53 protein-coding genes (2 of these 53 only partly in view) are annotated in these 56,665 nt (G+C 60.9%); 23 read left to right on the top strand and 30 right to left on the bottom strand.

Features of this window, described 5'->3' with window-relative positions; genetic code table 11:
- On the bottom strand, positions 1-13 hold the 5' end (the start) of the coding sequence (locus tag ACQK2L_RS16775; protein WP_425398180.1) for a sigma-70 family RNA polymerase sigma factor. The gene continues 875 nt to the left of window position 1, outside the view; 13 of the gene's 888 nt are visible here — the first part of the coding sequence; it begins with the start codon at positions 11-13; the stop codon falls past the left edge of the window.
- Between the two features lie 284 nt (positions 14-297).
- Between ACQK2L_RS16775 and galK the strand changes: the two genes are divergently transcribed.
- Both galK and ACQK2L_RS16785 read left to right on the top strand, forming a co-directional pair.
- A complete protein-coding gene (gene galK, locus ACQK2L_RS16780) occupies positions 298-1,482 on the top strand; it encodes a galactokinase (protein WP_425398181.1) in 1,185 nt (394 codons plus the stop codon).
- A 90-nt stretch (positions 1,483-1,572) separates the two neighbouring features.
- Positions 1,573-3,498 carry a metallophosphoesterase gene (locus tag ACQK2L_RS16785; protein WP_425398182.1) on the top strand — a complete coding sequence of 642 codons (1,926 nt, stop codon included), beginning with the start codon at positions 1,573-1,575 and terminating at the stop codon, positions 3,496-3,498.
- Between the two features lie 122 nt (positions 3,499-3,620).
- On the opposite strand, the gene ACQK2L_RS16790 is transcribed toward ACQK2L_RS16785, so the two are convergent.
- Positions 3,621-5,096 (bottom strand): prolyl oligopeptidase family serine peptidase, encoded by a 1,476-nt coding sequence (locus ACQK2L_RS16790; protein WP_425398183.1) that lies wholly within the window; start codon positions 5,094-5,096, stop codon positions 3,621-3,623.
- A 40-nt stretch (positions 5,097-5,136) separates the two neighbouring features.
- Positions 5,137-6,819, bottom strand: a complete 1,683-nt coding sequence (gene ilvD / locus ACQK2L_RS16795; protein WP_425398184.1) for a dihydroxy-acid dehydratase — start codon at positions 6,817-6,819, stop codon at positions 5,137-5,139.
- A 590-nt stretch (positions 6,820-7,409) separates the two neighbouring features.
- Between ilvD and ACQK2L_RS16800 the strand changes: the two genes are divergently transcribed.
- The 4 genes from ACQK2L_RS16800 (at position 7,410) to ACQK2L_RS16815 (ending at position 9,598) form a co-directional block, all read left to right on the top strand.
- Positions 7,410-7,814: an SMI1/KNR4 family protein gene (locus tag ACQK2L_RS16800; RefSeq protein ID WP_425398185.1), complete on the top strand. Its 405-nt coding sequence runs from the start codon at positions 7,410-7,412 to the stop codon at positions 7,812-7,814.
- Between the two features lie 26 nt (positions 7,815-7,840).
- Complete coding sequence (locus ACQK2L_RS16805) at positions 7,841-8,653, top strand: DUF4261 domain-containing protein (protein ID WP_425398186.1); 813 nt, start codon at positions 7,841-7,843, stop codon at positions 8,651-8,653.
- An 80-nt stretch (positions 8,654-8,733) separates the two neighbouring features.
- Entirely contained in the window at positions 8,734-9,327 is a 594-nt protein-coding gene (locus tag ACQK2L_RS16810; RefSeq protein ID WP_425398187.1) for a DUF2238 domain-containing protein, read from the top strand.
- Positions 9,328-9,379: 52 nt separating this feature from the next.
- Positions 9,380-9,598 (top strand): hypothetical protein, encoded by a 219-nt coding sequence (locus ACQK2L_RS16815; protein ID WP_425398188.1) that lies wholly within the window; start codon positions 9,380-9,382, stop codon positions 9,596-9,598.
- Here ACQK2L_RS16815 and ACQK2L_RS16820 read toward each other — a convergent pair whose 3' ends face one another.
- From ACQK2L_RS16820 to ACQK2L_RS16835, 4 genes are read right to left on the bottom strand one after another with little or no spacing between them, the layout of a single operon-like run.
- The gene (locus tag ACQK2L_RS16820) at positions 9,599-10,720 is read right to left on the bottom strand and encodes a PepSY-associated TM helix domain-containing protein (protein ID WP_425398189.1); all 1,122 of its coding nucleotides are present in this window, start codon (positions 10,718-10,720) and stop codon (positions 9,599-9,601) included.
- 41 nt (positions 10,721-10,761) lie between these two features.
- Positions 10,762-11,508 (bottom strand): PEP-CTERM sorting domain-containing protein, encoded by a 747-nt coding sequence (locus ACQK2L_RS16825; protein WP_425398190.1) that lies wholly within the window; start codon positions 11,506-11,508, stop codon positions 10,762-10,764.
- A complete protein-coding gene (locus ACQK2L_RS16830; protein ID WP_425398191.1) occupies positions 11,508-12,710 on the bottom strand; it encodes a hypothetical protein in 1,203 nt (400 codons plus the stop codon). The genes ACQK2L_RS16825 and ACQK2L_RS16830 overlap by 1 nt, the downstream gene beginning before the upstream one ends.
- A gap of 17 nt (positions 12,711-12,727) precedes the next feature.
- Positions 12,728-13,765, bottom strand: coding sequence for a DUF1559 domain-containing protein (locus ACQK2L_RS16835; protein ID WP_425398192.1), 1,038 nt, complete (start codon positions 13,763-13,765; stop codon positions 12,728-12,730).
- 247 nt (positions 13,766-14,012) lie between these two features.
- Between ACQK2L_RS16835 and ACQK2L_RS16840 the strand changes: the two genes are divergently transcribed.
- The gene (locus ACQK2L_RS16840) at positions 14,013-14,696 is read left to right on the top strand and encodes a metal-dependent hydrolase (protein WP_425398193.1); all 684 of its coding nucleotides are present in this window, start codon (positions 14,013-14,015) and stop codon (positions 14,694-14,696) included.
- An 82-nt stretch (positions 14,697-14,778) separates the two neighbouring features.
- On the top strand, positions 14,779-15,681 hold the full coding sequence (locus ACQK2L_RS16845; protein WP_425398194.1) for a hypothetical protein: 903 nt from the start codon (positions 14,779-14,781) through the stop codon (positions 15,679-15,681).
- Positions 15,682-15,741: 60 nt separating this feature from the next.
- Here the strand turns inward: ACQK2L_RS16845 and ACQK2L_RS16850 are convergent, their stop codons facing one another.
- From ACQK2L_RS16850 to ACQK2L_RS16880, 7 genes are all read right to left on the bottom strand, one after another.
- Entirely contained in the window at positions 15,742-16,050 is a 309-nt protein-coding gene (locus tag ACQK2L_RS16850; protein WP_425398195.1) for a Rieske (2Fe-2S) protein, read from the bottom strand.
- 4 nt (positions 16,051-16,054) lie between these two features.
- Positions 16,055-17,002, bottom strand: a complete 948-nt coding sequence (locus ACQK2L_RS16855; protein WP_425398196.1) for a class I SAM-dependent methyltransferase — start codon at positions 17,000-17,002, stop codon at positions 16,055-16,057.
- A gap of 83 nt (positions 17,003-17,085) precedes the next feature.
- A complete protein-coding gene (locus ACQK2L_RS16860) occupies positions 17,086-18,129 on the bottom strand; it encodes a zinc-dependent alcohol dehydrogenase family protein (protein ID WP_425398197.1) in 1,044 nt (347 codons plus the stop codon).
- Positions 18,130-18,212: 83 nt separating this feature from the next.
- Positions 18,213-19,340 (bottom strand): NAD-dependent dihydropyrimidine dehydrogenase subunit PreA, encoded by a 1,128-nt coding sequence (gene preA / locus ACQK2L_RS16865; RefSeq protein WP_425398198.1) that lies wholly within the window; start codon positions 19,338-19,340, stop codon positions 18,213-18,215.
- A 270-nt stretch (positions 19,341-19,610) separates the two neighbouring features.
- Positions 19,611-20,975 (bottom strand): aspartate aminotransferase family protein, encoded by a 1,365-nt coding sequence (locus tag ACQK2L_RS16870; protein WP_425398199.1) that lies wholly within the window; start codon positions 20,973-20,975, stop codon positions 19,611-19,613.
- Positions 20,976-21,027: 52 nt separating this feature from the next.
- On the bottom strand, positions 21,028-21,381 hold the full coding sequence (locus ACQK2L_RS16875; RefSeq protein ID WP_425398200.1) for a hypothetical protein: 354 nt from the start codon (positions 21,379-21,381) through the stop codon (positions 21,028-21,030).
- A gap of 47 nt (positions 21,382-21,428) precedes the next feature.
- On the bottom strand, positions 21,429-22,997 hold the full coding sequence (locus ACQK2L_RS16880) for a uracil-xanthine permease family protein (protein ID WP_425398201.1): 1,569 nt from the start codon (positions 22,995-22,997) through the stop codon (positions 21,429-21,431).
- Between the two features lie 126 nt (positions 22,998-23,123).
- On the opposite strand from ACQK2L_RS16880, the gene ACQK2L_RS16885 reads away from it, so the two are divergent.
- Positions 23,124-23,735: a hypothetical protein gene (locus tag ACQK2L_RS16885; RefSeq protein ID WP_425398202.1), complete on the top strand. Its 612-nt coding sequence runs from the start codon at positions 23,124-23,126 to the stop codon at positions 23,733-23,735.
- Positions 23,736-23,762: 27 nt separating this feature from the next.
- Complete coding sequence (locus tag ACQK2L_RS16890) at positions 23,763-24,608, top strand: ABC transporter permease (protein ID WP_425398203.1); 846 nt, start codon at positions 23,763-23,765, stop codon at positions 24,606-24,608.
- A gap of 15 nt (positions 24,609-24,623) precedes the next feature.
- Here ACQK2L_RS16890 and ACQK2L_RS16895 read toward each other — a convergent pair whose 3' ends face one another.
- A complete protein-coding gene (locus ACQK2L_RS16895) occupies positions 24,624-25,040 on the bottom strand; it encodes a secondary thiamine-phosphate synthase enzyme YjbQ (RefSeq protein WP_425398204.1) in 417 nt (138 codons plus the stop codon).
- A gap of 58 nt (positions 25,041-25,098) precedes the next feature.
- Here ACQK2L_RS16895 and ACQK2L_RS16900 point away from each other — a divergent pair, with 58 nt between their 5' ends.
- Positions 25,099-27,228, top strand: a complete 2,130-nt coding sequence (locus ACQK2L_RS16900; protein ID WP_425398205.1) for a prolyl oligopeptidase family serine peptidase — start codon at positions 25,099-25,101, stop codon at positions 27,226-27,228.
- Positions 27,229-27,419: 191 nt separating this feature from the next.
- Here ACQK2L_RS16900 and ispH read toward each other — a convergent pair whose 3' ends face one another.
- The 3 genes from ispH to ACQK2L_RS16915 form a co-directional block, all read right to left on the bottom strand.
- Entirely contained in the window at positions 27,420-28,355 is a 936-nt protein-coding gene (ispH, locus tag ACQK2L_RS16905; RefSeq protein ID WP_425398206.1) for a 4-hydroxy-3-methylbut-2-enyl diphosphate reductase, read from the bottom strand.
- A gap of 147 nt (positions 28,356-28,502) precedes the next feature.
- Positions 28,503-28,742 (bottom strand): hypothetical protein, encoded by a 240-nt coding sequence (locus ACQK2L_RS16910; protein WP_425398207.1) that lies wholly within the window; start codon positions 28,740-28,742, stop codon positions 28,503-28,505.
- Positions 28,743-29,078: 336 nt separating this feature from the next.
- A complete protein-coding gene (locus ACQK2L_RS16915) occupies positions 29,079-29,906 on the bottom strand; it encodes an EF-hand domain-containing protein (protein WP_425398208.1) in 828 nt (275 codons plus the stop codon).
- A gap of 479 nt (positions 29,907-30,385) precedes the next feature.
- On the opposite strand from ACQK2L_RS16915, the gene ACQK2L_RS16920 reads away from it, so the two are divergent.
- The 3 genes from ACQK2L_RS16920 (at position 30,386) to ACQK2L_RS16930 (ending at position 31,756) form a co-directional block, all read left to right on the top strand.
- The gene (locus ACQK2L_RS16920; RefSeq protein WP_425398209.1) at positions 30,386-30,664 is read left to right on the top strand and encodes a flagellar biosynthesis anti-sigma factor FlgM; all 279 of its coding nucleotides are present in this window, start codon (positions 30,386-30,388) and stop codon (positions 30,662-30,664) included.
- Between the two features lie 25 nt (positions 30,665-30,689).
- Positions 30,690-31,064 (top strand): hypothetical protein, encoded by a 375-nt coding sequence (locus ACQK2L_RS16925; RefSeq protein WP_425398210.1) that lies wholly within the window; start codon positions 30,690-30,692, stop codon positions 31,062-31,064.
- A 194-nt stretch (positions 31,065-31,258) separates the two neighbouring features.
- A complete protein-coding gene (locus ACQK2L_RS16930; protein WP_425398211.1) occupies positions 31,259-31,756 on the top strand; it encodes a Fur family transcriptional regulator in 498 nt (165 codons plus the stop codon).
- 104 nt (positions 31,757-31,860) lie between these two features.
- On the opposite strand, the gene ACQK2L_RS16935 is transcribed toward ACQK2L_RS16930, so the two are convergent.
- Positions 31,861-32,106 (bottom strand): hypothetical protein, encoded by a 246-nt coding sequence (locus ACQK2L_RS16935; RefSeq protein WP_425398212.1) that lies wholly within the window; start codon positions 32,104-32,106, stop codon positions 31,861-31,863.
- Positions 32,107-32,266: 160 nt separating this feature from the next.
- A complete protein-coding gene (gene corA / locus ACQK2L_RS16940; protein ID WP_425398213.1) occupies positions 32,267-33,406 on the bottom strand; it encodes a magnesium/cobalt transporter CorA in 1,140 nt (379 codons plus the stop codon).
- Positions 33,407-33,661: 255 nt separating this feature from the next.
- Between corA and ACQK2L_RS16945 the strand changes: the two genes are divergently transcribed.
- Positions 33,662-34,879 carry a hypothetical protein gene (locus ACQK2L_RS16945; protein WP_425398214.1) on the top strand — a complete coding sequence of 406 codons (1,218 nt, stop codon included), beginning with the start codon at positions 33,662-33,664 and terminating at the stop codon, positions 34,877-34,879.
- A gap of 20 nt (positions 34,880-34,899) precedes the next feature.
- Here the strand turns inward: ACQK2L_RS16945 and ACQK2L_RS16950 are convergent, their stop codons facing one another.
- Both ACQK2L_RS16950 and ACQK2L_RS16955 read right to left on the bottom strand, forming a co-directional pair.
- A complete protein-coding gene (locus ACQK2L_RS16950) occupies positions 34,900-35,703 on the bottom strand; it encodes a hypothetical protein (RefSeq protein ID WP_425398215.1) in 804 nt (267 codons plus the stop codon).
- Positions 35,704-35,894: 191 nt separating this feature from the next.
- On the bottom strand, positions 35,895-36,146 hold the full coding sequence (locus ACQK2L_RS16955) for a YecH family metal-binding protein (protein WP_425398216.1): 252 nt from the start codon (positions 36,144-36,146) through the stop codon (positions 35,895-35,897).
- Between the two features lie 102 nt (positions 36,147-36,248).
- Between ACQK2L_RS16955 and ACQK2L_RS16960 the strand changes: the two genes are divergently transcribed.
- Entirely contained in the window at positions 36,249-37,793 is a 1,545-nt protein-coding gene (locus ACQK2L_RS16960) for a sulfatase family protein (RefSeq protein WP_425398217.1), read from the top strand.
- 9 nt (positions 37,794-37,802) lie between these two features.
- Here the strand turns inward: ACQK2L_RS16960 and ACQK2L_RS16965 are convergent, their stop codons facing one another.
- Complete coding sequence (locus ACQK2L_RS16965) at positions 37,803-39,353, bottom strand: glycine betaine ABC transporter substrate-binding protein (protein WP_425398218.1); 1,551 nt, start codon at positions 39,351-39,353, stop codon at positions 37,803-37,805.
- A gap of 21 nt (positions 39,354-39,374) precedes the next feature.
- On the bottom strand, positions 39,375-40,136 hold the full coding sequence (locus ACQK2L_RS16970) for an ABC transporter ATP-binding protein (protein WP_425398219.1): 762 nt from the start codon (positions 40,134-40,136) through the stop codon (positions 39,375-39,377).
- Positions 40,137-40,656: 520 nt separating this feature from the next.
- On the opposite strand from ACQK2L_RS16970, the gene ACQK2L_RS16975 reads away from it, so the two are divergent.
- Entirely contained in the window at positions 40,657-40,857 is a 201-nt protein-coding gene (locus ACQK2L_RS16975; RefSeq protein WP_425398220.1) for a cold-shock protein, read from the top strand.
- An 86-nt stretch (positions 40,858-40,943) separates the two neighbouring features.
- On the opposite strand, the gene ACQK2L_RS16980 is transcribed toward ACQK2L_RS16975, so the two are convergent.
- The 6 genes from ACQK2L_RS16980 to ACQK2L_RS17005 form a co-directional block, all read right to left on the bottom strand.
- Entirely contained in the window at positions 40,944-41,495 is a 552-nt protein-coding gene (locus ACQK2L_RS16980) for a DUF4112 domain-containing protein (protein WP_425398221.1), read from the bottom strand.
- 36 nt (positions 41,496-41,531) lie between these two features.
- Positions 41,532-41,801 (bottom strand): GlsB/YeaQ/YmgE family stress response membrane protein, encoded by a 270-nt coding sequence (locus ACQK2L_RS16985; protein ID WP_425398222.1) that lies wholly within the window; start codon positions 41,799-41,801, stop codon positions 41,532-41,534.
- A 183-nt stretch (positions 41,802-41,984) separates the two neighbouring features.
- Positions 41,985-43,862, bottom strand: a complete 1,878-nt coding sequence (locus ACQK2L_RS16990) for a polysaccharide biosynthesis protein (protein ID WP_425398223.1) — start codon at positions 43,860-43,862, stop codon at positions 41,985-41,987.
- A 17-nt stretch (positions 43,863-43,879) separates the two neighbouring features.
- The gene (locus ACQK2L_RS16995) at positions 43,880-46,579 is read right to left on the bottom strand and encodes an O-antigen ligase family protein (protein WP_425398224.1); all 2,700 of its coding nucleotides are present in this window, start codon (positions 46,577-46,579) and stop codon (positions 43,880-43,882) included.
- 33 nt (positions 46,580-46,612) lie between these two features.
- Positions 46,613-48,901: a polysaccharide biosynthesis tyrosine autokinase gene (locus ACQK2L_RS17000; RefSeq protein WP_425398225.1), complete on the bottom strand. Its 2,289-nt coding sequence runs from the start codon at positions 48,899-48,901 to the stop codon at positions 46,613-46,615.
- 31 nt (positions 48,902-48,932) lie between these two features.
- On the bottom strand, positions 48,933-50,048 hold the full coding sequence (locus tag ACQK2L_RS17005) for a polysaccharide biosynthesis/export family protein (protein WP_425398226.1): 1,116 nt from the start codon (positions 50,046-50,048) through the stop codon (positions 48,933-48,935).
- A 186-nt stretch (positions 50,049-50,234) separates the two neighbouring features.
- Here ACQK2L_RS17005 and ACQK2L_RS17010 point away from each other — a divergent pair, with 186 nt between their 5' ends.
- The 6 genes from ACQK2L_RS17010 to ACQK2L_RS17035 form a co-directional block, all read left to right on the top strand.
- Entirely contained in the window at positions 50,235-51,554 is a 1,320-nt protein-coding gene (locus tag ACQK2L_RS17010) for a lipopolysaccharide biosynthesis protein (protein ID WP_425398227.1), read from the top strand.
- Between the two features lie 86 nt (positions 51,555-51,640).
- Complete coding sequence (locus tag ACQK2L_RS17015) at positions 51,641-52,897, top strand: O-antigen ligase family protein (RefSeq protein ID WP_425398228.1); 1,257 nt, start codon at positions 51,641-51,643, stop codon at positions 52,895-52,897.
- Between the two features lie 123 nt (positions 52,898-53,020).
- A complete protein-coding gene (locus tag ACQK2L_RS17020) occupies positions 53,021-54,292 on the top strand; it encodes a glycosyltransferase family 4 protein (RefSeq protein WP_425398229.1) in 1,272 nt (423 codons plus the stop codon).
- The gene (locus ACQK2L_RS17025; protein ID WP_425398230.1) at positions 54,289-55,461 is read left to right on the top strand and encodes a DegT/DnrJ/EryC1/StrS family aminotransferase; all 1,173 of its coding nucleotides are present in this window, start codon (positions 54,289-54,291) and stop codon (positions 55,459-55,461) included. Before ACQK2L_RS17020 ends, ACQK2L_RS17025 begins: the two co-directional genes overlap by 4 nt.
- Positions 55,462-55,465: 4 nt before the next feature.
- The gene (locus ACQK2L_RS17030) at positions 55,466-56,134 is read left to right on the top strand and encodes a GNAT family N-acetyltransferase (protein ID WP_425398231.1); all 669 of its coding nucleotides are present in this window, start codon (positions 55,466-55,468) and stop codon (positions 56,132-56,134) included.
- A gap of 11 nt (positions 56,135-56,145) precedes the next feature.
- A protein-coding gene (locus ACQK2L_RS17035; RefSeq protein WP_425398232.1) for a sugar transferase crosses the window boundary here: on the top strand, positions 56,146-56,665 show its 5' portion. 191 nt of this gene lie beyond the right edge of the window; only the first 520 of its 711 coding nucleotides appear in the window; its start codon is at positions 56,146-56,148; its stop codon lies off the right edge, out of view.

Consider the following 56,665-nt stretch of genomic DNA (forward strand, 5'->3'; position numbering starts at 1 on the left):
TGGCGCTAGACATGACTGATTCACCATTCTGTGGAAGCGTTCAAAACGTTCAAATCGTTCACGCAATGAAATCATATCCAGTTCCGGCCCGCCTGCAACCCCAAAAACGTGCAAAACGTTCATGTGCGGCAAGCCGCTTTTGGCATGTAAGACGCCGGGAAAACGTGCCGCATGCCGCTACCATGGGCCTCGCCGCTAGAGAGAAATGCTTGCACTGGGTAGATTGGGAATCTCCATTTCGCAAAGCGACCCCTTCGCCGAACGTCCCTCACCGTAAATCACTTCTCCGAGCCCCTCATGCTGCCGACTGTTCCCCTTGAAGTCATGGTCGAAACGGCCAAGCAAACCTTCTCCCAGCGGTACGGCGAGCCACCCAAATGGGTGGTTATGGCGCCAGGCCGGGTGAATCTGATTGGTGAGCACGTCGACTACAACGATGGCTTCGTGATGCCGATGGCCATTGAGCGATTTGTTGTGATCGCAGCCGGCCCGGCCGATGGCGAGGGCGACACGCTGCAGGTTTACAGCGATGCGATGGACGACGAGTGCACCATTTCCGTCGGCGCGGAATCGGCCGAGGAATTGCCTCGCTGGGGACAGTACATCCATGGCGTGCTCAAAGAGATGTCCGACGCCGGGTACGCCGCTGGTCCGCTGCGGGCCACGGTGCACGCCAATGTTCCGCTGGGCGGCGGGCTCTCCAGCAGCGCCGCGCTGGAAGTGGCGACCGCCACGATGGTTGAAGCGGCCACGGGCAAGTCGATTTCTGGTCCGGAGAAGGCCAAGCTCTGCCAACGGGCCGAGAACATCCACGTCGGCATGCCTTGCGGCATCATGGACCAGTTCAGCTCCGCGGTCTGCGAGGCCGACCGCCTGATGCAGCTCGATTGCCGTTCGCTAGAAACCAAGCAGGTCCCGTTCACCAATCCCGATGTCACGGTACTGATCATCAACTCCAACGTGAAACGCGAACTGGCTTCCAGCGCCTATCCGCTTCGTCGCGGCCAATGCGAAACGGCTGCCAAGCAGTTGGGAGTTCCGGCGCTGCGCGACGCCACAATGGCGATGCTCGACAAGATGTCGGACCAACTGGAAGAAGTCGTCAACCGCCGCGCTCGCCATGTGATCTCCGAAATCGGCCGCGTGCAGGAAATGGCAAGCGCGCTGGAGTCCAACAACTGGGCGCTGGCGGGCGAGTTGATGTACGCCAGCCACGACTCGCTCCGCGACGACTACGAAGTGAGCTGCGAGGAACTCAACCTGCTGGTCGACACTGCCCACCAGATCGGTTCCGGCGGCGGAGTGATCGGTTCGCGGCTCACCGGCGCTGGTTTCGGAGGCTGCACGGTGACGCTCGTCGAGTCGGACGCCGTGGAGGATGTCGCCACCCGCATTGCCCAGACCTACCAAACGACGCTGGACATCGAACCCACGCTGTTCACCACCCGCCCCGCACCCGGCGCCCACATCGTGGAAGGCTGAGCCTTCACCGAATCTTTGCGCACCGCGGCGCGTTCCTGGTGTACAATCCTTCCAACACGCCCACCTCACCTGGTTCTCGGGAGAATCTTGATGCGTATTGCTGCGCTGGCTGCCTGCTGCATTGCCTTGTTGTATTCGACGGTCCACGCCCATCCTGGGCATGAGGACTCGGGCGATGCGACGCCCAGCTCCACACGTGCCGGTGTGCAGTTGCCTCCCGCGGTCGTGCTGCCGGAGATCGAAGGCCCAAAACCGTGGTCGGACAAGCCGGTGCTCAACGACCCGCAGCGATTTCAGATCGCAGTCATGACCGACCGCACCGGTGGGCATCGTCCCGGCGTGTGGATGGACGCAGTGCAGAAGCTTAACCTGCTGCGGCCTGAGTTCGTGGTGTCGGTGGGCGATCTGATTGAAGGTTACTCGCAGAATCGCAAGGAAGTGGAAGCGCAGTGGGACGAGTTCCTCGGCTTCATCGACAAGATGGAGATGCGGTTCTTCTTCGTCGCCGGCAACCACGACGTCACCAACCCCATGATGCACACCATCTGGCGGGAGCACTTCGGCCGCGAGTGGTACTCGTTCGACTACAAGGACGTCCACTTTGTCTGCCTGCTGAGCGAAGATCCGGTGGAGCACCTCGGCGACGAGCAGCTCAACTGGCTCGAGCAGGACCTGGCCGAGCACGCCGACGCGCGGTGGACGCTGGTGTTCCTGCACAAGCCGCTGTGGGTGTACGCCGAGAGGGACCTGGCCGCGGGCAACGCCGACAGCACCAACTGGAAACGCGTTGAGTCGCTGCTGGTCGATCGCCCTCACACGGTGTTCGCTGGCCACGTGCATCACTACGTGCAGTACCAGCGCAACGACCAGCAGTACTACTCGCTGGCCACCACCGGTGGCGGCTCTGGCCTGCGAGGTAACGACTACGGTGAGTTCGACCACATCACGTGGCTTACCATGGAGGCCGACGGCCCGCACGTGGCGAACCTGCGACTCGACGGCATCCTGCGACCCGATGTGGTGACCGAAGAGAGCATCGCTCGCTTCAACAAGTTCCTGCGCGGAGCGAGCCTCGAAGTGGAACCGATCCTGATCGAAGGCGCCGAGTCGGAGGCTTTCTCCCAAGGCGAGATCACCATTCGGCTGCACAACCGCTTCGACGAGCCGGTGGCCATGGCCGGCGAGATCGATGGCATGCCGCTTCGCGGGCTGACGGTCGATCCCATGCAGCTCGAGCTGGAAGCCGGCCCCGGCGAATCGGTGGAGAAGCGGATCCGCGTCGAGTTCACCAAGCCGGTCGAGTTTGCGGCGCTCGCGCGCACGACGCTCACCGCCAAGATGCGTTCGACGGCCGACAACCCTCTGCGTTCGGAAATCACCGTGCCGGTGGTTATCGATCGGCGGTTCTCGCTGCCATCGCTGGCCAGCATGCCCGAGCTGGACGGCGTGATCGAAGAGTGGCCCGACGTGCGTACCAACGCGACGCCCGACAAGCCGCTGCTGCTGGGCGACCGCCTGGCGTGGCAGGGTCCTGGCGACTGCTCGGCCGAGTTCTTCGCGCGGCAGGTGGGCGATCGCATGTACGTCGCCGCCCGCGTGACCGACGATCGCGTGATCGAAGGCGACGAGGTTGAGTTGCTGGTCGACCCCCGCCGGTTCGGTGTTCGCACCCGCGATTCGCAGTACGTGCGGACCGGGTTGTCGATCGTCGCCACCGCGCCGGACGAGAACGGCAACACCAAGGTCACCGCCAAGCGGATGCGCAACGGCCGCGACTACGGTGGTGTGAAGGCGGCCGCCAAGCGTACCGACGAAGGCTACGATGTCGAGTTCTCCATTCCGCTGAATCTAGTGAAGGAAATCCAAGGCCGCGACTGGCACAGCGTGCAAGGCACCGTGGTGCTGCACGACCGCGACGACCAGGACGGCCGCGAAACCGACGTCCTCTGGCGCGGCACACAGCGCGTCCGCCAGATGAACACCGGCTTCGGGCACTTTGTGCGTGAGAAAGAGTAAGGCATTCTGAGCGACGTTGAGGGCGCGTTCACCAGTCCGTAAACTCCTGGTCCGAATTCGTGAAACCTTCCTCTTCGTTCCAGTCCAGTATCTGATTCGCCGCAGGTCGACTGGCGGTGGGTTCATAGTAGAAGTTCAAATCTCACGACGAACGACTCGTACGCGGATGGGTTCTCGATTAATCCACAGCGGAATCCCTCGAGGTCGCCGTTTTCATACCTGAGCATGATGCCGGCGGCGCCGTCGCGTACATTTTGCTCCTCCAGGCTTTCGGCCAACTTTAGTGCGGCGATCGGGGTAGGTTCAACAGGCGGTAGTTGCTCCAGAAACCGCTGCTCACGCTGCTTGTATCCCTGCCAGTAATCTGAGTAGATATGGTTTGCTTGTTCCGGCGTAACGGAAATCGTGCATGCCTCGCCAGTATCCTCCAGAATCGCATCGGCAATGAAATCCTTCAGCGGTCGTAGAATGTCGTAGCGGTTACCTCCGTCGATAATGGCAGCGTGCAGTGGCGCACCATCGGCACGCGCCCTGCGTGCCACTCGCTGGGCGGATTCAGCGTGAATCGAGTCGCTGCCATCGAAATAGAACGTCGGTATACGGATCGCCAACGCAAAGTTTTCTGGCGCGCGAAGTTCCACTTCTTCGAGCCGATTGCGGTCGAAAGGAAGTTCTTTGTAATTGCCGGATCTCACTCGTGCTTCGAAATCCGTATCGCCTCCAAACACGAATGCAGCACGGAACGGGCTGTCGCTCGCGGCGGCCAGCATCGCAAGCGTGCCGCCTTCGCTGAGTCCCGCGACGTAAACACGCGTTGGATCCACGTAGGGAATACTTGCCACGTAGTTGCCGGCTGCTATTAAATCTTCGACCTCACCGAACAGGAACTCGAACTTACCCGGGTTGTCGTTTTCGCTTCGCAACGAAGGGCACATGACCACCATGTCTTTATCCAGAAAGGACTTCACCGTCCGGTCGTCCTGTGGAGCCATCGATTTCCACAGCCAAGGTTGAATCCCACCATAGCCATTGTGAACCCAGACGATGGCCGGCAGGCGTTGCTCGTTGCGCGGTGGAGGAGTAAGGTAGGCAACCAGTTCGCCGGCAGGAGACTCGTAGTATACCTTCCGCATGACATCTCGCGGGGGATCAGTAGCCGGCCCCGTGGGAGTGAAGCTGTGTGGTGTTAGTTCGGTAAAAAAGCCACCACGTTGCTCTTGCAGCGATCGCTTGAACGGAGGTGGAACTTCTTGCACCACTTGCGGCGCCGATTTCGGCTTATCTAGCCAATCGAACGGATCGAGGCCCAGCACGGTAGCCAACAGCAACGCCGCGATGGCCAGCGAACCAACCGCCAGGCGGACGTGGAGTGGCCGGCCGCGGAATCGATCCGGATTCAAGTATGGATTGTCTTCGGCCAGGACAAAAGTCTCTGGCATCGACACCAACGGCGGCGAGTCCGGTGCCAAGGCGTTGTCTTCTAACAGCTCGGGTATCGATAGACGCTCGCCGCACTTGCAAGTGGCCGAGCGGCCGGCCAATTCGTCCTTGACCCGGTATGCCTTTCCGCACGACGGACAAGTGAATTCGATCGGCATGGCCTGTTCATTCCCGCTGCAGCTCGTGTGAATTCACCGTCTACTCGTCAGTCACGCACCCCTCGCTGGCGCTCTTCACGTTCTTGATGTACTTATACAGCGTGCCGCGCGTCGCCTTGTACGGTGGGGCCTTCCACTCGGCTTTCCGTTTGGCCAGTTCGTCGTCGCTCACGTCAACGGTAATCGTATTCGCTTCGGCGTCGATCGTGATCTTATCGCCGTTTTGCACCAGGGCGATCGGGCCACCCACTTGCGCTTCGGGCGTGACGTGGCCGACGATGAAACCGTGCGAGCCGCCGCTGAAGCGGCCGTCGGTCATCAGGGCGACGTCTTTGCCGAGCCCCGCGCCCATGATGGCGCTGGTGGGCGTGAGCATCTCAGGCATGCCGGGGCCGCCTTGGGGGCCTTCGTAGCGAATGATCACCACGTCGCCCTTGTTGATCTTCTTCTCCTCCAGCGCGTGCAGCATGTCCTCTTCGCTGTCGAAGCAATTGGCCGTGCCGGTGAACACCAGTCCTTCTTTGCCGGTGATCTTGGCCACCGCACCGTCGGGGCAGAAGTTGCCTCGCATGATGCGAATGTGCCCGGTCGCCTTGATGGGATCGTCGAACGCGCGGACTACCTCTTGGCCTTCTTTCAAACCGGGCAACTCGGCCAGGTTCTCGGCCATCGTCTTGCCGGTAACCGTCATGCAGGTACCGTCGACCAGATCGTGCTCCATCAGCAGCTTCAGCACCGCCGGCGTGCCACCCACTTCGTGAAGCTCCTCTTGGACGAACCGCCCGGAAGGTTTGAGATCCGCCAGCAGTGGCACGCGGTCGCTCGCCCGTTGGAAGTCGTCGATCGTCAGCTCGACGTCCACCGCCCGGGCCATGGCCAGCAAGTGCAGCACCGCGTTGGTCGAGCCGCCAACGGCCATGATGAGATTCATCGCGTTCTCGAACGCCGCGCGAGTCATGATGTCGCGCGGCTTGATGTCCTTCTCCAGCAGTTGGAGCATCGCCTTGCCGGCATTCACGCACTCTTCGAGCTTGGCAGGGTCTTCGGCCGGAATGCTGCTGGAGTACGGTAGCGTCATGCCCATCGCTTCGATGGCGCTGGCCATGGTGTTGGCCGTGTACATTCCGCCGCACGCACCGGCGCCGGGGCAACTGGTGCGCACGATCTCTTTGCGCTCGTCCTCGCTAATCGATTGGGCGAGCAGCTCGCCGTAACACTGAAACGCGGAAACGATGTCGCGCTTCTGCTGTTCGCCACCGAAGTGCGTAAAGCCCGGCTTGATGGTGCCGCCGTAAACCATCAGGCCTGGGCGGTTGAGTCGTCCCATGGCGATCAAACAGCCCGGCATGTTCTTGTCGCAGCCCGGCAGCGTGACCACTCCGTCGTACCACTGCGCGCCCATCACGGTTTCGATGCTGTCGGCAATCAGGTCGCGGCTCTGCAGCGAGTAGCTCATGCCGCTGGTGCCCATCGAGATGCCGTCGGACACACCGATGGTGTTGAACCGCATGCCCACCATCCCGGCGGCCACCACGCCTTCCTTTACCTTGGCGGCCAGGTCCATCAAGTGCATGTTGCAGGTGTTGCCTTCGTACCACACGCTGGCGATACCGACCTGCGCCTTCTGCATGTCCTCGTCGGTAAGCCCGGTACCGTACAACATGGCCTGGCTGGCGCCTTGACTCTTGGGCTGGGTAATGTGGCTGGAGTATTTGTTGAGCATGGCGAATGGGAGTAGGTGATTGGGTGAGTAGGTGAGTAAGGGAGTAGGTTGTGCTACGGAGCTTGGTTCCGTGGCTGGATCGGAGGGTACGCCTTCGAGCTCGCTGTCTCCGGCAGGACCCCGCAACCTGGCAGCGGTTCGGGGACCGTTTTGGTAGTTTTGTCCCAAAACTCGATCCATTGGCCCAAAACCCTGGGGGTTTTGGTCCCGCCCGATTTCGTTTTTGGTCTGTTTTTTAGGGGTTTTTCAATTTCCAGGGGGGACAAAACTCCGAGGGTTTCGCCCACCCCTGCGCCAGTTGGCCCAAAACGATCCACCCGATCGTGCCTGGGCTCCGTACATTCTGGACCGCCTCTCTGCAGGCCGGGCATCGGAATACGCTGGCAGACCGCGGCGCAACGCATATTAGACCAGACGGTTTGTCCAGTTTCTATGGCGCGGAGGGAAGAAAAAACGGGGTTGGTGGCCCTGGTTTGGCGCGGTGGGGAAACTGGGATTCGCGATCTCGGCGGCTGGAAGGTCGTGGTGAGCTGTGAGAGGCTCTAAAATCGAACGAGATGGCGTACGCAAGAATTCCGGATGCCTTGGCAATGCCCTTCCCTGTCGATATCAAGTGGATCAACGAGACCGAGAAGAAGCTCGGTGTGCGCTTTCCGGCGTCGTTTGTCACGGCCATGGCCAAGATGAACGGCGGCAGCGTCACCACCTTGATCGACAGCTTCGTGCTATTCCCATTCTTCGACGCCAGTGATCGCAAGCGAATCCTGCGTACCTGCAACAGTATCGATCGAGAGACTCGCTCTGCGCGCGAGGGCTGGTGCGGCTTTCCTGCCGAAGCCGTGGCGATCGGCACCAACGGAGGGGGCGACTTGCTCGTCCTGCTGCCGATGATCGATCATCCCGACACCTTGCAGCACGGCGTGTATTGGTGGGATCATGAGACGGGTGAAGTCGAACTGATCGCCGACGACTTTGCTGAAGTAGACCTTGGCTGAACTTCTACATATCGGAACGACTGCCCATGTCCATGCAAATCATCGAATTCCACTTCCACCAGCCTCCCACCATCGACTACCAGGCAATCCGCGCACGTGCCAGCGAGATCCTGGGCTCAGAAATCGAGATGCCGGAGGGAGAAGGCGACAAGGCGCATCTGTTTGCCCACGTCGAACACATGGTAAAGTTCGCCGATGGCGCTGCACCGCCGCAAACTTGGTTGCTGGAGGCTGAGAAGTCGATTGATTTGGAGGGCTACGCGGGCGAGATCCAACAGTCGTGGTTTTGCCGTGATGCCGAGTCGTTGCTACAGGGCGCGACGCATTCGCTGCTGGTGACCGAGATGCTCGCGCAGACGCTTGAGCCGCAGACCCGCCTGGAACTCTTTCATGGAGTTGTTCAAGCGGCCGCCGAGCAGCTCGAGCCGCTGGCCATGGTGGCCAAGCACAGCCAGCAAGTGGTGCTTGGACAGGATTACCTCGACGCGGTTGACCAGCCGCCGATCAAGCGGCCCGGCTCATTGAACGTGCGGTTCTTTAACATCAGCAACACGCCGGGCGACATGCTGATGGATACGCGTGGTCTGACGGAAATCGGACTACACGATCTTCAATGCCACTTTCGCGATCTGGACCCGAACGACGTTTCGGCCGTGCTGTTCAACACGGCCATCTATGTCTTGGAGAATGGCCCGGTGATCGAATCGGGCCAAACGATCGCCGGCATCGACGAAGGGAGCAAGTGGGATTGCCAGTTCGAAAACGCCTTGGTCCCGCCGGAGCGGCAAGTGCTCGACTTGAACCCCGGTGCGCCGCACGCTGCGGGCGGGCGTGAGTAGGGACTTGCCGCTGGCAACCGGTGCTGCGACGTGCGACAATGGAGAGAACCAGTACTTGGCCTACGTCGGCGGACTCTTCCATGCACCGCGCCAACACGATCATCGCCTGGCTCTTCTCGCTTATCCTGGTAGGCCTGGAAATCTACGCCCTGGCGACCGACTCGCGGTACAAGTGGGACTTCATCTTTTTGATGATCCTGCTGTGGGGTGTCTACGCGATTCGCCAGAAGATCGACCTGCACCCGTTGCACTACGCTCTGTTGGGCGTGTTCCTGTTGCTGCACGACATTGGCATGTTCGGCTGCTACATGACCTATCCGCTCGGCGTGGAGTACGACTACTGGGTGCACGGCTTCTTCGGCTTCGTCGCCAGTCTGATCGTCTGCCGGGCGTACCACTTCCATGGGCACTACTCGCCCGGCTTCATCGTCGTGGCCACGCTGGTGGTGATGCTCGGCTTCTCGGCGTTTCACGAGATTTTCGAATACGCCGGCGCGCAGTTGGTGGGCGAAGGAGAAGGCGTGCTGTTCATCGGCGCTGGCGACCTCGACGAGTGGGACACGCAGAAGGACATGGTCAACAACGTCGTCGGGGCGTCCATTGGCCTGGCGCTCTACTATTTGGTTCGTTTCTGGAACCTGCGGCGCTCGCAAACCGCGAATTCCCAAGACTGATCTGCTACACTGGAGCCTCAGCATACGAACAACAGGCTGAGGCGCCCCGGCTGTGATTCAGTTCTCGATCAAAGACCTGCTGCTCTTAACCGCGTACGTCGTCGGCGGGATGATGATTTACTCGCTGCTGGTCCTGGTGATGAAGGCGTCGCTCGACGTCGACCAGATGGGACCACGCTTCGACAACGCGGCTATCTCCATCCGCCTGGCAGGGGCATTCATCGGCGCAATGCTGTGGGCGGTGGTGCACCTGACGGAGCGACTGCGGTAGCTACTCGGTTGGCTCGGACGCTGGCGAGCGTGCTCGTCGCGCGAAACTCACTGCGGCCGTGGCAGCGAGCATCGTCGCGGCCAACGCCGTGACGATCCACAGCACCCGCGTGGCCTGCTTGCCCACGCTTCCCGCCAGGTAGCCGCCCCAGGTTCCCTTGTGCGAATGGATGATCCAGTACACGGCCCGGTTGCCCAACTCGCCATCGGTGAAATCAGTCAGCCCGATCGGCTCGCCGGTCGTGGGGTCCATCGACACGAACGTTCCGCCAATGTCGCGCGGTTCGTGTGGCTTCTTCAAGATCACCGTCACCGCCGTGTCGGGGCGTCCCGGTTGCAATAGCAAACGCGGCTGCGCTTCGGGGTAGTCCAAGTTGGCACGGGCGATCAGCTCGTCGAGAGTGTACCGCGTCGAGCCGGGTGCTTCAGTGATTTGCGTCGAGCGGCCCTCACGCATTTCCTTGGGCATCTCGGTACCGCTGGCCCAATACACGAAGATCACCACCAGGAACATGTAGGTCACCGCCGCCCCGTTCAGCGCAATAACGAACACCAGCGGACCGAAGTACTTGCCCACCCTGCGGTGCAGTCGGAGCAGCGGGCCGCGAGATTTAGTGTCCGCTTGGCGACGCGTGACCCAATGCAGCAGGTAACCGGTGATCACCAGCGTGGCGGTCAGCAGCGCCGACGTCGAAGTGATCCACTTGCCCCAACGTGGGAGCCAGAACGTGCGGTGCAAGTTGTACACCTTGCCCATCAAGGTCGAATGATACGGCTGGTTGCCCGTCACCTCGCCAGTGTAGGGATTCACGAAGAACCGCACTCCTCGGCGGGGTCCGACCTCCTCGTTGGGTTTGGCCAGCATGGTGGTCGCCTGGTCGGGCGCGATCGGCAGCCCTACCGCGTAGACATGCGGACGCATGTCGGGATAAACCGTGCACAGAGAGTCGAACTGCTGCTGCAGGCTAAGCGGCTCGCCGACCGGATCGACGTAAAAGTAGCGAGCGTTGAGCCAAGTATCGATCTCGCGCTCGAACACCAGCAGCGCCCCGGTAAACGCCTGAACGCAAAGCGGTAGTGCGACCACTGCGCCCAACAGGATATGAATTCGTCGGGTAAACATCAGACGTTTCCGGGGTTTTGCTGCCGTTGCAAGCGAGTAGATTAACGGCGACGGAGCACGGCCCAGCCAGCCACGGTGCCGAGTACCAGCAACACGGAACTCGGCTCGGGAACAACACTGCCGGTAAGCACCAACTGCGAAGGCAGGTCGTTCAATTCGTTGTTGTCATCATGCAACACTCGTTCAGAGATGAAGTTCGAATTCGCGCCGTAGCTGCCATTGAAGTCGAGCGCTCCGCCGACCGACCATAATCCGCCAATCGCTGCGTTGAGGTCCGCGATGGCTTGGGCGTTGAGCACGGCCTCGATGTACTCGCCAGCATCGTCGTCGTTGACTGTGAGTGTCCCATAGAGGTTCCCCGAGCCGATGTCGGCAAACTCCGTGGCCGTGGGGCTGTTCACCAGGTCGCTTGCATCGCTCGAAACGTCGTACAGCAAGATGTCTTCCGACGAGTCCGAACTCTGGTACGGCGCGCCGGTTTGGTTGCCAATCCCCGAGCCAGGGTCTCCGTCTTTCGGATCGACCCACACGCGGAGCGTCGCCCCGGTGATCGTACCGGACAGGCCGGAGAGGTCGAAGGTGTGGAAGTTGCGTTCTCGCTCGATGGGAGTTCCACTGGGATTGGGTGAGTCCGTGTTAATCGCCCTTACGGCGTAGCTGCCGGCAAGCGAGCCGCCGTTGCTGCGGACATTGCTCCGGTAGGTGTGGTCGATGGTCACGTCTGCGTAGGCGTTGGTCGCCAGCATTGCGACCGTCGCAGCGAGCAAGACATTGGGGAGGGCTTTCATCAGCAGGGTCCTTTCAAGGATGCAGGAACAAAGGAAGTAGTTCTCGATGTACTTGGTGTGCCGGTTCGTAACCAGGCAAGCAGCAATGCGGCCATCGCAACGAAGAGGGTTCGTGGCTCCGGCACGGTGTGGTTTTGGGAGAGGCTGGCGCTGGACGGCAAATTGCCGCCGAACGATGCTTTCCAGGTTTCATACTGCCGAGTGTCGATGACGCCGCCATCAATGTCGTTTGCCAGGCTCCCGGCCGCAGCGCCCAGGTTGTTTCGCCAGGCGGTGTAGTCCGCCAGATTCACCACCCCGTCGTCGTTGAAATCGCCTGGCAGAAAGGGGGCGGTGGATGCAAAGAAGCTGGCTTCGTGAATCTGCGCGGTTTGCAAGATGCCCGCGCCGCCCACGCCCTTGCTGAACAGCGAACCGCGAAAGACGTAAATGCCATCGACAATCGACACGGTTCCTTCGAGGAAGTTTGGGCCCTCGGGCGACGGGTCCATCGTTGTCTTCTCTGCAAGTTCAGGAAGGTACTCCGTGCCGGGCATCGTGTCGGGAAACTCCGTGCCCGTTGGGTAAGGGCCGTAGTCCATCGGAAAACCATCTTGAAAGGGATGGGGTGGGCTTTCCGGATCGTCGGGATCCAGGCCCCGATAAGGAACCCCAAAGTACTGGCCGCTGGCCTCAAACTCGAAGAACGGATCGGTGAGCATCAGGTCGGCACCCGTTCCCGTTTCCGTTCCGCCTGAGAATTCACTGACAATCAGATTGGGTGCATACCTGGGAACGGGATTCCCATGCGCAAGTTCTTCGATGAAGGGGAGATGAACCTCCAACTCTTCGCCGCCGGAGAGTTCCTCCAAGGCGTTGTCGTTGAGCAGGAAGCGTCTATGGATCGTTGGGTCTTCCGCATCGGCGAGATAGTCGAAATCGAGGGAAACGAAATCCACCGACTGCACGTCGCCGCCCAGCGGCGTGACATCAAGGACGATGGTTCCTCCAATGGGGATCGTCTGCGTATCTCTTGTCGTTCTGGGGCCGGAATAGAACACATACCCGAACGCGGTTAAGTCGACCTCCGACAGGCTGGGGTTCAAATCAAATACCAATTGCTCTGCGCGGGCAGCGGCCGTTGGGTGCAAGGCTGCGAGGAGTCCAAGCAACACCAACGGCAATTGCTTGGAGACGGAGTTGGATATCTTCGTGCGAATCATTACGCCGTAGCAGTTCTTCAATCGAGTTGGACAATCATCCCGTCGCTCTTGCGGCCGAGATACACAAAGGTCATCGGATCGATGTCGTCATGAATCGGCCGGGACGAGCCGTCGGCCAGCATCACGTGGATCAAACTCCGGTGGTAACTGAAAGCCCCAAAATGGCTGTTGCAGTTGATGTAGCAATCGCCGGGCGACTTGATGGGATCGTCTCGGTCGTAGCCATGCACGTTCACGGCCACGTTGCCTGCCCATGGACCTTGCCACAGGAACGACCTGGTTCCTTCTCGATCCGGCCGACCCTGAATCCGATGCATCGGCCGCCCTGCCTCCTCGAACAGCACGATCGTGTTCGATGTGCCATCGGTCACGCGCTTGATCGAGACGCGAGTCTCGTCGTTCAGCAGCCCGTCCTCAACACGCCGGAGCGATTTGCGGCTGCTGAGAATGGAATTCTGACCAGCGGGATCCTTGATGCCACGAATGCCAAAGTAATCGGTCGGTTGCGCGCGCACCCCCGTCTGCCCGGAGTAGCGCATCAAGTTGTAAGCTTCCATTGCACGCCCGGTTGGTGCGGAGGGGCATCGATAGACCGCGACATACGAATTGCCAATTGGCTCGTTCGCTGGGTCATCAAATCCTTTCTCGTAGTCGTACCGGTCTTCGAGGGCGGCCTGTTCGTGATAGGGCAGGATCAGTGTCAGGAAACCATTCACGACATTCGGACCACGAGACACTAGCGACACAGGCGACTCTCGGCCGAGTGGAAAGTACCCGTGGACGTCGTGGTACTGCAGCGTGGCGAGGCCCGACTGGCGCAGGTTGTTTAAACACTGCGTCCGCCGCGCCGACTCGCGGGCGGCCTGCACTGCGGGCAGCAACAGGGCGACCAGCACCCCGATAATGGCGATCACCACCAGCATTTCCACCAAGGTAAAGCCCGGCCCGCTCTTCGAGCGGGTGGCACTTGGTGGTATGGAGTCGTCGTTGTCGATCACGAGCGGGTGGCCTCTCTCTGCTGCGGCCCCGTCGTCGAGGCTAAGTCTGCACTGCAACGCAAATGCCAGGCCAATGCAGGAAGTTCCTCACGAAGCAGGGCATTTCGAGCGAATCTCCCATGCGTGCCTACGGCAACGGCTCCGCGCGCTGTCGGCAATACCGACATCCGTGTCGATTGCGTCGCGACAACGGGTCCGTCACCCTGGCAACAGACTGCCGGACGTGCGAAACTGGGCACACTGGCGCTGGAAAACGACGCAACCGCGGGCGCGCCCGCTTTCGATTACTGACGGAGTCCACCCGATGAAGATCACCTGGCTGGGCCACAATTGCTGGCACCTTGAAATCGATGGCACGAACGTGCTGGTCGATCCCTTCCTGAACGACTCGCCCACGGCGCCGGTGAAAGCCGACGACGTGGAGGCCGAAGTGATGCTCGTCTCGCATGCGCACTTCGACCACATCGCTGACGCTGTGAGCATCGCCAAGCGGACCGGCGCGATGGTGCTCACTAACTTCGAGATCAGCAATTGGCTCGCCGCCGAGGGCGTGGCGCGCGATCACGCGATTGGCATGAACCCCGGCGGCGGCTACGACGTGAAATTCGGCCGCGTCGAGTACACCATCGCTCACCACAGCAGCAGCTTTCAGGATGGCAGCTACGGTGGAAACCCTGGCGGCTTCGTCATTACCGGCGAGGGCAAACGCATCTTCCTCGCCTGCGACACCGCGGTGTTCCTGGAGATGAAGCTCATCGGCGCGCCGGGGCTCGACCTGGCGGTGGTGCCGATCGGCGACCTGTTCACCATGGGCCCGGCGGGCAGCCTCGAGGCGATCAAGCTACTAGGCCCCAAAAAGGTGCTGCCGTGCCACTACAACACCTGGCCGCCTATTGCGCAGGACGCCGGCGCGTGGGCCGAAAGCGTCAAGCAGCATACCAACGCCGAGCCGGTGGTACTGGAGCCAGGCGGGGTGCTGGAGTTGTAGTACAATAGGGTCCAACTTCCGGGCGACACGTCGGTCGTCGGTTTCTATTGCAAGAATCCCTTGAGTGTGCGAGCAAATCACTATGATTCGTTGGTCGCTGGTCTTCGTCATTTTCTTCGTTGGTGGCACTACGGTGTTCGCTCAGGACGCGCCGCGGTGGAAGTTCGCCGCCGATAGTGAGCTGCGGTACGAGGTCGTGCAGAAGACCAAGTTCAAAGTCAACGCCGAGCAGGCAGGCGCGTTCGCCAGCCTGGCTTCGCAAACGCTCAATGTGCTGTGGCGGATCGAGTCGGTCGACGACTCCGGCACGATGACCGCCACGCAGGTAGTGGAGCGAATCCGCGTGAACATCAAGCAAGCCGGCGGGCTCGAAATGGTGTACGACTCGGACGCCGACGAAATTCCCGCCGGGCTGGCGGCCATGCTGACGCCGATGTTCGAGTCGCTGCTCGACAACGAAGTTACTGTGGTGGTCACCGCCCGAGGTGAAGTGCAGGAGGTGAAGCTGCCAGAGAAAATGGAAAAACGCCTGTCGGGGCTTCCCGCCACGCGGCCGATGAGCGACCTGCTGACCGGGTCCGGCCTGCGTCGCGTGGCCGAGCAGATCGCCCTGCTGCTGCCCGCCGAAGGTGAAGACTCTTCGGTCCGCGAGTTCGACATCAAAAATCGCGTACTCGGCAAGCTCACCGGCGAGCTCACCTGGAAAGCCGCCGGCACCGAAGGCGACCTGCACAAGTTCGAGCCAGCCATCAAACTCTCAGTCAGCCCGGACAAGAATGCCGAGGAAGATCCCTATCTGCCAGTCAAGCCGCTGGCCGACCCCAAGCTCACTCAGCAGACTGCGACCGGCTCGGCAGAGTTTGACGCCGCGGCGGGCAGGCTCACCAAGTCGAAGCTCGAACTGAACCTCACGCTAACCGGCGAACTCATGGGCGCCGGTGTCGAGAGCAATGTCGAGCAGACGGTCGAAGTGACCGCGAAGTAAGGTGTTCCCCTCTCCCGGGCCCTCACCTGGGTGAGGGTCCGGGAGAGGGGACTGTAGCTACTACAGCTTCACCTGAATCTCCTCCCCCTCCACGCGCACTTCGTACGTGTCGACACCCAGCTTGGGGTTGTCGCACCAGGTGCCGTCGCACACGCTGAATCGCCACGCGTGCCAAGGGCAAGACACCGCGCCCTCTTCGTCCAGGTAGCCTGCGCCGAGCGACGCGCCTTGGTGAGGGCAGCTATCGTCGATGGCGTAATACTGGCCGCCATGCAGGAACAGCGCAATGAGCTTGTCGCCCACCTCGATAGTGGTCCCCTGCCCTTCGGTGAGGCTGCCAACTTTCGCGACCGTTTGAAACTCAGACATCAACCTACTTTGCCAGCGTTATCGTATAGTACCCGTGCACTGCGTGGCCCACGGTGTAGGGCATCAACAAGCCGCACACAGCGTTTTCCATCGCCAGCGCGGGCATTGCGCGGCGAATGAGCTTCACCGCCAGCGACATCTTAAAGAACCGTCGACTCAGTCGATAGAGTCGCTGTAGATCGCGGGCCGTTTCCGCCGAACGGTCGATGCATTCGGCAACTTCGAAGCCCACGTCGGCGACCATCTGTTTCCAAGGTTCCAGCACGGCGAACTTGTCGACCGCGGCGGTCTTCTCCACCAAGAGCGCCGCCTCGCGAAACGTTTCGTCCACCTCGTCGAGCGGCCGATTGCGGAAGCAGTCGATCACCATCATCCGCCCGCCGGGTTTGAGAAGGCGATATGCTTCGGCGATGGCCAGGCGTTGGTCCTCGGTTTGACAAAGCGTTTCGATGGCCAGCACCGCATCGAATGACTCATCCGCCAAGTCGAGTTGCTGGTAGTTACCCTCAATGAACTCCACGTTCTTCAGGCCCGCCGCATCTTTCCGCGCGGCCTTTGTGTGATGCGGCGAGAGGTCGACGCCGACGAACTGCCGATTGGGCATCTGGCGGGCGAGTGTGCGGACGTTGTAACCCATGCCGGAGCCAAACTCGATGGCGCGCTGGGCTCCAAGCGACTCAACAAGTTCGGCGAACAGCTCCACGTGCCGGCGATGGCCTACGTCTTCGGTGTTGCCATTGGCGCCGTCGACGGTGGGGCTCATGCCGATGTGCAGCGCACCCTCGCCCGAATGGAACATGCGATACGCCCGTTCGCACTGGCGGTAGTACTCGACCACGCCGGAAGAATTGATATCGCGACTAGTAATCTCGGCAGCATCGAAGGCCTTGCGCACTAGCGTCAGGGCCTCGTCGAGCGGCACATCGGGAATCTGAGCAACGGGGTCGATCATCAGGCAAGGTGGCGGTTCGCGCGTAGCCGGATTCGCAAGAATTCGGGCCCGCTCGAGAGTCATCCGAATTCTTGCGAATCCGGCTACAATTTGTTAATCACCGCGACGCCAACTTCGCCAAAGTCGTTGAGCGTCTCGAGGGCGGCTGGCGCCTCGCTCAATGTCAGCGTGCGGGTCACCAGTTTAGCAGCCGCAAGCCGACCTGTAACCACGAGGTCCAACAGCGCCGGATACTCGCGGGCGGCCAGGCCATGGCTGCCGACGATCTCGAGTTCGTTGGCAATGACTGGCCCCATCGGCAGCGGCGGATTAGCCTGGTCGCCGGCCAACAGACCGACCTGCACGTGCCGCCCGCGCTTGCGGAGCGAGAGAATGGAGTTCGTTGCGGTCACCCGGCTTCCCAGCGCATCGAGCGACAAGTCCGCGCCGCGGCCCGTGAGCTCGCGGATAACCGCGGGCACGTCGTCGATTTCGCTGGTGTTGACTATTTGCTGAGCGCCGAGCGCTTGGGCGAGTTTGAGTGGCTCGTCGCGAATATCCACCGCGATTGGCCTGCCGCCGAGCGCCGCGGCAATCGCCACCGCGGCCAGACCCACGCCGCCACAACCATGTACGGCCACCCACTCGCCGGGACGAAGGGCGCCCTGGGCGGTGACCGCTCGGTAAGACGTCGCCATGCGGCAACCGAGGCTGGCCGCGGTCTCGAAGTCGAGTTCTTCCGGCAGGCGAATCAGATTGAAATCGGCGTAGCGAACCGCCACCCGCGCGGCAAACGAGCCCCAACCAGTAAAGCCCGGTTGAAACTGGTCGTCGCACACCTGCGGATGGCCCGCGGCGCACTCGACGCACTGCCCACACCCGGCCACGAATGGCATCGTCACCCGTTCGCCGACCTTCCAGTGCCGCACCTTGACGCCGACTTCGGCCACCACCCCGGCAAATTCATGCCCCGGCACGTGCGGCAAGTCTTTGATATCCGCATCGTGCCCCTGCCACCCATGCCAATCACTCCGGCACAGCCCCGTGGCCCGCACTTCGATCACCGCACCATCGACGGGGCACTCCGGCTCGGGCACGTCGGACAGCGAAATGGGCCCGCGGAATTCGTTAAACGTTACGGCTTGCATTCAATGTGTCTGGTAGCAGGATTCACAAGAATTCTGGCGGCAATATGGGATCCGAATTCTTGCGAATCCGGCTACGACCTTTATTACCCACGCGACAGTGCGTCCGTTTGATCCACAAAGTCGTCGCCGTCCCATTCGGTATCCTTCTTGATCATCTTCTTTTCGTGTTCAGCCTTCTTCGCCGCGCGGGCTTCGGCTTGGCGGCGGACCAGGTCCGAGTGGGTGGTGATGTACTGCAGCGAGTGGCCCTTGAAGTCCTCGAGCGTTTCGAACTGGTGGTGCTCCATGAACGCCAGCAACTCCTCCTGCATCGACTGCACGCAGCGGTAGCCCATCTTCATCACGCCGGTGCAAACTTGCACGGTGTCGCAACCCAAGAGTAGGAACTGTGCGGCGTCTTTGCCAGTCTCGACGCCTCCGATGCCGGAGAGCGAGCGGCCGGGAAACTCATTGCGGATCACGGTGGCGATTTCCATGCACATCCGCAGGGCGATCGGCATGACCGCTTGGCAACTATAGCCGCCGGGGGTGGTGTAGCCTTCGACGGTTGGTTCGGGCCGCAAGGTTTCGAGGTCGACGCCCAGCACGCTGCGAATGGTGTTGATGGCCGAGATGCCCTGGCACCCCGCGCGGAGGCTTGCCCTGGTGGGGTCTTCGATGTGCGTGACGTTCGGCGTCATCTTGGCCCACACGGGCCGTTTGGCGACTTCCATCACCCAGCCGCAGACTTCCTCGAGGATGTCGGGATTCTCGCCCATCGCCGCGCCCATCCGCCGCTCGGGCAGGCCATGGGGGCAACTCATGTTCAGTTCGAACGCGTCCACGCCGACCGCTTCGCACCGCTCGACGATTTCGTGCCAAGCGTCCTTGTTGTACTCCTCCATGATCGAAGCGATCAGCACCCCGTCGGGGTACTTGTCTTTAATCTGCTTAAACTCGTCGAGCCAAGTTTCGAACGAGCGGTCGCTAATCAGCTCGATGTTCTCCCAACCGATAATCTCACCCGTGTCGCGGCTCCGCAACCGAGCGTACCGCGGCTGCACGTTCACGACCTTTTCGGCTTCGAGGCTGATCGTCTTGCAGATCACAGCCCCCCACCCTTCGTCGAACGCCTTGCCGATCACGTTGGCATTCGTGCCAGGAGGGCCGGACCCGATGACGAAGGGATTCGGAAGTCTTAAGCCGTCGACGGTTGTTTCAAGCGTAGGCATGGTGTCTCCAACTTCGTAGAACGGAATTTATTCCGTTGGTTCGCTGTTGTTATTGTAACGTAATGAGTTCCGTCCTACTGGCTTAGTCGTAGGGTGGGTGGTTCTGCCGCCATACAGCTTCAGCTATTGCCAGAAATCGTCGCCGGCAGGTTCACCCACCGGCTGTCTCTCCGGAGGGTGAACCTGTCGGCTGTAAAGTCTTACTCAAGGGGGCTGGCTTCTGCGCGCCGACAGAACCACCCACCCTACATGCTCCCGTGAACTCTGTGGTTAACTAGTTTTCTCCGCGCAGCCAGTCAGCACTTCATCCAGCATCGCCACCAGGTACTCGGCGTCGTCCTTCGTGATGCACATGGGAGGTTTGATGCGTAGCGTGTTGCCGTACAGGCCACCCTTGCCGATGATGACGTTGCGGTGTTTCATCGCTTCGAGCACATCGGCGGCCAGCTGGCTGGCGGGCTCGCGCGTTTTGCGGTCGGTCACGAGTTCCAGGCCCAGCATCAGGCCCATGCCGCGCACCTCGCCGATCGTCGGGTGTTTGTCGGCAAGTTCCAGTAGGCGATCCTTCAGGTAACCGCCCACTTCCAGCGAGTTTTGCTGTAGCCCGTCTTCGTCGATCACCTCGAGCGTCGCCAGGCCTTGCGTCATGCTGATGGGGTTGCCGCCGTAGGTGTTGAAGTGCACCCGGTTGTTCATTACCTCGGAGATCGCTTCGGTCGTGGTGAATGCGCCGAGCGGGATGCCATTGCCAATGCCTTTGGCCATGGTGATCGCGTCGGGGACGACGCCCCAATTCTGGTGCGACCAGTAGTGCGTGCCGGTGCGGCCGAAACCGCCTTGCACTTCATCGGCGATGCAGATACCGCCGTGGCGACGGACGATATCGTACACGATCTGGAAGTACTCCTTCGGCGGAGTGACCGCCCCGCCGACGCCCTGAATCGGCTCGCCAATGAAGCAAGCCACCTCGCCCGGCGTTTGGTACTTGATCACTTCTTCGACATCCCGGGCGCACTTCAGGTCGCACGATGGGTACTCCAACCCGTACGGGCAGCGGTAGCAGTAACCCGCATGCGTGTGATGAATGCCCGGCGCCTGGTTGGCTTTGAACTTCCAGGTGCCGTGCGCGGTGAGACCCATCGTGGTGGCGGTGCCACCATGGTACGCATTGCGGAGTGCGATCACGTCCGTGTTGCCGGTGTGCTCTCGGGCCGAGAGGATGGCGATCTCGTTCGCTTCGCTGCCCGAGTTGGTGAAGTACGAGCGCGAGAGTCCCTCGGGCATCTTTCCGGCGAGCTTCTCAGCGAACTGTGGCAGCGCGGGGTGCAGGTAGATGGTGGTGGTGTGCTGAAGCTGGCCCGTCTGCGCGCGAACCTTCTCGACGACCTTCGGGTGGCAGTGCCCGACACTCACCGTGACGATTCCGGCAAATGCATCGAGGTACCGCTCGCCGGTCTCGTCCCACACGTACTGCATGTGGCCGTCGACCACCATCAGCGGCTCGCGATAGTACGTGATCACGCCGGGTGAGACGTACTGTTTACGCAACGCGATCACTTCGTCCCGCGACGGACCTGTGTAAGGCTGCGGCGTATGGTTGACGATGGGGAGAGTGAGCTTGTCGGTGGTGCTCATGGTTGTTTCAAAAATGTGGAAGGAATACTGATGCCGGAAAATGCGGAGAGATTTAGTTGACTTCCACGCTGTAGGAACTGCAGATCACATCTAATGATCCGACGGCATTGAAGTTGAATCTGTAATGATGGTGGTCTCGCCCTTCGTTATCTACGATGGATTGACGAATGTGTTCCGCAAGCCACTTGGAGTTTTCAATCTCACACGAGCCATCGTAAGGTTCGCTCTCAAGGAGTATTTCGATTCCTTGCCAACGAAACGCGTAAACTCCCAGGAATCGCACCGTCACCCAGCGTTCTCTCCAGTCGCGAAACTTGGCGACGAGGACCTCGCCATCGTATTGCAATTCAGGCAATTCCGCATCAGTCGTGGAAAAGCCTGGATCAAGTGGACGAGCGGTATCCAAGTATATGCTCCGTGCACCGTGGTTGAAAAGTTTAGCGGCGTATCCGTTCAGTCCACATCCACGTCGCCACCTTCGGGCACCAGGACGCCGGGGCCTTCGGCGAGGCCGCGTTCCTCGGGGGTGCCGGGTACGACGTTGTCGAGCACGATACCGAGTATAGCAGCCACGGCCATGCCCGACTGGCCGATCGCCAGCACCACGTCGCGGATCTCGGATGGCATCCAAGCGACGTCCTGCCTGCCGGTGCTAAAGTCGCCAAAGTAGAACGCCACGCTAAGGCCCATAAATAGGGAAAAACCACCGACGAACAGATTGCGGTCGCTGTTCAAGTCGGCCCTTGCGAACTGCCGCACACCGACCGCGGCAATCAACCCGAACATGGTGCAGTAGAGTCCGCCCACCACGGGCTCGGGGATGGCAGCGGCGAACGCGCCGAATTTGCCGAACAGTCCCAGCAGTATCAAGATCACACCGCCCAGTTGCACCACGTAGCGACTTGCCACCTTCGTGAGCCCTACCAGTCCGATGTTCTCCGAGTAGCTGGTGCTGCTGAAGCCGCCGAAGATGCCGGTCAACGCGCAGCCCACGCCCTCGAAGCCGATGCCGCGTGAGATTTCTTCCGGTGTGGGGTCGCCCGCGCCGGCGATGTTCTTGCAGGCGTGGTAGTCGCCGAACGATTCGATCATCGATGCGAGATACCCGGCCAGCACGGCGACCGTTGCGCTGGTGGTGAATTGAGGCCAACCCCAAGGCAAGATGACGTCGGTGGTGCGCACCCAATCGACATGATGGAAGGCCGACAGGTCGACATAGCCAGGTGTATCGGGTGTGTACACGCCGTTCCAGGTGAGGATCGCGCAGTAGGTGACCATTACCACGATGGCCGAGAGCATTGGAAACAGCTGCAGGAATGTCACCTTGCGCGACAGCACCAGCGCGAACAGGCTGATCAAGACGATGGTGCCGGTGCTCACCGGCCAGTTGGAAGCTGCCTTGGGTGCGCCAAACTGATAGAGCGCCAGGCCGATGAGCATGATTACCGGTCCCACGACCACCGGTGAAAGAAAGCGTCGCAAAAAACCCATCAGGCCGCTGAAGCCTACGACGATCTCGAACAACGCGCCGAGTAAGATCGCACCGGCGATGGTCTGCATGCCCGCCGCGCCGGCCGCCTGCCACTGTTCGACCAGCGGCGCGAGCGTCTCGGGGTTCACCGAGTCGGAACTTGCCGGCGCCCAATCGATACCGCGTTGTTCATGCACACTGGCAATAATGGCGCCGAACGCCGCCAGGAACGAGAACGATACTCCCTGGATGATCGGTAGCCGCGAGCCGAACGACGACTGCAGTAATGTGGCGATGCCGCTACAGAGCATGACGCTCGAGATCAACAAAGCGATGTTAGTGAGCTGCAACTCCCTGAGTTGGGCTTGGACAATACCGGAAGCTTCTTCGGGAATTGGCCACAGTTGTTTGCCGAACATCAAAGGTACGACGACCGTCGAGCCGAACATGGTGAGCACGTGCTGGGCGGCCAGGATCACCGCGCGGGGAAAAGGCGGCTTGTCGTCGAGGCGGTAGAGAATCTGGCCGTACGGAATTTGATTGTCAGGCATGGAGAGGTGGAGTGTTTGGAGATCGAAGAGTGTCGATCCATTGTCGATTTTCCTCCCGCACGTGTAAATGCCGAATGGCCAGCGGCGGGCTCCACCTGAGAACGGCTGCCATGGTACACTAGTGGGATGGCAAGCGAAACCAATATCGCTGGCGTAGTCGGGTTTGGCGACGACCTTCTGGAAAGGATGGTGCGCGCGGTGGAAAAGGTACGCGAGCGACTGCAGCGATCGACCACCGCCCTCGAAGCGGCCGAGGTGCCGTACGCAGTGATTGGCGGCAACGCCGTGGCCGCTTGGGTGTCGACTGTCGATCCCGGCGCGGCACGCAACACGGTGGACGTCGATCTGTTGATCGACCGTAGCGACTTGGATCGCACCAAAGCGGCGCTCGAAGGCGCCGGGTTTGTCCATTATGAATTGATGGACGTCCACATGTTCCTCGACGGTCCCGATGGCAGCCCTCGCGACGCGGTGCATTTGCTGTTCGCTGGCGAGAAGGTTAAACAGGACTATCACGCCGCCGCACCGGAGTTGCGCATCGACCAGACTCAGCAGCCCTACCGACTCTTGGAACTGGAGGCGTTGGTCGTGATGAAACTCACGTCGTTTCGCCGCAAGGACCAGGTGCATGTGCTTGACTTGATCGAGACCGGCTTGGTTGACCAGTCGTGGACCAAGAAGTTGCAACCCGAGCTTGCCACGCGACTTCAAGAACTTCTCGACAATCCCGACGGCTGAACGACGGAGTTTTCCCTTAAGACCGATATGCCAGACCTGACGCTCTATCCCCGGCTGTTTCTCACCTTCGCGCGAAACAGCCTGATTCGCGACATGACGTTTCGCACTAACTTCCTGATCGAAGTGGTGTCGAGCATCGGTTGGATGGCGATGAATCTGGGGTTTTATCTTTTGGTGTTTCAATACACCAACACCATTGGCGATCCCAACCATCCCGAGACGGGCTGGAACCAATGGCAGTTCTTTGTGTTTATCGCGACCACGATGTTCATCAACAGCCTGGTGCAGGCGTTGTTCATGCCGAATGCCCAAGAGATGAGCGAGCTGGTTCGCACCGGCGGGCTCGATTTTGCACTACTGAAGCCAATCGACGCGCAGTTCCTGCTTTCCCTGCGCCGGATCAACTGGTCGTCGCTAGGCAACTTCGTGGTCGCCTTCGCGGTGCTGATCTACGCCAGCGGCCATATTGAGCACGACGCGTTCCAGCCGATCCAATACTTTCTGTATCCCTGCTACATCGTCTGCGGAGTGTTGATCTTGTACAGCGTGATGATTTCGCTGGCGGCCACCAGCATCTGGTTGGGCCGGAACCAGACACTCTACGACTTCTGGTTCTACATCACCAACTTTTCGCGGTATCCCTTGGAGATCTACGGCGGCAATGCACTGGGCAACGCGCTACGGACGGTCTTTACGTACATCGTACCAGTGCTAGTCGTGGTGAACGTGCCTGCGCGAATGATGGCCAAGCCGCTTACCGCCGAGTATGCGTGGCTGGCAGGCTTTGCGCTGTTGGCCACGGTGGTTTCGCTCGTCGTGAGTCGCTGGATTTTCCAGCGAGCTTTGGCCAGCTACCGCAGCGCGAGTAGCTAGCGAGCGGGCTCGCCGCTACTCTCCCTGCACGGTTACCACGACGTAGCGATTGCGAGGGCGGATATCGCATTCCAGGTGGACAATTTGCTGCCAGGTGCCGAGGACTGGTCGACCTTCGGCCACCGGGATGGTGATCCCCGGGCCAAGCCACGTGGCCTGTAGGTGCGAATGGGCATTGCCATCATGCCAAGCCAGTTCGTGCCCATAGTCGCGGCTGGGCGGGGCCAGGCGGTTGAGCAGCTGTGGCAGATCTTCCGCGAGTCCCGGTTCGAACTCGATGGCCACGATCACTCCGGTGCTGCCGACATTGAAAATATGCGCGGTGCCGGTTTGAATAGAGCTGCTGGCAATCACGCCAGCGACCCGCTCGGTGATGTCGGACATATCGCCGTGGCCCGACGTTTCCAGCTGGAAGCGATCTTGATGAACCATCGCACTATCCTATCCGTCTACTAAGAAAACGCCTTCGCACCACATAGCAGGGACTTCCATGCGCCTAGTTTTCAGCATTTGCCTCACGTTGTTCACAGCACTGTCTAGCCTCGGGGAGAGTATGGCCATCGAGTATCCCGCCACACGGCGGGTCGACCACATCGACAATTATCATGGCACCGACGTTGCCGATCCGTACCGCTGGCTGGAGGCCGATGTTCGCGAGTCGGACGAAGTTGCCGGTTGGGTCGAAAGTCAAAGCGAGTTCGCTCAGAAGTATCTGACTGCAATACCCTCGCGCGAAGTCTTCGCAAGTCGATTGGAAGAATTGTACAACTACGAACGCTTTTCGGCTCCCAGCCGAAAGGGGGGTAAGTACTTCTACTTCAAGAACGATGGCCTGCAGGATCAGGCGGTGCTATATGTCGCAAAATCCGACACCGATGTCGGACGAGTGCTACTCGACCCGAACACTTGGAGCGAGGATGGAACCGTGGCCCTGTCTTCGTTCTCGGTCAGCGAGGATGGCAAGCTGATCGCGTTCAGTAAGAGCGCTTCGGGTTCCGACTGGAAGACGATCCACATTATGGAGATCGAAACCGGCAAGATGCACGACGACGTGATCGAGTGGGTGCGGTTCGGCGGTGTGGACTGGGACCATTCCGGCACAGGCTTCTACTACGCGCGCTATCCCGAGCGCAATGCAGACGAGAAGCACCAATCGGTCGCCCTGAATCAGAAGATCTACTACCACACGCTCGGCACGCCCCAAGCAGAGGACCGCTTGGTGTACGAGCGGCCGGACCATCCCGACTGGTCGTTCGGCGTGAGCATCACTGACGACGGCCAATGGATGGTGCTTTACATCTCCAACGGCACCGATCCGCAGAACCAGATCTGGATAAAGAGCCTCACCGGGGGCGACGAAGAGTTTCGCCCGATCGTGGACAGCTTCGACCACGAGTACGCGCTACTCGCCAGCCAGGGCAACCAGTTGTACTTTCTAACCGACGAGTCGGCACCTCAGAAGCGAATTGTCGCCATCGACGCGGCGAAGCCCGACGAGTTTTTCGAAATCGTGCCCGAGCGCGATGCCACGCTGGTGGATGCCGATCTGGTGGGCGGCCGGCTGATCGCGCAATACCTTAAGGACGTGCATACAGAAGTGGAGATGTTCACGCCCGAGGGCGAGCCGCTGGGCAAGGTGCACCTGCCGGGCATTGGTTCGGCCAACGGTTTTGGCGGCCGCGAGGAGTACCAGGAAACGTATTTCACCTTCACCAACGCGGTGACGCCCACCAGCATCTACCGGCTCGACATCAAGAGCGGCGAAACCACCGTCCTCCGCCGCCCGCAGATTGATTTCGACCCCGACAAGTACGAGGTCGAGCAGGTGTTCTACGCCAGCAAGGACGGCACCAAGATCCCCATGACCATCGCCCACCGGAAGGGGCTGAAGAAAGATGGCAACAACCCCACATTGCTATACGCCTACGGCGGGTTCAACATATCACTGACGCCGCGGTTCTCTGTGGACTACGTGGTGTGGATGGAGCAAGGTGGTGTCGTGGCCATACCGAACCTCCGCGGTGGCGGCGAGTACGGTGAAGATTGGCACGTGGCCGGCAAGAAAGAGAAAAAGCAGAACGTGTTCGATGACTTCATTGCCGCCGCCGAGTGGCTGATCGACAACAAGTACACCAGCAGCGAGCGGCTTGCCATCCGCGGCGGCAGCAACGGAGGCCTGTTGGTCGGCGCGGTGATGATCCAGCGGCCCGAACTGTTCGGGGCGTGCCTGCCCGCGGTCGGCGTGATGGACATGCTGCGTTTCCACAAGTTCACCGCCGGCCAGTTCTGGCGAACCGAGTACGGTTCGTCCGACGAGCCGGAAGACTTCTTGTATCTCTTGGCGTACTCGCCCTACCACAACGTCGAACAAGGCACGGCCTACCCGCCCACCATGGTGACCACGGCCGACACCGACGACCGCGTAGTACCGATGCACAGCTTCAAGTTCGCCGCCGCACTGCAACACGCCCAAGCCGGCGACGACCCAATCCTCTTGCGAGTAGAACTAAAAGCAGGCCACGGCGCCGGCACGCCCATCTCGAAGCACATCGACCAGGTCGCCGACATGTGGGCGTTCCTGGCGAAGACATTTGATATGGAGATTGTTGAGAAGGAGTGACGTCTTGTGTGGAACTGACGACTTGTGTCATTCCGAAGGGAGTCCAGCGACCGAGGAATCTGGCTTGGAGCTCTCGTGCACTATGCACCTGGGGAGTACTGAACGGCGCACTCCTCGTTTGGCGATGCGTCTCGGCGCGGCCATGTAGATTTCTCGGTCGTGGAACTCCCGTCGAAATGACACAACCCGCCCTACTTCACCGAAACCGCCCGCAATTCTTTCGGCAGCGGGAACGACACACTCTCCTCGCGGGTAGTGCGTACTTCGACTGTCGCATCGTACTCGTCGCGCAAGAAGTCGAGGCACTCTTCCACCACGACCTCCGGCGCACTTGCGCCAGCGGTGATTAGCACGGTGTCGACTCCCTTGAGCCATGCGGCCTGGATGTCGCTGGCGCCATCGATCAGGTGGGCGGCGACGCCGCGTTCGCGGGCCAGTTCGGCGAGCCGTTGGCTGTTGGAACTATTCTGACTACCGAGCACCAACACCAACTCCGCCTCGCCGCATAGCAGGGCGACGGCCTCCTGGCGGTTTTGCGTCGCGTAGCAAATGTCGTCCTTCGGCGGGCTGGCGATTTTGGGGAACCGCTCCTTCAGTCCCGAGATAATACGGTTTGCATCGTCGACGCTTAACGTGGTTTGCGTCAGGTAGGCCAGTTTCGACTCGTCGGCCACCTTGAGATCGGCCACGTCCTCGGGCGACTCGACGAGCACAATCGCCTCGGGCGCTTCGCCCATGGTGCCCACGACTTCGTCGTGACCTTCGTGGCCAATCAGAAAAATCGTGTAGCCCTGCTTGGCGTATTTGATCGCCTCGAGGTGAACCTTGGTCACCAGCGGGCAGGTGGCGTCGATGGCGGTAAGCTTTCGCTCACGGGCGGCTTGGCGCACCTCGGGCGAGACGCCGTGGGCGGAGAATAGCAGCGTCGCCCCGTGTGGCACTTCCTCAAGGTGATCGACAAACACCACGCCTTTTTCGCGGAAGTGCGTTACCACGTACTTGTTGTGCACGATTTCGTGATACACGTACAGCGGCGGGCCGAATGCTCGCAGGGCGATTTCAAGCGAGTCGATCGCCATGTTCACACCGGCACAAAATCCGCGTGGGCTGGCAAGAAGTACTTTCATCGGGCAGTCAGGCAGGGCTTAGTTGCTGTGGATTTATGCAGCATACTTCGCCCACGGCCTATGCGACAGGGACAAACGCACGTATTCCCGCCCGGTAGTACTGAAAGTGTGGAGAAAAGTCGCCGGCCGATGACCAAAAGTCGCCTGTTACCACAGGTCTTCGTCCGGCAGCACGTCTTCGGGCGGATTGGTTACGTCGGCTTGCCCAAAGTGGAATGGAGTTGGTCGGGTGCAATGCATCTGGCGTGTGAGATGCTCGGCCACCAGTTGGGCCAGACTTTCGTCCAGAGTGTGGGCGAACTCTCTGTAGGCATCCAGATCGTAGTCGACTGGTTGCAACCAGAGCTGTGCGGAGAAGATCGATTTATCGGCGTCACGAGCGGACATCGGGGCCTCCCTCTTCTGTATAGACCCGGCGGGAATTTTCCGCAACGTTTTGGTCTCCGGAGAGAGCAACCCGTCACCAACTATTACGTGAGACACGGAGTAATTGTTCCAGGTTCGATGTACCACACTACCTGAATAAAAGGAATGCAGAACTCCGAACCTATGGTATGGTAGCCGGACCTTATCTATTCGCCACACCAGAAATTTTCTTTGGTGTGTTGCGGCTGAATTGCCGTCATAAAGAAAGCGACTGTTGTCGTGCGAGGATTACAGCGCTAGCGGCGAGTTGTACCACAGGCCGATTGTGGGCACCCACAAGAGTTGTGGGCTGCCACATCATTCGCTTGGCGACTGCGACATCCGTTGCATGATACGCGACGCCTGCTGGGCGGCGGCCAGGTACTCGCGCTCGGTGAGTTCGCCATCGCCGTTACGATCGCCCAGGCGGAAGAGTCTTCGCCAACGATTGGCGCCCTGTTCGGGAATCTCGTCCCGTTCGAGCTTGCCATCCTTGTTCGCGTCGACCAGTTGAAACAGCGCGAGCGACTGCTTGGGGTCGCGCAAGAATTCTTCGCGCCTCGGCGCGCGAGAGAATCGCATCGCCGCATCGCCCTGCTCGCGATCGAGCTTCTTGAGTTCGCGCTCGACGTTCAAGTTGAGTCGACGCACGGTGCGCTGCGCCATCCCTCGTAGTCGCGGGCCGCCGCGCGCGAGTTCGAAGCGGTTGATGCGGTCGTCGTCGTTGCGATCGAACTGATCGGAAATCTGGTCGAACGTGCGCTTCAACTCTTCGGGGGCTTCACTCTTGGTCAGCACTCCGTCGCCGTTGATGTCGAGCTTCAGCAAGAGCAGGCGGATTTCATCCGCACCGGGCCCTTCGGCTGATTGTTTCTCTTCGATCGGCTTGGCGGGGCGGCGGGGCTTGGTAGCGGTGCGCCACTCACCTTCGGTCAACTGACCATCGCCATTGGAGTCGCCCAATCGTACCAACCGGGAGAACAGTCGCGCCTGGCTGCTGGGTAGCTCTTCGGCAGTCAACATGCCATCGCCACTGGTATCCAGCCGTGCGAACAAGCCCTGGTCGGCCACACGGATGTCGTCGGCCGCAGTGGGGGTGGTCGCAAAGATAACGAAACCAGCGAGCAGCATCGCGTGACGAATCATGGTCCAACTCTCCCAAATAGCCCCAACAACCGGACTCAACGGCCTTACAGGTTCAAACCCCAACGTTTGCTAGCGGTTTCGCCCTGTAGGTGCTGTGCTTTCGCCCCACAGGCCCTGCTGCGTTGTTTTTTCGCCTCACCCGCATGATACTCGGCCAGCGTAGAGCCCGCAAAGCTCGTACACGCGGTACCTTGCATTTGATTACGACCCAGAGGGGAAAATTCCATTTGGACGCTAGCACGGCCGATGAAACTACTGGCGAGGCAGTGCCACCTGGCATTCCTCCGCCCGCAGCTCCTCGTCCCCTCGCGTCCCCCTCTGCGAACCCGAGAGCCCGACACCACGTACCACGACCTGACAGCCCGTTCGCACTACGGAATGGCGAATTGCGAAGCGTCAGGTTGCCCTTGACCCCACACCGACAAAGCTTTAGAAATTGGCCGCGAACGGACGCACTTTGGCCGCGGGAACCACTCATCATGCAAATCAACGGCACCCATCAAATCCATGGCACTCAAGCCCTGAACGGCCCCCATTTCAACAATCGGCCGCAGCAGGCCACCAGCGCAGGCTCTGCGCAGCCGGTCGATCAACTCGACCTGTCGCCAGCTGCCTTAGCCGCTTCGGAGTCGACCACCGGCGACGGCATTCGCGCCGACCTAGTGGCCCAACTCCGCCAGGAGATCGCCAGCGGCACTTACGAGACGGCCGACAAGCTGGAAACGGCGGTCGATCGCCTGTTCGACTCGATGGGCTAACTTCGTCGAGCCCTAAGGGGCGAACATGCGATTTCGCCTGAGGTCCCTGCTGGTCGTCGTCACGGGTTGTTGTCTCGCGCTCGGACTCTGGATTTCCTGGCCGCAGCACACGGCGCGGCGTTTTGAGAGACTGCTGCGCGCAGGTGAGTTAGATCGCATTCAATCGATGCTGGCTGCTGGCGACGTCGCAGGCCCACCGATCACGATGACGATTGACGCTGGATACGACTTCACCATCGAGCCTCGAGGTTCAACACTCAGCGACTACGCCCTCGGACGCCGCCGGTACACACTCAAGACGCCCTACGGTTGGTGCGAATTTACGGCGCAGCAGGGACGCTTGGTGGAGTTGCGCGACCGTTATTTCTACGGCGGCGTGGAATTCGTCACCGTGTTCTGATGCTGCTGTTTGGCCGCTTAGAAGGCTCGAGTTTCGCTTTCAATAATTTCGCACTTCCGCCTGTTTTTAAAGTTTGCTCCTCCAGCGGCGGTTTTCTCGTCGGTTGTTCAAGGGTGCTTGTGAGCCTAAAATGGGTATTAGTCGGCGTCGCCGGCTAGTAACTGGCCTTTTGATTCGTCATTTCAGTCCTGCGCATGGCCAACGAGTTTGCCTTAGAATCCATTGAAGTCTCTTCGTCGCCGCGCGAGCGGTTCGTCGAGTATTTGCAGAGCCGTGGCAAGCGGGTCACGCAGCAACGTTTGCAAATCGTCGATCGTATCTTCGAGCGGCACGACCACTTCGACGCCGACGAGCTAATCGCCAGCCTCGGCCAGGTCGACGCCAAGATCAGCCGCGCGACCGTCTACCGCACGCTCGACGAATTGGTCGACGCCGGGCTGCTGAAGGCCATGACGCTCACCGGTCGACGGGTCTACGAGCACGATTATGGCTACCCTCAGCACGACCACCTGCACTGCAAAAAGTGCGACCAGTTAATCGAATTCGCCAGCGACGAGCTAGTAGCCCTCCGCGACGCCGTGGCCCGCAAGAACGGTTTTCGCGTAACCGGCCACCGCTTGATCATCTCCGGCATCTGCGCCGACTGCCAGAAGAAGCAGAACCGAGCCAAGTCGCCGCTGGATTTGATCTGACGCAGCGATAGATTTCACCCTCCCTCCGGGAGCGTCGCGGCTGCACTTGCCGCGGGGAGGGCTGCTAACGGCCTAGCTCGTTTGGCAAGCAAGCGTCTCCGGGCCTATTCGCCGTCGTGCCTGTTCATCTCGGCGTTGTACTTTTTCTTCGCGTGATTGACAGCAATGTACGCTTCTGCTGCCTCGCCCACCGCGGCGACTAGGCAGATCCACCAGGCATTGGCCAATAGCCAATGGTCGTGTCCCCTGAACGCGAGCAGTGCCAGACCGGCAACGATCCAGCAGATGAATAGAGTAACTTGAAGTTTCAGATAAGAAGGGTACGGCAGGTTGAGGAAGAGATACTTCACTCTCATATCATTGTACGACATAGCGAATCCCAATAGGCGACCAAACCGGTGGTGAAAGGGTTGTTTTACCCTCAGGCATCAGTCGCAGCAATTATAGTCGCCGTGTTTGGTCGATGCACGGTCTCAACACGGCACCGCGTTGCAAGCAGCGACAAAGGGCCTAACCCTCCCCGCAATCCTCTGGGCCCTCGGTCAAATCCTCCATCTTCAACCAGCCATGGCGGTAGAAAAAGCTGAACAGCCCAGTCGCAATCCCCGCCATGACCAACAGCACGACGACGTAGGCGTACGGCACGTTGAGTTCCGGCATGTTGCCAGGTAGATGCTGGTTGAAGTTCATGCCGTATAGGCCGGTGATGAAGCTGAGCGGCATGAACACCGTGGCGATGATCGTGAGTACCTTCATGATCTCGTTCATGCGGTGATTGATCGACGAGAGGTGAAAGTCGCGCAGGTCGTTGCACATCTCGCGGTAGGTGTCGAGCAGGTCCATCAACTGGATGACGTGGTCGAAGCAGTCTCGCAGGTAGAGCTGCGTTTCGGCGTGGAACAAGTCGATCGGGTCGGGCATCAGTCGCACCAAGGCGTCGCGCAGCGGGCGGATGGCGCGGCGCAGCATCATCAATTCGCCACGGATGCCGTGCAGGTGCCGCATGAAGCTGTGGGAGTGTTCGCGGGACGCGGCGCTGTCCAGATCCTCCAGTACCTCGCCGCGACTGTCGACGATGGGAAAGTACGCGTCGACCACCGCATCGATAATGGCATAGCACAGATAGTCGGCTCCCACGCTCCGAATACGTCCGCGCGACTTGCGCAACCGTTCGCGCACCGGGTCGAGGCAGTCGCCGGGCCGCTCCTGAATGGTTAGCAGGAAGTTCTTCCCCAGAAAGATGCTCAGTTGTTCGTTGTCGATACCTGCGTGTCCGGCTAGCATGCGAACCACGATGAACAGCCGGTCGTCGTACTCTTCGACCTTCGCCCTCTGGTGCACGTTCACCACGTCTTCCATGGCCAGCCGGTGCAGCCCAAACAACTCGCCCAGTTGCTCGAGTTTGGCAGGATCGCCAAGGCCCTCGACATTCACCCAGGTAACGCCCTTGCCCTTGAGGTACGGCTCCAACTCGCTCACCTCCGTCACTTCTCGTTCCTCGTAGTGACCATTGGTGTAATGGATCAACTCGATCGTCGGTTGGTGGGCGTCGTGCTTCACCTTGATGGTGCCGGGCGACGAGCCGGGTGGTGTGTGGCGACGGATGCGCGGTGTGAGCGACTTCAGGCGGCGCTGGATCGAAAGGAGCATGATGAGCCTTGAGTTCGAAACCAATAGGAGCAGTGGGCGAGGCCATTCTAGCGACTTCCGCCGTTTCGACGCAGACCAACTCGCACGATGGGGAGATCACGTCTCCGATGGGCATGGGGCCCTCTGTAGAATGGCCGTCGTGTTACGGCTTGGCACTGCCGTGTCAGGCGTCGTGGATCTCTTTTCTTGGCTCGGCGTGTGTAGAATAATGGAGGGCTCCCAAACCCTGCCGATGTTCGACATACGAGAGCGACGATGAAACTCCATAAAGTCAGCCAGCAACTGGCCAGTAATCCCATTGCCGATGTCCCCCAGGCCGTGTTCGCTGCGCTCGATGGTCTCGGGCGCGACGTGCCCCAGGGGCGGGTGGCGATTACTTGCGGTAGCCGCGGCATCTCGAATATCGCGGCCATCACCCGGGCGGCGGGCGACTGGCTCAAGAGCCGCGGGGCGGAACCATTCCTGGTGCCCTGTATGGGATCGCACAATGGAGCCACCGCGCCGGGGCAGCGGGCGATGATCGAGTCGCTCGGCATCACCGAAGAGGCGATGGAGATGCCGATCCTCGCGTCGATGGACGTAGTGGAGATCGGCGAGACCTTCACCGGGCCGATCACTGTTGACCGCAACTGCTACGAAGCCGACGGCGTGCTGGTCTTGAACCGCATCAAGCTCCACACCTGCTTCACCGGGCCGATCCAAAGCGGCCTGATGAAAATGATGACCATCGGCATGGGCAAGATCAACGGCGCGCGGACCTTTCACAAGGTGCCTTGCTTGGACAAAGCCAAGGCGATCGTCGCCCTGGGCGAGGCAATCATCAACACCGGTAAGATCTTTGCCGGCTTGGGCATCCTGGAAGACGGTTTCGACCAGACTGCCGAGCTGCACGCCCTGGCGCCGGAGCAGTTCCTCGACGAAGAACCAAAGCTGCTGGAACACTACACCAACGACTACTTCCCCAAGCTGCCGGTCGACGAACTAGATGTCTTGATCGTCGACCAGATCGGCAAGACGTTCAGCGGCCTGGGCATGGACCCCAACGTGATCGGCCGCCGCGGCATCGAGGGCGTGCCCGACTTCCCATCGCCCAGGATCGGCAGCATCGCCGCCTTGGAACTCACCCCGGCGTCGCAAGGCAACGCGTTGGGCTTCGGCCTGGGCGACTGCATCACGCAGCACCTGCACGACGCGATTGACTTCAACAAAACGCGAATCAACGCCGAAACTACCGGCGACATGGACCGCATCCGCATGTGCCACGTGGCGAAGGACGATGTGGAAGCCTTGGACTGGTGCCAACAGCGCTCCGGCACCGACCGCTGGTTGGTAGTGCCCAACACCCTGCACCTGGGTTCGATCTACGCGAGCGAAGGACTCGTGGATGAACTCTCAGAGCATCCTTTGTGCACGGTGGACGCGGAGACCGTGGAGCCGGAATTTGTGGATGGGAGGATGCGATTGGGGTTTTAGAAGCGGTGCATGATGTCCTGCTAGTACAGAAAACCAAGTGCTGCGGTCAAACTGCTTTCGTACCCGATTCTTGTCTCGGTTCTTATCGAAAATCTCTCGTACATGATCAACGAGACGCCACCGATTAGGACGAACGGTGATTCCTGTCGGAGCTTGATACGCATGTCGGCACTGAATCCGCTATCGGGATATACCGCATGCAGATCGGCTTGGCTATGAAAGATCGAGACGCCTCCGCCTACATAATACACGGTGGTTAGGGAGTCGGCCGGTTCGATCACCAGCGCGCCAATGAGTGCTCCTCCGAGTTCAAACAGCTCCACATCCCCTTCGCTGTAGTAGGAGCCCACTCCGGACTCGTCGCCGCGCAAGCTGACGTCGTAACCCGGGCAGTAGTGCGTGTGTCCTTGAAGGCTAAGGACAACCGGTTCGGCATCTAAAAACACGGTGCGAACGCCGCCACCTACCAATAGGCTGCTCTTTGCATCGCTGGAGTCCTCGTTATACGCGCCAAGGTCTCCATACACGGAGAAGTATTCGGACAAATACCAAGTACTACGAGCCAGCGACACATCTGCAGCGGTGCGCACTATGACATCTGGGTCGGGCGACAAAGAGCCCCCAAAGCTACCTCCAGAATCATGAATCACAAAGGAAATGGAGGTGTCGTCAATGTTGCGGTCGAATCGCTCGTACAGTAACTCCTGACGAAACGTGCGTCCGGTATCGCGACGATAGACCGGATCGCCAAGGTCGAAACCCCAGCTATTGCACGAGACTGCTACAGCCATCAGTAGCATGGCGGCAGTAACGACTGCTCTCATGACATCACCGGCTTGGAGGAGTATCACATTTCCACCAGCCATTGGATGCTGGCGAACGCGATGGATGAAAAGTCGCCGGATAGTAATTGCGATGCGGATTGCCGTCAATGTAGTTTCTGGGTGCTAGCACCTCAGTCAACGCTCGTGCCAATTTCCAAATCTCTAGCAGGCCCTTTGGCGCGGCACCCACTCTAGTGATCGCAAATCTTCCCTGGGTCGGTCGAAAACCCTTCGCCAGTGGGGACGAACTTGCCGCGCTGGGCGAGGAAGTCGATGAGTTGGCTGGCGGTCATGCCGCTTGCGCTGCAGGTGCAGAAGCGCGTCTCGGTGCCGAAACGCTCAAGGATGGCCGCTTCCAATGTGTCGCGGTCGTAGGCTTGGCCCGACTCGAGCATCATTCGCATCACTTCGTGGCCATGGACGTCGGTGGCGTTTTCTTGCATGTTTCCGAACTCCCGTTGGAGGGGCGTGGAGGACGAGTCGATATTCTCCTCTCAAGCCTCTAAGATAGCCGAACGAGCCCGTTATCCCCAGAGATATCTCCAATGGTCCAGCACGCGATCGCTTTGTCGTTGTCCATTATTGCCTTGCTAACCGGCGCTGCTGGTGCCATGGCCGACGCGTCGAAGCCGCCCAATGTGCTGATCCTGTACGTCGACGACATGGGCTACGGCGACCCGGGTTGCTACAACGCCGAATCGAAAATCCCTACGCCCAACATCGACCAGTTGGCGCGCGACGGAATGCGTTTTACCGACGGGCATAGCTCCTCGGGCATTTGCACGCCGAGTCGCTACGCGCTTTTAACCGGGCGTTACCACTGGAGGAAGTTCCATGGCATTGTCAACGCGTTGGGCTCGTCGCGGTTTGATGCGGCGCGGTTGACGCTGCCCGAGATGCTGCAAGAGAAAGGCTACCGCACGGCCTGTATCGGCAAGTGGCACCTGGGCTGGGACTGGGCGGCCATTCGCCACGAAGAGGCGCGCCGGCGAACCGATGGCAACCGCAAGTACTGGGGGCACGATGCGTTTGACTGGTCGCAGCCGATCCCCGAGGGTCCGCTCGCGCACGGATTCGACTACTATTTCGGCGACACGGTGATCAACTTCCCGCCTTACACGTGGATCGAGAACGATCGGGTGGTGGAGGTCCCCGATACGAATCTCGAAATCACTGCCAAAACCAAGGAAGGCAACTGGGAAGCCCGCCCCGGGCCCGCCGTGAGCGACTGGGACTTCTACGAGAATCTGCCCACGCTGACCGATAAAGCAGTCAGCTGGCTCCAATCGCGAAAAGGCGAGACGCAGCCGTTTCTGTTGTACTTCGCGTTCCCTTCGCCGCACGCTCCGATCGTTCCAGCCGATGATTTCGATGGCAAGTCGCACGCCGGGGCGTATGGAGACTACGTTGCGCAAAGCGATTGGACGTGCGGGCAGTTGCTCGAAGCGCTCGACAAATCGGGCCATGCGGACAACACGATTGTGCTATTCACGTCCGACAACGGCCCCGAGATCTACTGCTACGCCCGCGACGCCAAATTCGATCATCGCTCGGCTGGCCCGCTGAAGGGCATCAAACGCGACATCTACGAAGGAGGGCATCGCGTGCCGCTCATCGTGCGGTGGCCGGGCGCGGTGGAAGCGGGCGCTACGAGCGACGCGCTCATCTCGCAGATCGATTTCATGGCCACGCTGGCGGAAATCATCGGCTACGAACTGCCCGACGGCGCGGCCGAGGACTCGTTTAGCCAGCTTGCGGTGCTTCAAGGCGACGAGACCACCGTGCGCCCGAGTTTGGTGCACAACACCTATCGCGATCACTACGCGCTGCGCGACGGCGATTGGCTGTTGATTGACGCTCCCACGGGCTATCACCGCCCTGCGAACGCCGCCTGGGAGAAGCGATACGGCTACTCGACCGACGACCATCGGCAGCAGTTGTTCAATCTGTCGAACGACCTCGGACAGCGGCACAACGTGATCGACGACTACCCAGAGCGGGCGAAACAGATGAAGAAGCAGCTACAGCAGATTTGCAAGCAGGGGCATAGTGCGCCGCGTTTGGAGGAGCCCAGTAGCGACGCTGGATAGTGCCTGGCGCTACGGAATGAGCCCTTCCTCCATCAAGAACTCCCGCGCCACTTCGCGCGGGCTGCGCTTGTGCCCATCCACTTCGTAGTTCAGCCGCTGCATCGTCTCGTTGTCGAGGCGGCCGGCGAGCAAGTTGAGAACCTCCTCGAGCTGTGGATACCGCTCGAGGGTCGCTTCGCGGACCACGGGCACCGCGTAGTAGGGTGGGAAGAAGTGCTGGTCGTCTTCCAGCAGGACCAGATCGTAGGCGTCGATGCGGCCATCGGTGCTGTAGGCGGCGATCACGTCGACTTCGCCCTTGCTGGCGGCTTCGTACATCAGGCTGGCGTCGAAGTCGACCGCTTCGCCGAACTCAAATCCATAGTGTTTGACCAACCCCGGGTAGCCATCGGGGCGTTCGGCGAATTCGGACGTCCACCCGGCCATCATTCCTTCGGCGCCCGCACGGAGGTCCGAGATCCTTGTCCAGCCTTTCTTTTTCGCCTCGCTGCTTCGCACGGCGATGGCGTAGGTGTTGTTGATGCCCAGAGGCGGCAGCACTTTGACCGCGAACTGCTCGTGGTAGGCAGCGGCCACGGTGTCGAACACCTCGACGGGGTCGCTTGTGGCCGGCTCGTGCAGCACCGCGGTCAAAGCGGTGCCGGTGTACTCGGGGTAGAGGTCGACTTCGCCGCTCTCCAAAGCTCCGTGGCAAATCATCGTGCCGCCGAGACAAAACCGGCGTTCCACCGACAGGTCGGTCTTCGCTTCGATCAAGTCCGCCATCATGTGCGCAAGGATCATGCTTTCGGAGAACGACTTCGAACTCACCACCACGTTGGGCTTGGTGCCAACGTAGGTCGCCATGCCAGACGCGAGCGCTACGATGGGAAGCAGCAGCGCAACGGTGCGAGCAATCCGAGTTGCCGCGGGGGGGCGAGACGACTTCTGCATCGGATCGAGCGCCCAACCCACCGCGGCCAGCGCTCCGTCGACCATCAGGGCCAGAATGGCCGAGGGGATCGCACCGAGCAGGATGAGTCGATGGTTGTCGAGCGCCAGGCCGCGAGTGATGAACTGCCCCAATCCACCAGCGCCGATGAACGCCGACAGCGTCGCGACACCCACGCCGATCACCGCCGCGGTGCGGATACCGGCGATGATCACCGGCAGCGCCAGCGGGAACTGCACCATGCATAGTTGCTGCCAGCGGGTCATGCCAATGCCTTCGGCCGCGTTCATCACGCCGGGCGGCACACCTTCGAGGCCGGTGATCGTGTTGCGCACGATCGGCAGCAGCGCGTAGAGCGTTAGCGCGATGATGGCCGGCACCGCGCCGATGCGATCGAGCAGCGCCAAGAGCAGCGTGAGCAACGCGAGACTCGGAATCGTCTGCAGAATGGATACCGCCGAGAGCACCATGCCCTTGGTCGCCCGCGAGTCGAGCGCCAACACACCCAGCGGCACGCCGATCAAAATGGCCAATGCGGTACTCGCGCCGGTGAGGCCCAAATGCTGCCCCACCCGCAGCCACAGCTCGGGCAGGCGCTCGCGGAGGAATTCGATCCAGGTTTGGTCCATAGCTTCGCAGTTGGGCGGTGATTACTCGAAGACTTTGCGGAACGCAGCCAGTTGCTCGGCGGGTTTGCCGAACAGTTCTTTGACGAACTGCGTGGCCGGCTGGCCAACGACTTCGGCGGGCGTGCCGATTTGTTCCAGGTTGCCTTGATGCAACACGGCGATGCGGTCGCCGAGCGCCAGGGCCTCGAAGATGTCGTGCGTGACAAACACGATGGTCTTGCCGAGGCGCTCTTTTAGCGCGAGCACCTCTTGCTGCAGCGAGTCGCGCGTCAATGCGTCGAGCGCGCCGAAAGGTTCGTCCATCAACAGGTACTTGGGCTCAGTCGCTAGCGCCCGAGCCACGCCGACGCGTTGCTGCTGCCCTCCGGAAAGCTCACCCGGCAGTCGTTCGGCGTACTGGTCGGGCGGAAGCCCTACCAGGTCGAGCAGTTCGGTCGCGCGGGCGCGTCGCGACTCGTTCGCTGCTCCCGCCAGTTCAAGGCCCATCGCCACGTTGCGTTCTACGCTCATGTGCGGGAACAAGCCAATCGCTTGAAACACATAGCCAATCGAGCGACGCCAGGCGATGGGATCGCGCTCGGCGAGCGGCGATCCGTCCACAAGAATCACACCCTCGCTGGGGTCGATTAAACGGAGGATCATCTTCAGTAGCGTCGACTTGCCACAACCGGAGGAGCCAAGCAAGATCAACGTCTCGCCATCTTCGATGCGAAGACTCAGGTCGCGAATGGCGTAGGTCGCTCCGTCGTCGAACGACTTGCTGACCTGTTGGACTTCGATCATGCGTCACGCAGAACAATGGCAGAATGGCGAGCGGGCGTCGGGCCCAGTAGACCACAAACCTCGGCTGGGCGGCCACCGCGGCATCGCAGGAAGTAGGCGTTTTTGGCGGTTCGACGCATGTGCTGGACCGGTTTTGGGGGAATACAGGGAGTGAGAAAGCCCTGGAAAACTAGTGAAAAAGCGCCGTTCGGCCGATTGGGGAGATCATCGGGACCTGGGTGGCTTAAAAGGATTGACTCTACGGCATACCGCGGTTACGATGCTACTCCAGACTACGTCGGCAGGGGTGATGCCGAAGCGATGCGAAACGGCGGTCCGGTCCGTCAGCTCGAAAAACTTCTCATGCCCAGCTCAGAAAACAGGGTCCTCTCTTCACGAGCGGTGCACAATTAACTGGTGCTCAAGCATGCCTTTATTGGATGCGTGTGTCGACTGTCTTCCCGTTGCACAACCCATAAGTGTAGGGCACGGCCTATGGGTGGCGTATGTATTTGTTGCTACGTGCCAGGAGTGATTCGCAGTGTCGCAAGGTACTATTAAGAAGCTGACGGACAAAGGATTTGGATTTATCGAGGGGGAGCGCGGAGATATCTTCTTCCATTGCTCTGCCGTTGAGGGTGAGATCACCTTCGACCACCTCAGCGAAGGACAGCAAGTGGAGTACACCGAGGGCCAAGGCCCCAAAGGACCGCGCGCAGAGCAGGTGAAAGTGCTCTCCTAGTCTGCCGGTCTGCTTGAAGTAAACGACAAACGGCCCAGCGAACCATAGGTTCGCTGGGCCGTTTTCTTGTGGTCGAACGTCAGCGTTCAAGGCATGAGCAGTGGAAACCACTGCGGCAGTCGCGTGTGCGATCGCTGCGAGGTTCGACGCTTGGTTCGTTGCAGCAATGTGTCGATTCGTTGCTGTGCGTAACCGGCAGGCACTTTGCCTTGCCGCTCGAGCTCGCGAACCAACACCCGCATATTCTTCCGATTGGCCCGCCAGCCGATATCCAACAGGTCGCCCACCAACGGGACCGTGCCTACCAGGAAGTCGATTCCCACATTGGCAAGCATTCGTAGGAGCGTCCTCTTCCGAGCACCGAGCCGATGGGCTTCCCATACGAAGTAAGCCGACACGGCGGTTGTGGCAGCATCGCCTACCACCGGAATCAATCCCAGCACGGCGTCCCAGCCCAGCCGGACCGGAATAACGGGAAGTTGCACGGCATCGTCGAATAATCGACTGATTCGCTCGAGCCTGGTGAGCAACCGGTTCTGGTCGATCGGTTGCACGACGTTTGACGTTGCGGGAAGGCTCTTCTTCTGACGCCAGACGCCAACTTCGCCGTAATCGCTGGTGGTGGTGGGACTGAGCATAGCGTGGACGATCCGGTCTGATTGCCTTGTGGGGTACTACCGCAAGCGGCGTTCGCCGCGGAACTGGCGCGTTGCGATCACCACCAGCACGCCGCCGACGATGGAGCCGATCCAGCTTGCTGGCTGAAACTCGCCGTCGAGGCCCCAGAACAACTGAGTCAGGAAGCCGCCGACAAACGAACCGGCAACACCGACCAGCATCGTGCCCAAAAAACCCATCGGATCGCGTCCGGGTACCAACAGTCGCGCAATTGCACCAATGATCAAACCAAAGAAGAACCAACCAATAATCACACCGATGGTCATAGCAATAACCTCACTTGAATTGTTTCGTGGGACGGCGAGACGAGCGATGTTTGCCCATCTGCCGGAGCGAAAAACTGCAGCTGCAATCGGCGCGCCGATTTCGAAATCGGAGGTCGCGTCGGATGACCAATCAGCTAAGAAACATCGAGAAAATGACGAAAAATCCGCTGGAAAAAGAGACGCTTACGCAGCCTTCCGAATCACGGCTGCCGGCTCTTCGTACAGCGGTACAACCTGCGAAAGAGCGTTTCGAACCCGCGCTGGTTGATCGTTGACCATCTGTTCCAAGTGGTTGATGTCGCCAATCACCTGCAGTAACTGCCAGTCCTGGCTGTTGGCCACCATGATCTTGTTGTGGGCCGTGGGGCGGTGCGATTCGTGCTCGCCGTAGAGTTCCTCAAACAGCTTCTCACCAGGCCGCAACCCGGTGAATTCGATTTCGATGTCTTCGTCTGCGCGAAGTCCGGATAAGCGAATCAAGTCCCGCGCCAGGTCGACAATCTTCACTGGCTCGCCCATGTCGAGTACGAAGATCTCGCCCCCCTGCCCCATCGTGCCGGCTTGGATGACTAATTGCGCCGCCTCGGGAATCATCATGAAGTAGCGAATGATGTCGGGGTGCGTCACGGTGATCGGACCACCGCGGGCGATCTGCTCGCGGAACACTGGCACCACGCTGCCGGCCGAATCGAGCACGTTGCCAAACCGCACGGTGACGAATCGGCACTTGCTCGCGGCGGCTTTGGCCTGCACGTAGCGCTCGGCCAACTGCTTGCAACTGCCCATCACGCTGGTGGGATTCACCGCTTTGTCGGTGGAAATCATCACAAAGCCATGCGCTTCGTGCTGCTCGGCCAGATCGACCAGATTGCGCGTGGCCATGACGATATTCTTGATCGCCTCGCCGGGATGCGACTCCATCAGCGGCACGTGCTTATACGCGGCCGCGTGGAACACGATGTCCGGTTGATACGTGCTGAAGACGCTGTTCATCCGCTCGAAGTCCAATAGATCCGCGAGCACTGGTTCGATCCTCACGTCAGGCGCGACACGTTGGAGTTCGCGTTCGAGGAAGAACTGCCCTGTCTCTGATCGGTCGACCAATACCAGTCGAGATGGGTTGAGCGCGAGCAGTTGCCGGCAGATCTCTGATCCAATGCTACCCGCCGAACCGGTGACCAGAATTACTCGCCCGGTGAGCCAGTCGCGGATGGCTTCCTGGTCGATCTCGACCGAGTCGCGCCGCAGCAGGTCTTCGATCGCCACCGCGCGTGGCTGTACGCAGACCTTGCCGCCGAGTAGTTGTTCGTAGCTGGGCAGGACGTTCACCAGGAAGCCTTCGGCGGTGGCGGTTTCCATCAGCGACCGCACGATCTTGCCGGAGAGTTCGCCCGAGTGGATGAGCACTTCGTCTACGTCGTGCCTCGCCACCAACTCGGCCACGTTGTCGAGCGTGCCAAGCACCGGCACGCCAGCGATGCGACGTCCTACCAAGTGAGCACGGGAATCGACGAAGCCAACCACGTTGTATGGCAGTTGCGAATTGTGATGCACCGCGCGGAGGAGCGCTTCGCCGGAGTCGTTGGCGCCCACGATCAACACACGGTGCGTGGAATCGGCCTGTTGCCATCGCTGTTGAACTCTACGCCACACGCGGGGCATCGCGCGGAGCGCACCGATGAGCACCAGCGACACGCCCCAGTCCATCAGCATCACGCTGCGGGGAATGGCCCACTCTGGCAGGAGGAAAGCGTCGATCACCACGATGCCGATCGTGCCGCAGGTGATTGCTTTGGCGATCGCGCCCAGATCGTGGAATGTGACGTAGCGGTGCCAGCCGTGATAGATGTGGAACCACGCGGCGCCCACCATCTTGGCGGCCACCACCCAGGGCATCGACCACCACATTAGCACGGCGAATTCAGCAGTCGGATAGCCATCGAATCGCAGCAAAAACGCAATCACGTAGGCCAGCATCATCGCTGGCAGCAGCATGCCGCCGGCGATGGCAAGTTGAAACACTTGCGTGCTGTTCGAGTTGTGAATGGCGCGATGCGACATCGATTAGACGCTAGAAGCTATTGAACTTTGCGGAACGGGAAACGCCCAGCAGGCGTGAACGGGTTGACGGCTTGTTTGCGACGAGCGACTGCGGATTTCGCTAGTTTCCTGCGAATACCCTTGTCCACCGAGTCGCGGGCCAGGCACCAGCGGAGGTGTGGTTCCGCCTCGGCGTACCGCTCGGCATCGTACAGCGCCACGGCGTAGCTCTTACGTACTGTGAGCAAGGTGCCATTTTCTTCGACTGCCCGACGGAGACATGCGATCTGCTGGTCGACGTTGCCAATTTGGCCGTTCATCTCGCCGAGCCACTTCCACACGTAGGCGGTAGGCGTCTCGCCTCGCTTCGGCTCGTAGGTTTCAGCCAACTCCGTGGCGTAGTCGAGCAAAAACTGCAGTTGCTGTTCGTCGCCACCCGCCAAGTAACGCTGCCAAATGGTTGGGAGCGTGGTCCAATCGGGCTTGAACTCTTCCACTAGCAACTCGGCGGGCGGCTGTTGCCCAGCGATCGCGGCCGCTACGAGTTTCTGATGCTGCCCTGGCAGTTCGAAGGCACGCTTCCAGCAATTGAGGACAAGCTCATCGTTGCCGACAACCCCGTGTAGCTTGCCTACCTCGTACTGGAGGCTTCCATCTTGGGGAGCGAGTTGCAGCGCTTGAGAGAGTAACGGTGCGGCGCGTGGCGACGTTGGATCGTTTAGGAAATCGAGGTTGGCCAACCACAGGTAGCTGTCCGCCTCAAGCGGGGCGTACCGCATCGACTCGATGGTGTGATATCGCGCGGCGAGCAGCAAGCTTACATCGTCGCCCACAGCACGGGCGAGCCATTCGCGTAGCTGTTCGGTCGAATCGAATCCGCCGGCGGCCACCGTGGATTGAATCTGTCCGAGCGGCATGCGGTTCTCTCGCGATTCCGATCGTGCGTCGAACAGCTGCAAATAAATGCGAGCCAGACGCAGGTGCGCTTCAGCTGATTGCGGATTGAGCTCCACCACTTGGCGAAGGGCTTTGTGCATTGCGAGGGCCGAGCGTTGCTGACCGTCGAAACTCGCGGCGTCGCCGGTTTCGGCATAGTGGGCGATCGTTTCCGGTGTCTCGAGACCCTGGCGGTTCGACAGCCGGCGGTACTCGGTCCACGCACCGCTCGCCATGGCTGGTGGCACCAGCACCGTGGCCGTAAACACGATGGCAACGCAGGTGGCGACCGCCAAGTCGTAAGGCATGCCGCGGGCTGAAGTGTCTCGTTCGCCTCCCACTGCTAGGCGGCGGAGCACCAGCAGGCAGGCCAAGGCCATGGTCATCGTGGCCGGAATGAACCACACGAAGTCGACAAGGCTGTGCGAGATGCTCACCGCCAATGCGGCCAGCATCGCTCCCAGGCAGGCAAGTTGCTCGCGCGACTCGCAGCGCCGCCAAGCCATCGCAGTCCATCGCGCGGCGCAGACCAGTACAGCCACTAGCAGCACCACGCCAGGCAGGCCCAGCTCGGTGGCGATTTGCAGGTAGCCGTTTTCGGCGTGCGAAAATACCTTGGTGTGCGGTTGATCGATGTAGGCAGGATAGATGTCCTTGTGTGTTCCCGCGCCCGACCCGGTGAGCCAATTGTCGGCGATTGCTCGCAGGTTGGCCGACCAGATGGCGCGGCGTGCTCCCAGTTCGTCCAGTTCTTCCGCCGAACCGGAGGTAATGCTCTCGAGCCGTTCGGTGAACTGCTCTTCGCCGATCAACGACATCATCACGCCTAGCAGCGCGGCGGCCACCGCCGAGTAAATCAACAGTCGGCCACCTAACAGATTGCGTCGCCAGTAGACGAACAAGATGACTGCAACTCCCACGGCAGCGGCAAGCACACCGCCACGCGACGCCGACATCACCAGCGCCAGCGCCACCACGCCCAGCCCAATGGCCCAACCGATGGTTCGGTAGTCGGCCGCCGTACGAGTCGTAGTGTTTTGCGGAGCTTTGGTTCTGGTTAGTGGTTGTGGTGCTTCGCGCACCAATTGATAGGCAATCGCCGCGGCACCCATAGCGATGAAGCTGGCGAAGTGATTGTGGTTGATGAACGCGCCGACTGCGTATTGGTCGCTGCGGCGGAACGGATATTCGTACACCCAGAAGAACAAGCCATCGGAGGTGAGGTATTGCAGTACGCCGAGAGCGGCCATGGCGATGGCGGAGATGCCCATCCACCCCAGCAACTCGTCGACCTTCTCGCGACTCTTCAGGCGATCGATGAGCATCGCCGCCAGTAGCGTGTAGGCGAGCAGCAGGGCCAGCGAGACTTGGCTTTCGATCGGATTGAGCGACAACGTGCGCCAGGTGCCCAAGCCGTAACCGGCCAGGGCCGACTCACCTTGCCACAAGGGCAGTAGTTCGGCGTTGCGCGGAGCGAGCCATTGAATCACCGCTTCTGGCAGCGGCACCAACTGCAGCACCACCCACATGATCGCGGCGACGGGAATCAGGAACACCGGCGTCCATCGCCAAATGCTGCGCCCTGTAAGCCAGGCATTGGCCAACCACGCCACGGCGGCAATGGATACGAGCGACGCGTAAACCAGTCGGGCGATCTCGCCGCGGCCTCCCCATACCAGTGGAGCGAAGATGAACAACGCGGCGAGCGACAGGTCCACGGTTTTTGGTAGCACGACATTCCACCGCCACGAACCGACTAGCGCGGCTAACGAAAAGCGTCTCGTTTGACTGCGTTGGAACATGGATTGGGTGGGACTTTGCGAGGCGGGAATCAATCAAGCAGCCTGGCGAGGCTCGTCGGTGGGCAGTGTGAACTCGGTGGTGGAGCTCTGCTGGGTTTCTTGCTCTTCATCGGCGTGGTAACTGTAGCCGTAGCCGTAGCCATAGCCGGAGCCGTGCATGTCACTTACGTCGTTGGCCACCACACCAAGCACGCGGCTGCCAGTGGAGCGGAAGTTCTCGCACGCCCGGGCAACCAGGCGGCGATGGTTCTTGTCGGGTCGCACCACGAGCACCGCACCGTCGACCAGCCGGCCAACGATCTGGGCGTCGCTCACTGCCAGCACCGGCGGACAGTCGACCAGCACCTGGTCGTACTGCGAATCGGCCCACGCCAACAGTTCGATGAACGCCGCACTGGCGAGCAGCTCGGCCGGATTGGGCCGTCGCAGGCCAGCCGGAATAATATCGAGCCCTTCCGCGTCGGTTCTCAAGACGTGCGATGGGGCGACGTTTGCAATCGGTTCGCCGGAGGAGAGCAGGTCGGTAACACCCGCGGTGCCTTTGAGTCCCAGTAGCGTGGTCATACCGGGACGTCTTAGGTCGGCGTCGATCACCAAAGTGCGTTTGCCCGCCTGGGCGAAGGCGACCGCCAAGTTGGCCGACACGGTAGTCTTTCCGTCGCCCGGCTCGGCGCTGGATATCAGGATGCGTTCCGAGCCGTCAGTCGACAATGCGAGCGAAGTGCGCAACGTGCGGAACGCTTCGCTGTCGGTATCGTTGGGGCAAACGTGCGTATGAATCGAAGCAAGCCCCTCGCCCGGCAGCGGATTAAGACGTTGCACCAAGCCAAGCACGGGAACGCCCAACTGGGCGGAGAGTTCTTCGGGCGAGTTAAACCGGTCGTCAAGTACGTCTTGCACGTAGGCGAGCGTTACGCCGATCGACAAACCGCAGATCAACGACAGCATTCCAACCACTTTGAGCCGAGGCGAAACGGGGCGATCTTCGGGAAGTGCTTCACGCGTGACCATCGCCTCGATGGGACCTTGATCGAGGTAGCTGCTGGAATCGTCGATCTTCTCGTGGAGAAGGTCGCGACGATTCTCCAGACGCACCAGCTCTCGCTCCGTGGTTCGCAGCTCGATCAGATTAGTGCTCTGTTGGGTGGCTTCCTGGCGGGCGGCGAGGAAAGCGTTGCGTTTTTCGGCCTCTTCGTAGGTGGCTTGCTGCAACGACTGCTTGAGCAACTGCTGCAACATCGGCCCCAATTCGGCGCCAGCCATGCCCGCCACTCGCTTACCGGCCGAGGCGCGGTAGTTCGCCAGGTACTGCTCGATGCCCTGGATCTTGGCGTTCAGTTCGACCATTTGTGGATGGTTCGGCCCGAGATAGGGAACGCGGCTGGCGAGTTCGCGCTCTGCCTCGGCCTTTTCTTGTTCGCGTTCGCGAATGCTGGTCAGGTCGTCGGCCGACATGCCGAGCGACGAGACCATCATCTGCTGGCCGAGCGTGTCTTCCAGCACGATCAGATGCTGGCGGAGGTCCTCGCCACGCTCGATCGAGGCGTTGAGCGCTCCGAGCCGAGCTTGTAGCTCGACGCGCCGCTGCTGCGCTAGGGTCCAACTGTCGTTCAGGTGTAGAGCTCGTTGGACGACCGGGTCGATGGCTTCTTCCTGTTCGCCGATGGCCAGATGACCGACCTCCGCCCGCAGCGACATTACCTTGCCTTGAGCGTTGCGGAGCGCAGTTTCCACTTCGGCAAGGTTTCGTTTGCGTTCTTCCAGCCGCTTGCCTTCCGAGCCCTGGTGCATGTACTCCACAGCCGCCAGGTAGGAGTCGACCACCGAACTTACCACAGCCGCCGCAGCTTCCGGGTCGCGAGAGCGATAGCTCACCTCCATCGAACTGCCTTTGCGGCTGGTGCCAACCGACAACCGACTGGTGAGGTTTGCCACCCAGTCGCGACGCGGCACGTTGGCCAGGTCGACCAGGTATTGTTCGGGCAGTTGGGCAATGGCGTTGCGAATCACCACCGGGCTGCTCAGCAGTTTCTGCTGGTTGGCCATCAGGTTTTCGTTCGCGACCTGCTCGCCCATGCTGGTCAGCTCGTCGGCCTTCTGCTCGCTGATCATCAGCTCGGCCACCGAAGCGTAGAACCGTGGCGCGGTCATGTAGTAGGCAATGCCCAGCACGGCACAAACGGCCACCGAACCGAATACCAGGTGGCGCCGGTAGCTTAGCGTGCGGTAGAGTCGGATGACCGAGTGCACAACGTCGGCCGTCGACAGTTCGCGGCCACCGCTGGCGGGAACGGGCAGCTCGGATGGATCGGTTTGTGACATGGTGGGTCGACTGCAGCAATACGGGAGCGGGTTAGAACGACAGCAGATTGCCACCGACACCAGCGGTGATGCGGAACACGTGGCTGAAGGTATCAACAACTTGTGTAAGCGGGGTTTGCTCTACACTCACGAGGTCGCCCGGCGCCAGGCGAAGGTTTTCGTCGCCGTTTACCTTGGCTTGGGCCATGCTCAACTGGATGACGCGGGGCTCGACTTCCCCGTCCATGCGGCGAATGACGAACACCTTATCGGCCACCGGCGAGCTTTGTCCGCCAGCCAGGGCAATCGCGTCGAGCACGTACAGGTCTTGGTCGCGTGGCATCTCGAATTGGTTGGGCTGTCGTACCAAGCCGGCCACGTGGATCACACGTTTCTCCGCCGGGTGCACCATGACGACGTCCTGGTCGCCGACACCAAAGTCGGACGGTGCTTCGTCGAGCTTCGCCAGGTCGATGCGTTCGGTTCGCGCCTGTGGCGCGTTGAGCTGAGGCGCGTTGAACGACGCCAACTGAATATTCGACTCGCCGGTCGGCGGCTTGTTTTCTGCCAGGAAGCTGGTCGGCTGGCGAAGCACTTCGACTTCGGTGCCGGCTTCTTCGGTGAACCCGCCTGCTGCGGCGATGGCGGCCACCAGGTTGCTCGCGCTCTTGGGCACCTCGTGCGTGCCGGGTTCGGCCACGGCGCCAAGCACGGTGATCTTGTTCACCGCGCGCTGTGCGATGCTCACGGTGACTTGCGGATCGCGGTAGATGCCTCGCTCGATGGCGGCCGCACGAACCAGCTCGGCCGCTTGTTGTTCGTCCAAACCGGCGACTCGCACGGGGCCGACTAGCGGCACGTTAATCGCTCCATTGTCGCCCACGCGGGCAGGTTTGCTGGCGACTTCTTCTTCCAGCCCGCTCAGCACGGTCACGTCGAGCAAATCGCCGGGCGCGAGCTTCGAGGTGCCGCCGACCATGGTCGAAAGTTTGGCCAGCGACATATTTGGCGCACCTTGCGAGGCTTCGGCGCGAAGCTCGGGTGGCAGGCTCGAGGCCTGGTAGTGCCCCGATTGGCAACCGGTGGCCGCCAGCACAAGCGCAAGCACTCCCAATAACGCGGAGTGGCGACCGACGAGCAGATGCAATGGTGAGGAGACTGCCTGCATGGATTCGATGCGGGTATGCGTGGGGAAATCTGGGTACCGGGCGGGTAAGTACAACAATCATGACGACCTTGGCAAGAGAGATTGCCCGTCATTTGATCCGGCGCGTCGCGAGTTGCCCTTGACCCAACTGCCTCCGGTGAACGACCATCCGCGCTTTGCCCCCCGTACGCACGCTGAGTGGTTCGATTGATAGCACTTGCCCGTAAACTCAGGTCCGCCACGTCGAGCGGCTTTCTTGCGAAAGCGGCCCGTCTGGCGTCGGGGCATGCCACCGGTTACGCGGTGACTTTCGCCCTGTCGCCAGTGCTGGCCCGAATTTACGGGCCAGAGGCCTTCGGCCTGTACGCCCTGTTTGTGCTGGCGCTCAGCACGCTGGGCCCAGTCGCCACGTTGCGATTCGATCAAGCGATTCCGTTGGCTGCCGGCCGCCGCGCGGCTGGAGTGCTGGCATCGCTAGCTCTAGTGGCGACAATGGGCATGGCAATCGTCGGATTGTTGCTGGCGGAATTGGTTTCCGCAGCGCTCGGCCGTTGGGGCATCGGCGTGGGCGACGCGGTGCTGCTGCCGCTGGTGGCCGTTGGGGTGCTTTGCTTCTCGCTGTACCAGATCGTAGCCGGGCTGTTGTTGGGCGACGGGATGTATCGCGAGTTGGCGCGTATGCGAGTAGTGTACGCGCTGATATCGGCGGCGGCACACTTGGCGATTCCATTTGCGATTGGCTCGACGAAGTTGGGACTTCCAGCGGGACAAGCCATTGGGTTCGCCGCGGCTGCCATCTATGGTTGCTTTCAATTGCGACAACAGGGCGTGGTTCGGTTGCCAATCGCGACGCGTACGTTCAAGCGATTCGCCGTTCGCTATCAGAAATTTGCCGTGTTCGGCGTGCCGGCCGCCGTGGTGGCGAACCTCGGCCTGCATGCGCCGGCGCTACTGTTGGCCTTGCTGTTCGGCTTGGAAGCGGCTGGCGTGTTCGCCCTGGCGCAGCGAGTGTTTACCACACCGCTGACGCTGGTGACCAACTCGTTTTCGCGCACTTTTCTGGCCGAAGCTCGCGAGTCGCGACAATCGGGGCGGCTCGAAGAGCTGTTTCGCTCGGCCATCAAGGGCGCGTGCCTGCTTACTGCTCCGCCGATTGCCCTGGTGGCGGTGGTGGCCCCGTGGGCGTTCGGACCGGTATTTGGCGCCGATTGGACGGCCGCCGGCTGGGTTTTTGCGCTGCTCGCCCCGATGGTTCTTGCCTACGTGCTGGCGCAGGTGGTGGGTCCGACGTTCGACATCACCGGGCAGCAAGCCGTGAGACTACGGCAGGAAACGCTGTGCACGCTGCTGGTATGCCTGGGCATCACAGGGGCCTTCCTCATGGGACTGCCGTATTTGGTGAGCATCGCCGGCGGCGCGGTCGGTGGGACGCTCGGTTACGCATTGCTAGTTGCCTCGGCGGCTCGCTACGCCCGCCAGGAAGCCAGTCCAGCAACCCAGCACGCGCCTGTGGGCAAAGCCGCTTAGCATCGACACAAGCTCTATTGCCCCAGCGGGCGGGAATATTCTAGTCTTCCGCACCCCGATCCGCCTTCCTCGCACCCAGTTTCCCGATGCAACCTCGCCCCGCGACAGCATTGTCATTCAATCCGGCCTTCCTGGTAGGTAGCCTACTCGCGCTTTACTTCTTCCTCGGCCGTTGGACTTTCGCCCGACTGCAAGGCGACTACGAACTGGTGCCGCTGATGGAGCAGCCGCGGGTCTGGGCGATTGGCATGATCGTCGTGCTCGCCGCGATTGTGTTCACCGAGGTGCGCCATCGAGGTTCCTACCGACCGCAACCAATCGACACCGTGCTACTAGCGTGGTTTAGTTACCTGCTGATCTCGGCTGTTTGGGCTCCCGACGCAGAGCTGGCCGTGGAGAAGTTTAGCGAGGTTGCGATGCTGTTGGTCGTCACCTTGGCGATCGCGATGATTCGCTCGCCGGATACGCAGGGCCAGGCGCTGTTGGGATTTTGGTGGACCGTGGTGGCGATGGGCGCCGCGATGGGGCTATTGGCATTGTACATGAGCACTGGCGGGCGGGTATTTACGCCGACCGGTGGACCGAACATTTTTGGCCGCAACATGGGCCTCACGGGCATCGGCGCCATGATGCTGGCCACGCGCTGTTTCAGCCTGGCGAAGGTTTCGCTCTACACCATCGTGGTGCTTTCGGCCATTTGGGTGGTGATGTGCGGATCGCGCGGCGCGCTGCTCGCCACTGGCGTGGCGGGCGTGGTGCTGTTTCTCACTGCCCGTACGAATTTCGCTACCAAGATCACCGCTTCGCTGGCGTTTGCCATGGCGGCGATGTTCATGTTCGCCAACACCGAAGCGGGCCGCAACGCGATGGACGTGTTTCGCCATCGCATTCTGCAGCAAACGGTCGAGCAACGTTACACGGCCGATCGCGACGACCTGTTCACCGAAGCAGTCGAACTTGGCATGGAGAAACCAGTGCTGGGGTGGGGCCTCAGCGGTTTTCGCGCGAACAGTTGGACCTATCCTCACAACATTTTCCTCGAAGCGTTTGCCGAAGGCGGTGTCATCGGTGTGGTGCTGTTGTTGTGGCTGTTCTGGAGTTGGTGGAGGGCACTCCGACGGAATCGCTCGGCGATGACCGGAACGACACTAGCCGGTATGGCGCTATTGGTCACTTCGGCATGCTTCAGCGGCAACTTTTACGACAGTCGCGGCGTGTTCCTGTTCCTCGCCATATCGGTCGAGGCGATCGCCTCGAACCGTGTGAGCTTGCCTTCGATGCACTCCAGCGCAGTGCGATCCCCTGCGATGGGCAATGTTTCCGCCACGCCGGCGGGGTCCTGAGCGTTCGCACGAAGTGCGTGTTGCTGCTAGCACTCTTCCGCACGCAAGCGATGTTGGCTTGGCGGCCCGTTTTTCCTATATTCCGCCTCGCCCCCGCTCCCACCTGCCCCGACCCACCCCGCTATGAACGTCTGGCTGCTGCATGTCGGCGAAGAACTGCCCGTGGACGAGAATCCGCGGCTGTTCCGTTACGGTCACTTGGCCGACTCGCTCTCCGCGCGCGGTCACCGTGTGCTGCGTTGGGCGCCCACGTTTCAGCATTTCCGCAAACAGCAGCGGTTTGACCACGACCAACGAGTCGAGGTGAACGACCGCTACACGATCGAGTTGATTCACTCGCCCGGCTACCAACGCAACGCAAGCCTGGCGCGTTGGAAGTCGTATCGCACGCTTGGCCAACGACTCGCCGAGCGCATCGAGCGCGAGTCGCCACCCGACTTGATCGTCACGGGCATACCGTCGCTCGAGTGGTGCAGCGTAGCGGTCGACTACGCCGAACGCCACAACGTGCCGGTGGTGCTCGACGTGCGCGATCTGTGGCCCGATATCTACCTGCATCTGCTACCTAAGACGCTACGACCGCTGGGCGAGTTCGCACTGCAGCCGATTCGAAACCAATTGAAGAACACCTGCCGGCGCGCCACGGCCATCTATGGCGTGTCGCAGTCGTACCTCGACTGGGGACTCGCACACGCCGGCCGTTCGCAAACCGCCGAAGATCGTGTGGTGCCGCTTGGTTATCACCGCCGCCAGCTCGATCCGTCCGAACTCGATGCCCAACTGGCCGATCTGGCGGAAGCGGGCATTCGGGGCGACAAGCATCTGTGCCTGTTTGCGGGCCTCATTGAGCGAATGTACGACGTCGAGACCATCGTGCGGACCGCGCGACTGCTCGAAGAACGCAGGCCTGGCAATTTCCAGTTCGTCATTTGTGGCGACGGCAGCAAACTGCCCGCCGTGCGTCGCGCGGCGGCCGATCTCGAGAGCGTCAAACTGCTTGGCTGGGTGATGCAACCGACCATCCAAGCGTTATTGAGTCTGGCGTCGGTCGGGCTGGCGACGTACACGGCCGGCGCGCCGCAGAGTTTGCCGAACAAGCCGTTCGAGTACATGTCGGCTGGGTTGCCGATCGCAACCAGCCTATCCGGCGAACTACCTGCCCTGCTCCGCCAGCATCGCTGCGGCACCCAATACGAAGCGGGCGATGCGGAGAGTCTGGCGGCGGCCGTGCAGTTCCTGGTCGACGACCAGCGGTACCACGCCGAGATGTGCGCGCGGAGCCGCCAGTTGTTCTTGGAGCGGTTCGACTCGCCGGTGGTGTACGCGGACTTCTGCGACTCGCTCGAGAATCTCGCCGGGCTGCCAAACACTCGAACGCTAGGAGCGGCCGCATGAGTACGACACTCGCTCCCAAACAACGGCTCGGCTGTCGAACTTCGACCAGCGCTCAACCTCAGTCGACCGACCCGTCAACTGCGACGCCGCTCACCTACTTCCGTGGCCGTGTGGCGCTAGCAGCCATCTTGCGCGGACTGGGCATCGGGCCGGGCGACGAGGTGGTGGTGCAGGCTTTCACTTGCGTGGCGGTACCCGAAGGCGTGATGGCCACCGGGGCGAAGCCGGTTTACGCCGACATCGCCGCGGATAGCTTTAACATCGACCCGGAGAGCCTCGCCCGCGCGATCACGCCGGCCACGCGGGCGGTGGTCGCGCAGCACACGTTTGGCATGCCGGCCGAGATGCCGCGGATCATGGAGATCGCCAACCACGCGGGCCTTCCGGTGGTGGAGGACTGCTGCCACGATATGGGCACAACGATCGACGGACAGCCGATCGGGTCATTTGGAGTCGCGAGCTTCAACTCGTTCGAATGGGGCAAGCCGGTTGTCGCCGGTTTGGGTGGCGAGGCGGTGGTCAGCGACGCGGAGTTGCGCCGCCGGCTTGAAGCGGAGTATGCAAACTACACTTTCCCTTCGCGCAAGAAGCAGTTGCAACTCGAATTGCAGTACGCGGCTTTTGGCGTGCTCTACCGCCCGCAGTGGTATTGGCAGGTTCGCAGCGCGTTTCACCAACTGGGCCGCCTGGGTGCGGTGGCCGGCAACTTCCGCAGTGCTGAAGAGTCGCAGGAAGTGTCGCCCGAGTTTTCGCTCCGCATGTCGCAGCGCATGACTCGTCGGGCGATCAAGGGACAGCAGCAGTTGGCCGATATCCGCCAGTATTCCCGCAAGATCACCAACGCTTACCGCCAGGCGATCGACTCGCAATGTGTGCAGCACCCGAGTTTGCCCGCGGCGCCCGACACCTACTTTGCACGCTATCCATTGCGGGTGGCCGACAAGCCGCGGCTGCTAGCAGAGGCCCGGCGGCAGCGAATCGAGCTTGCCGAATGGTACCGCACCGTGATACACCCCCTCGAAGGCGACGAGCTGCGCGCGGTTGGCTACGAACCCGGCAGTTGTCCGCAGGCCGAAAGGCGCGCCGGCGAGATCGTGTCGCTCCCCACCCACCGCCGCACGCCCGACGACTTTCCCCACCGCGCCGCCGAGTTGCTCAACCAACACTAACCGCATGAGTGCACCCGAGCTGCAATTCGAACAACACTCCGGCCCGCTGCCGCGGCCGCTCGCGCAGGCCATCGCGCGGCTGCACATCGAGCAGATTGCCGAGGGGTTCCTCACATCGCTGGGCGAGCGGTTCTTGGTTCACTTATACGATGCAGTGGCCACCTGCGACGACGCGGTGTTGCTGACCGCCCGCGACGGCGACCGGCTGGCAGGGATGATTTGCGGTTCGACTGACACGCGACTCGTGTATCGACACTTTGTCCGCCGCAAGGCGGTGGTGGCCGGCATGGCGGCGCTGCCCAGACTGCTGACCTTCGAGCGGTTTAAGCATGTGTGGGAAACGTGGCGCTACCCGTCGAGCAGCCCGGAACTCGACTTGCCGTCGGGCGAGGTGCTGAACTTTTGCGTTTCGCGAGACTTCCAACGGCGCGGCGTGGGCGTCACGCTGTTTGGTCGACTCACCGAAGAATTGCATCGACTCGGCCTACGCGACTTGAAGATTGTTACCGGCGAGAAGCAAGAGTCGGCACATCGATTCTACGAAGCGGTCGGCGCTGTGCTCGCCCATTGCACCGAAGTACACCGCGGTCAGGCGTCGCGGATTTACTTGTACCCTTTGACCCACCTGTCGGCGCAGGATGCGTCCGACACGCCTTACATCCCCGCTGCCTAAGGACGAATGGAATGTCCAAACGCGTGTTCGACATCGTAGCGGCCAGCTTTGGCCTGCTACTGCTCTCGCCTGTCATGTTATGGGTCGCTTTGTGGATCAAACGCGACTCGCCCGGACCTGTGTTCTATCGCGGCCGCCGTGCGGGACGAGGTGGTATCCCGTTCCAGATGCTGAAGTTCCGTTCGATGGTCACCAACGCCGACAAAATCGGCGGGCCGACCACGTCCGGCAACGACTCGCGGGTGACGCCCAGCGGCCGCTTCGTGCGGAAGTATAAGCTCGACGAGATTCCGCAGCTTATCAACGTGGTGCGCGGCGAGATGAGTCTCGTTGGCCCTCGCCCGGAAGTGGTCGACAAGGTGGAGAAGTACAACTGGAACGAACAACGCATCCTCACGCTGCGGCCCGGCATTACCGATTGGGCTTCGATCTGGAACAGCGACGAAGGGGGCGTGCTGGCCGGCGCGCCGGACCCCGACGACGCTTACGAGAAAGTGATCCGACCCGGCAAGCTGCAACTGCAACTCTACT

The sequence above is a fragment of the Aeoliella sp. genome (assembly GCF_965227375.1).
Taxonomy (GTDB): domain Bacteria; phylum Planctomycetota; class Planctomycetia; order Pirellulales; family Lacipirellulaceae; genus Aeoliella.

Excerpts from the sequence above, each read along its gene's own strand:
- ACQK2L_RS17025 (WP_425398230.1), top strand. The coding sequence starts at position 54,289 with ATGAGTACGACACTCGCTCCCAAACAACGGCTCGGCTGTCGAACTTCG.
- ACQK2L_RS16970 (WP_425398219.1), bottom strand. The coding sequence starts at position 40,136 with ATGATCGAAGTCCAACAGGTCAGCAAGTCGTTCGACGACGGAGCGACC.
- ACQK2L_RS17005 (WP_425398226.1), bottom strand. The coding sequence starts at position 50,048 with ATGCAGGCAGTCTCCTCACCATTGCATCTGCTCGTCGGTCGCCACTCC.
- ACQK2L_RS16910 (WP_425398207.1), bottom strand. The coding sequence starts at position 28,742 with ATGTCCGCTCGTGACGCCGATAAATCGATCTTCTCCGCACAGCTCTGG.
- ACQK2L_RS16985 (WP_425398222.1), bottom strand. The coding sequence starts at position 41,801 with ATGACCATCGGTGTGATTATTGGTTGGTTCTTCTTTGGTTTGATCATT.
- ACQK2L_RS17030 (WP_425398231.1), top strand. The coding sequence starts at position 55,466 with ATGAGTGCACCCGAGCTGCAATTCGAACAACACTCCGGCCCGCTGCCG.
- ACQK2L_RS16785 (WP_425398182.1), top strand. The coding sequence starts at position 1,573 with ATGCGTATTGCTGCGCTGGCTGCCTGCTGCATTGCCTTGTTGTATTCG.
- ACQK2L_RS17020 (WP_425398229.1), top strand. The coding sequence starts at position 53,021 with ATGAACGTCTGGCTGCTGCATGTCGGCGAAGAACTGCCCGTGGACGAG.
- ACQK2L_RS16890 (WP_425398203.1), top strand. The coding sequence starts at position 23,763 with ATGCCAGACCTGACGCTCTATCCCCGGCTGTTTCTCACCTTCGCGCGA.
- ACQK2L_RS16980 (WP_425398221.1), bottom strand. The coding sequence starts at position 41,495 with ATGCTCAGTCCCACCACCACCAGCGATTACGGCGAAGTTGGCGTCTGG.
- ACQK2L_RS16950 (WP_425398215.1), bottom strand. The coding sequence starts at position 35,703 with ATGAGAGCAGTCGTTACTGCCGCCATGCTACTGATGGCTGTAGCAGTC.
- ACQK2L_RS16805 (WP_425398186.1), top strand. The coding sequence starts at position 7,841 with ATGTCCATGCAAATCATCGAATTCCACTTCCACCAGCCTCCCACCATC.
- ACQK2L_RS16925 (WP_425398210.1), top strand. The coding sequence starts at position 30,690 with ATGCGATTTCGCCTGAGGTCCCTGCTGGTCGTCGTCACGGGTTGTTGT.
- ACQK2L_RS16825 (WP_425398190.1), bottom strand. The coding sequence starts at position 11,508 with ATGAAAGCCCTCCCCAATGTCTTGCTCGCTGCGACGGTCGCAATGCTG.
- ACQK2L_RS16990 (WP_425398223.1), bottom strand. The coding sequence starts at position 43,862 with ATGTCGCATCGCGCCATTCACAACTCGAACAGCACGCAAGTGTTTCAA.
- ACQK2L_RS16960 (WP_425398217.1), top strand. The coding sequence starts at position 36,249 with ATGGTCCAGCACGCGATCGCTTTGTCGTTGTCCATTATTGCCTTGCTA.
- ACQK2L_RS16850 (WP_425398195.1), bottom strand. The coding sequence starts at position 16,050 with ATGTCTGAGTTTCAAACGGTCGCGAAAGTTGGCAGCCTCACCGAAGGG.
- ACQK2L_RS16895 (WP_425398204.1), bottom strand. The coding sequence starts at position 25,040 with ATGGTTCATCAAGATCGCTTCCAGCTGGAAACGTCGGGCCACGGCGAT.
- ACQK2L_RS17000 (WP_425398225.1), bottom strand. The coding sequence starts at position 48,901 with ATGTCACAAACCGATCCATCCGAGCTGCCCGTTCCCGCCAGCGGTGGC.
- ACQK2L_RS16810 (WP_425398187.1), top strand. The coding sequence starts at position 8,734 with ATGCACCGCGCCAACACGATCATCGCCTGGCTCTTCTCGCTTATCCTG.
- ACQK2L_RS16945 (WP_425398214.1), top strand. The coding sequence starts at position 33,662 with ATGAAACTCCATAAAGTCAGCCAGCAACTGGCCAGTAATCCCATTGCC.
- ispH (WP_425398206.1), bottom strand. The coding sequence starts at position 28,355 with ATGAAAGTACTTCTTGCCAGCCCACGCGGATTTTGTGCCGGTGTGAAC.
- ACQK2L_RS16995 (WP_425398224.1), bottom strand. The coding sequence starts at position 46,579 with ATGTTCCAACGCAGTCAAACGAGACGCTTTTCGTTAGCCGCGCTAGTC.
- ACQK2L_RS16830 (WP_425398191.1), bottom strand. The coding sequence starts at position 12,710 with ATGATTCGCACGAAGATATCCAACTCCGTCTCCAAGCAATTGCCGTTG.
- ACQK2L_RS16955 (WP_425398216.1), bottom strand. The coding sequence starts at position 36,146 with ATGCAAGAAAACGCCACCGACGTCCATGGCCACGAAGTGATGCGAATG.
- ACQK2L_RS16840 (WP_425398193.1), top strand. The coding sequence starts at position 14,013 with ATGAAGATCACCTGGCTGGGCCACAATTGCTGGCACCTTGAAATCGAT.
- preA (WP_425398198.1), bottom strand. The coding sequence starts at position 19,340 with ATGCCTACGCTTGAAACAACCGTCGACGGCTTAAGACTTCCGAATCCC.
- ACQK2L_RS16900 (WP_425398205.1), top strand. The coding sequence starts at position 25,099 with ATGCGCCTAGTTTTCAGCATTTGCCTCACGTTGTTCACAGCACTGTCT.
- galK (WP_425398181.1), top strand. The coding sequence starts at position 298 with ATGCTGCCGACTGTTCCCCTTGAAGTCATGGTCGAAACGGCCAAGCAA.
- ACQK2L_RS16855 (WP_425398196.1), bottom strand. The coding sequence starts at position 17,002 with ATGATCGACCCCGTTGCTCAGATTCCCGATGTGCCGCTCGACGAGGCC.
- ACQK2L_RS16845 (WP_425398194.1), top strand. The coding sequence starts at position 14,779 with ATGATTCGTTGGTCGCTGGTCTTCGTCATTTTCTTCGTTGGTGGCACT.
- ACQK2L_RS16965 (WP_425398218.1), bottom strand. The coding sequence starts at position 39,353 with ATGGACCAAACCTGGATCGAATTCCTCCGCGAGCGCCTGCCCGAGCTG.
- ACQK2L_RS16880 (WP_425398201.1), bottom strand. The coding sequence starts at position 22,997 with ATGCCTGACAATCAAATTCCGTACGGCCAGATTCTCTACCGCCTCGAC.
- ilvD (WP_425398184.1), bottom strand. The coding sequence starts at position 6,819 with ATGCTCAACAAATACTCCAGCCACATTACCCAGCCCAAGAGTCAAGGC.
- corA (WP_425398213.1), bottom strand. The coding sequence starts at position 33,406 with ATGCTCCTTTCGATCCAGCGCCGCCTGAAGTCGCTCACACCGCGCATC.
- ACQK2L_RS17015 (WP_425398228.1), top strand. The coding sequence starts at position 51,641 with ATGCAACCTCGCCCCGCGACAGCATTGTCATTCAATCCGGCCTTCCTG.
- ACQK2L_RS16870 (WP_425398199.1), bottom strand. The coding sequence starts at position 20,975 with ATGAGCACCACCGACAAGCTCACTCTCCCCATCGTCAACCATACGCCG.
- ACQK2L_RS16920 (WP_425398209.1), top strand. The coding sequence starts at position 30,386 with ATGCAAATCAACGGCACCCATCAAATCCATGGCACTCAAGCCCTGAAC.
- ACQK2L_RS16915 (WP_425398208.1), bottom strand. The coding sequence starts at position 29,906 with ATGATTCGTCACGCGATGCTGCTCGCTGGTTTCGTTATCTTTGCGACC.
- ACQK2L_RS16790 (WP_425398183.1), bottom strand. The coding sequence starts at position 5,096 with ATGCCGATCGAATTCACTTGTCCGTCGTGCGGAAAGGCATACCGGGTC.
- ACQK2L_RS16860 (WP_425398197.1), bottom strand. The coding sequence starts at position 18,129 with ATGCAAGCCGTAACGTTTAACGAATTCCGCGGGCCCATTTCGCTGTCC.
- ACQK2L_RS16800 (WP_425398185.1), top strand. The coding sequence starts at position 7,410 with ATGCCCTTCCCTGTCGATATCAAGTGGATCAACGAGACCGAGAAGAAG.
- ACQK2L_RS16820 (WP_425398189.1), bottom strand. The coding sequence starts at position 10,720 with ATGTTTACCCGACGAATTCATATCCTGTTGGGCGCAGTGGTCGCACTA.
- ACQK2L_RS16885 (WP_425398202.1), top strand. The coding sequence starts at position 23,124 with ATGGCAAGCGAAACCAATATCGCTGGCGTAGTCGGGTTTGGCGACGAC.
- ACQK2L_RS16930 (WP_425398211.1), top strand. The coding sequence starts at position 31,259 with ATGGCCAACGAGTTTGCCTTAGAATCCATTGAAGTCTCTTCGTCGCCG.